Origin of the sequence: Micromonospora arborensis (assembly GCF_003205615.1) — a bacterium.
GTDB classification, from domain to species: domain Bacteria; phylum Actinomycetota; class Actinomycetes; order Mycobacteriales; family Micromonosporaceae; genus Micromonospora; species Micromonospora arborensis.
The window spans coordinates 1-55,925 of sequence record NZ_PYBV01000063.1 but is presented as its reverse complement, the minus strand read 5'-3'; the positions used below and the strand labels follow the sequence as shown (position 1 = coordinate 55,925).

Annotated in this window: 58 protein-coding genes (1 of these 58 running past the window's edge); 24 read left to right on the top strand and 34 right to left on the bottom strand. The window is 71.2% G+C overall.

Translation table 11 applies throughout. The features are described from left to right. The 3 genes from C7C45_RS32315 to C7C45_RS35965 all read left to right on the top strand — a co-directional run. Positions 1 to 706: the 3' portion of an MFS transporter gene (locus C7C45_RS32315; protein ID WP_244200681.1), read on the top strand. The gene continues 644 nt to the left of window position 1, outside the view; 706 of the gene's 1,350 nt are visible here — the last part of the coding sequence; its start codon lies beyond the left edge, outside the window; it ends in the stop codon at positions 704 to 706. A gap of 285 nt (positions 707 to 991) precedes the next feature. Then, positions 992 to 2,416, top strand: coding sequence for a rifampin monooxygenase (gene rox, locus C7C45_RS32310; RefSeq protein ID WP_208641504.1), 1,425 nt, complete (start codon positions 992 to 994; stop codon positions 2,414 to 2,416). A gap of 289 nt (positions 2,417 to 2,705) precedes the next feature. Beyond that, positions 2,706 to 2,828, top strand: a complete 123-nt coding sequence (locus C7C45_RS35965; RefSeq protein WP_425271191.1) for a hypothetical protein — start codon at positions 2,706 to 2,708, stop codon at positions 2,826 to 2,828. A gap of 3 nt (positions 2,829 to 2,831) precedes the next feature. On the opposite strand, the gene C7C45_RS32300 is transcribed toward C7C45_RS35965, so the two are convergent. Then, a complete protein-coding gene (locus tag C7C45_RS32300) occupies positions 2,832 to 3,554 on the bottom strand; it encodes a TetR/AcrR family transcriptional regulator (protein ID WP_110568611.1) in 723 nt (240 codons plus the stop codon). An 86-nt stretch (positions 3,555 to 3,640) separates the two neighbouring features. Between C7C45_RS32300 and C7C45_RS32295 the strand changes: the two genes are divergently transcribed. Beyond that, a complete protein-coding gene (locus C7C45_RS32295; RefSeq protein WP_110568658.1) occupies positions 3,641 to 4,504 on the top strand; it encodes an NmrA family NAD(P)-binding protein in 864 nt (287 codons plus the stop codon). A 61-nt stretch (positions 4,505 to 4,565) separates the two neighbouring features. Here the strand turns inward: C7C45_RS32295 and C7C45_RS32290 are convergent, their stop codons facing one another. Further along, positions 4,566 to 5,180: a TetR/AcrR family transcriptional regulator gene (locus tag C7C45_RS32290; RefSeq protein ID WP_244200680.1), complete on the bottom strand. Its 615-nt coding sequence runs from the start codon at positions 5,178 to 5,180 to the stop codon at positions 4,566 to 4,568. 75 nt (positions 5,181 to 5,255) lie between these two features. On the opposite strand from C7C45_RS32290, the gene C7C45_RS32285 reads away from it, so the two are divergent. Further along, the gene (locus C7C45_RS32285; RefSeq protein WP_146247473.1) at positions 5,256 to 6,482 is read left to right on the top strand and encodes an FAD-dependent monooxygenase; all 1,227 of its coding nucleotides are present in this window, start codon (positions 5,256 to 5,258) and stop codon (positions 6,480 to 6,482) included. On the opposite strand, the gene C7C45_RS32280 is transcribed toward C7C45_RS32285, so the two are convergent. Further along, entirely contained in the window at positions 6,363 to 7,034 is a 672-nt protein-coding gene (locus C7C45_RS32280) for a winged helix-turn-helix transcriptional regulator (RefSeq protein ID WP_110568607.1), read from the bottom strand. The two genes, C7C45_RS32285 and C7C45_RS32280, sit on opposite strands and share 120 nt — an antisense overlap. Before the next feature lie 107 nt (positions 7,035 to 7,141). On the opposite strand from C7C45_RS32280, the gene C7C45_RS32275 reads away from it, so the two are divergent. Genes C7C45_RS32275 through C7C45_RS32265 form a run of 3 tightly spaced genes read left to right on the top strand, consistent with a single transcriptional unit; the run spans position 7,142 to position 8,691 of the window. Continuing rightward, entirely contained in the window at positions 7,142 to 7,525 is a 384-nt protein-coding gene (locus C7C45_RS32275) for a VOC family protein (protein WP_110568605.1), read from the top strand. Positions 7,526 to 7,564: 39 nt separating this feature from the next. Continuing rightward, positions 7,565 to 8,071 carry a hypothetical protein gene (locus tag C7C45_RS32270; RefSeq protein ID WP_110568603.1) on the top strand — a complete coding sequence of 169 codons (507 nt, stop codon included), beginning with the start codon at positions 7,565 to 7,567 and terminating at the stop codon, positions 8,069 to 8,071. A gap of 44 nt (positions 8,072 to 8,115) precedes the next feature. Beyond that, positions 8,116 to 8,691, top strand: a complete 576-nt coding sequence (locus C7C45_RS32265; RefSeq protein ID WP_110568601.1) for a maleylpyruvate isomerase N-terminal domain-containing protein — start codon at positions 8,116 to 8,118, stop codon at positions 8,689 to 8,691. Between the two features lie 40 nt (positions 8,692 to 8,731). On the opposite strand, the gene C7C45_RS32260 is transcribed toward C7C45_RS32265, so the two are convergent. The 9 genes from C7C45_RS32260 to C7C45_RS32220 form a co-directional block, all read right to left on the bottom strand. Continuing rightward, positions 8,732 to 10,195, bottom strand: a complete 1,464-nt coding sequence (locus C7C45_RS32260; RefSeq protein ID WP_110568599.1) for an aminotransferase class V-fold PLP-dependent enzyme — start codon at positions 10,193 to 10,195, stop codon at positions 8,732 to 8,734. Further along, positions 10,185 to 11,486, bottom strand: a complete 1,302-nt coding sequence (locus tag C7C45_RS32255; protein ID WP_110568597.1) for an amino acid adenylation domain-containing protein — start codon at positions 11,484 to 11,486, stop codon at positions 10,185 to 10,187. Before C7C45_RS32255 ends, C7C45_RS32260 begins: the two co-directional genes overlap by 11 nt. Beyond that, on the bottom strand, positions 11,483 to 12,688 hold the full coding sequence (locus C7C45_RS32250) for a cytochrome P450 (protein WP_110568595.1): 1,206 nt from the start codon (positions 12,686 to 12,688) through the stop codon (positions 11,483 to 11,485). The genes C7C45_RS32255 and C7C45_RS32250 overlap by 4 nt, the downstream gene beginning before the upstream one ends. Beyond that, positions 12,685 to 12,915, bottom strand: coding sequence for a phosphopantetheine-binding protein (locus tag C7C45_RS32245; RefSeq protein WP_110568593.1), 231 nt, complete (start codon positions 12,913 to 12,915; stop codon positions 12,685 to 12,687). Before C7C45_RS32245 ends, C7C45_RS32250 begins: the two co-directional genes overlap by 4 nt. Then, entirely contained in the window at positions 12,893 to 13,984 is a 1,092-nt protein-coding gene (locus tag C7C45_RS32240) for a condensation domain-containing protein (RefSeq protein WP_167454908.1), read from the bottom strand. Before C7C45_RS32240 ends, C7C45_RS32245 begins: the two co-directional genes overlap by 23 nt. Beyond that, positions 13,977 to 15,308 carry an MFS transporter gene (locus tag C7C45_RS32235; RefSeq protein WP_110568589.1) on the bottom strand — a complete coding sequence of 444 codons (1,332 nt, stop codon included), beginning with the start codon at positions 15,306 to 15,308 and terminating at the stop codon, positions 13,977 to 13,979. The genes C7C45_RS32240 and C7C45_RS32235 overlap by 8 nt, the downstream gene beginning before the upstream one ends. Then, entirely contained in the window at positions 15,305 to 16,492 is a 1,188-nt protein-coding gene (locus C7C45_RS32230) for a condensation domain-containing protein (protein ID WP_110568587.1), read from the bottom strand. Before C7C45_RS32230 ends, C7C45_RS32235 begins: the two co-directional genes overlap by 4 nt. A gap of 270 nt (positions 16,493 to 16,762) precedes the next feature. Beyond that, the gene (locus C7C45_RS32225) at positions 16,763 to 18,052 is read right to left on the bottom strand and encodes an MFS transporter (RefSeq protein WP_167454907.1); all 1,290 of its coding nucleotides are present in this window, start codon (positions 18,050 to 18,052) and stop codon (positions 16,763 to 16,765) included. Positions 18,053 to 18,193: 141 nt separating this feature from the next. After that, a complete protein-coding gene (locus C7C45_RS32220) occupies positions 18,194 to 18,679 on the bottom strand; it encodes a DnaJ family domain-containing protein (protein WP_110568584.1) in 486 nt (161 codons plus the stop codon). A gap of 228 nt (positions 18,680 to 18,907) precedes the next feature. Between C7C45_RS32220 and C7C45_RS32215 the strand changes: the two genes are divergently transcribed. Further along, complete coding sequence (locus tag C7C45_RS32215) at positions 18,908 to 19,558, top strand: LysE family translocator (RefSeq protein WP_110568582.1); 651 nt, start codon at positions 18,908 to 18,910, stop codon at positions 19,556 to 19,558. 8 nt (positions 19,559 to 19,566) lie between these two features. On the opposite strand, the gene C7C45_RS32210 is transcribed toward C7C45_RS32215, so the two are convergent. Continuing rightward, the gene (locus C7C45_RS32210; protein ID WP_341866533.1) at positions 19,567 to 19,749 is read right to left on the bottom strand and encodes an SDR family oxidoreductase; all 183 of its coding nucleotides are present in this window, start codon (positions 19,747 to 19,749) and stop codon (positions 19,567 to 19,569) included. Between C7C45_RS32210 and C7C45_RS32205 the strand changes: the two genes are divergently transcribed. The 3 genes from C7C45_RS32205 (at position 19,748) to C7C45_RS32195 (ending at position 21,878) form a co-directional block, all read left to right on the top strand. Then, entirely contained in the window at positions 19,748 to 20,092 is a 345-nt protein-coding gene (locus C7C45_RS32205) for an SbtR family transcriptional regulator (protein ID WP_208641498.1), read from the top strand. The two genes, C7C45_RS32210 and C7C45_RS32205, sit on opposite strands and share 2 nt — an antisense overlap. Before the next feature lie 59 nt (positions 20,093 to 20,151). Continuing rightward, entirely contained in the window at positions 20,152 to 21,309 is a 1,158-nt protein-coding gene (locus C7C45_RS32200) for a coiled-coil domain-containing protein (protein WP_110568580.1), read from the top strand. 227 nt (positions 21,310 to 21,536) lie between these two features. Continuing rightward, positions 21,537 to 21,878, top strand: coding sequence for an RNA polymerase-binding protein RbpA (locus tag C7C45_RS32195; RefSeq protein WP_030489777.1), 342 nt, complete (start codon positions 21,537 to 21,539; stop codon positions 21,876 to 21,878). A gap of 79 nt (positions 21,879 to 21,957) precedes the next feature. Here C7C45_RS32195 and C7C45_RS32190 read toward each other — a convergent pair whose 3' ends face one another. From C7C45_RS32190 to kdd, 9 genes are all read right to left on the bottom strand, one after another. After that, positions 21,958 to 22,476 (bottom strand): FxsA family protein, encoded by a 519-nt coding sequence (locus C7C45_RS32190; RefSeq protein WP_110568578.1) that lies wholly within the window; start codon positions 22,474 to 22,476, stop codon positions 21,958 to 21,960. A 67-nt stretch (positions 22,477 to 22,543) separates the two neighbouring features. Continuing rightward, positions 22,544 to 23,353: a polyprenol monophosphomannose synthase gene (locus C7C45_RS32185; protein ID WP_110568576.1), complete on the bottom strand. Its 810-nt coding sequence runs from the start codon at positions 23,351 to 23,353 to the stop codon at positions 22,544 to 22,546. 34 nt (positions 23,354 to 23,387) lie between these two features. Continuing rightward, the gene (lnt, locus tag C7C45_RS32180; protein WP_244200685.1) at positions 23,388 to 25,043 is read right to left on the bottom strand and encodes an apolipoprotein N-acyltransferase; all 1,656 of its coding nucleotides are present in this window, start codon (positions 25,041 to 25,043) and stop codon (positions 23,388 to 23,390) included. A gap of 488 nt (positions 25,044 to 25,531) precedes the next feature. Beyond that, positions 25,532 to 26,869: a glutamate mutase L gene (locus C7C45_RS32175; protein WP_110568572.1), complete on the bottom strand. Its 1,338-nt coding sequence runs from the start codon at positions 26,867 to 26,869 to the stop codon at positions 25,532 to 25,534. Between the two features lie 100 nt (positions 26,870 to 26,969). Beyond that, positions 26,970 to 27,377, bottom strand: a complete 408-nt coding sequence (kal, locus tag C7C45_RS32170; RefSeq protein WP_110568570.1) for a 3-aminobutyryl-CoA ammonia lyase — start codon at positions 27,375 to 27,377, stop codon at positions 26,970 to 26,972. Then, positions 27,374 to 28,132 (bottom strand): lysine 5,6-aminomutase subunit beta, encoded by a 759-nt coding sequence (gene kamE / locus C7C45_RS32165; protein WP_280101417.1) that lies wholly within the window; start codon positions 28,130 to 28,132, stop codon positions 27,374 to 27,376. The genes kal and kamE overlap by 4 nt, the downstream gene beginning before the upstream one ends. A 65-nt stretch (positions 28,133 to 28,197) precedes the next feature. Beyond that, positions 28,198 to 29,757: a lysine 5,6-aminomutase subunit alpha gene (gene kamD / locus C7C45_RS32160; protein ID WP_110568568.1), complete on the bottom strand. Its 1,560-nt coding sequence runs from the start codon at positions 29,755 to 29,757 to the stop codon at positions 28,198 to 28,200. 34 nt (positions 29,758 to 29,791) lie between these two features. Further along, positions 29,792 to 31,357, bottom strand: coding sequence for an amidohydrolase (locus tag C7C45_RS32155; RefSeq protein WP_110568566.1), 1,566 nt, complete (start codon positions 31,355 to 31,357; stop codon positions 29,792 to 29,794). 4 nt (positions 31,358 to 31,361) lie between these two features. After that, positions 31,362 to 32,423 carry an L-erythro-3,5-diaminohexanoate dehydrogenase gene (gene kdd / locus C7C45_RS32150; protein WP_110568564.1) on the bottom strand — a complete coding sequence of 354 codons (1,062 nt, stop codon included), beginning with the start codon at positions 32,421 to 32,423 and terminating at the stop codon, positions 31,362 to 31,364. 141 nt (positions 32,424 to 32,564) lie between these two features. On the opposite strand from kdd, the gene C7C45_RS32145 reads away from it, so the two are divergent. Continuing rightward, the gene (locus C7C45_RS32145; protein ID WP_110568562.1) at positions 32,565 to 33,956 is read left to right on the top strand and encodes a KamA family radical SAM protein; all 1,392 of its coding nucleotides are present in this window, start codon (positions 32,565 to 32,567) and stop codon (positions 33,954 to 33,956) included. A gap of 7 nt (positions 33,957 to 33,963) precedes the next feature. On the opposite strand, the gene C7C45_RS32140 is transcribed toward C7C45_RS32145, so the two are convergent. Next, positions 33,964 to 34,527, bottom strand: a complete 564-nt coding sequence (locus tag C7C45_RS32140) for a TetR/AcrR family transcriptional regulator (protein WP_244200679.1) — start codon at positions 34,525 to 34,527, stop codon at positions 33,964 to 33,966. Between the two features lie 98 nt (positions 34,528 to 34,625). Between C7C45_RS32140 and C7C45_RS32135 the strand changes: the two genes are divergently transcribed. Beyond that, positions 34,626 to 35,570, top strand: a complete 945-nt coding sequence (locus tag C7C45_RS32135; protein WP_110568557.1) for an NADP-dependent oxidoreductase — start codon at positions 34,626 to 34,628, stop codon at positions 35,568 to 35,570. Between the two features lie 28 nt (positions 35,571 to 35,598). Here the strand turns inward: C7C45_RS32135 and C7C45_RS32130 are convergent, their stop codons facing one another. From C7C45_RS32130 to C7C45_RS32115, 3 genes are all read right to left on the bottom strand, one after another. Beyond that, positions 35,599 to 36,297 (bottom strand): polysaccharide deacetylase family protein, encoded by a 699-nt coding sequence (locus tag C7C45_RS32130; protein WP_244200678.1) that lies wholly within the window; start codon positions 36,295 to 36,297, stop codon positions 35,599 to 35,601. A 331-nt stretch (positions 36,298 to 36,628) separates the two neighbouring features. After that, positions 36,629 to 36,970, bottom strand: coding sequence for a YnfA family protein (locus tag C7C45_RS32120; protein ID WP_110568555.1), 342 nt, complete (start codon positions 36,968 to 36,970; stop codon positions 36,629 to 36,631). A 74-nt stretch (positions 36,971 to 37,044) separates the two neighbouring features. Beyond that, positions 37,045 to 37,239, bottom strand: coding sequence for a CsbD family protein (locus tag C7C45_RS32115; RefSeq protein WP_110568553.1), 195 nt, complete (start codon positions 37,237 to 37,239; stop codon positions 37,045 to 37,047). Between the two features lie 722 nt (positions 37,240 to 37,961). Here C7C45_RS32115 and C7C45_RS32110 point away from each other — a divergent pair. Both C7C45_RS32110 and C7C45_RS32105 read left to right on the top strand, forming a co-directional pair. After that, positions 37,962 to 38,759 (top strand): class I SAM-dependent DNA methyltransferase, encoded by a 798-nt coding sequence (locus tag C7C45_RS32110; RefSeq protein ID WP_110568551.1) that lies wholly within the window; start codon positions 37,962 to 37,964, stop codon positions 38,757 to 38,759. A gap of 633 nt (positions 38,760 to 39,392) precedes the next feature. After that, entirely contained in the window at positions 39,393 to 40,004 is a 612-nt protein-coding gene (locus C7C45_RS32105; protein ID WP_110568549.1) for a histidine phosphatase family protein, read from the top strand. Here the strand turns inward: C7C45_RS32105 and C7C45_RS32100 are convergent. The 3 genes from C7C45_RS32100 to C7C45_RS32090 all read right to left on the bottom strand — a co-directional run bounded on the left by C7C45_RS32100 (position 39,934) and on the right by C7C45_RS32090 (position 42,803). Next, positions 39,934 to 40,440: an Lrp/AsnC family transcriptional regulator gene (locus C7C45_RS32100; RefSeq protein WP_110568547.1), complete on the bottom strand. Its 507-nt coding sequence runs from the start codon at positions 40,438 to 40,440 to the stop codon at positions 39,934 to 39,936. The genes C7C45_RS32105 and C7C45_RS32100 overlap by 71 nt on opposite strands. A 114-nt stretch (positions 40,441 to 40,554) precedes the next feature. Then, positions 40,555 to 41,697 (bottom strand): acyl-CoA dehydrogenase family protein, encoded by a 1,143-nt coding sequence (locus tag C7C45_RS32095; RefSeq protein ID WP_110568545.1) that lies wholly within the window; start codon positions 41,695 to 41,697, stop codon positions 40,555 to 40,557. Continuing rightward, entirely contained in the window at positions 41,694 to 42,803 is a 1,110-nt protein-coding gene (locus C7C45_RS32090; RefSeq protein ID WP_110568543.1) for a M24 family metallopeptidase, read from the bottom strand. Before C7C45_RS32090 ends, C7C45_RS32095 begins: the two co-directional genes overlap by 4 nt. Before the next feature lie 201 nt (positions 42,804 to 43,004). On the opposite strand from C7C45_RS32090, the gene C7C45_RS32085 reads away from it, so the two are divergent. Beyond that, on the top strand, positions 43,005 to 44,375 hold the full coding sequence (locus tag C7C45_RS32085) for a glycosyl hydrolase family 18 protein (RefSeq protein ID WP_110568542.1): 1,371 nt from the start codon (positions 43,005 to 43,007) through the stop codon (positions 44,373 to 44,375). 68 nt (positions 44,376 to 44,443) lie between these two features. On the opposite strand, the gene C7C45_RS32080 is transcribed toward C7C45_RS32085, so the two are convergent. Next, entirely contained in the window at positions 44,444 to 45,331 is an 888-nt protein-coding gene (locus tag C7C45_RS32080; protein WP_110568539.1) for a winged helix-turn-helix transcriptional regulator, read from the bottom strand. A gap of 82 nt (positions 45,332 to 45,413) precedes the next feature. Here C7C45_RS32080 and C7C45_RS32075 point away from each other — a divergent pair, with 82 nt between their 5' ends. After that, positions 45,414 to 46,709 carry an MFS transporter gene (locus C7C45_RS32075; RefSeq protein ID WP_110568537.1) on the top strand — a complete coding sequence of 432 codons (1,296 nt, stop codon included), beginning with the start codon at positions 45,414 to 45,416 and terminating at the stop codon, positions 46,707 to 46,709. 134 nt (positions 46,710 to 46,843) lie between these two features. Beyond that, on the top strand, positions 46,844 to 47,407 hold the full coding sequence (locus tag C7C45_RS32070) for a GNAT family N-acetyltransferase (RefSeq protein ID WP_110568535.1): 564 nt from the start codon (positions 46,844 to 46,846) through the stop codon (positions 47,405 to 47,407). A 163-nt stretch (positions 47,408 to 47,570) separates the two neighbouring features. Here the strand turns inward: C7C45_RS32070 and C7C45_RS32065 are convergent, their stop codons facing one another. Both C7C45_RS32065 and C7C45_RS32060 read right to left on the bottom strand, forming a co-directional pair. Beyond that, on the bottom strand, positions 47,571 to 47,975 hold the full coding sequence (locus tag C7C45_RS32065; protein ID WP_167454906.1) for a thioredoxin family protein: 405 nt from the start codon (positions 47,973 to 47,975) through the stop codon (positions 47,571 to 47,573). 90 nt (positions 47,976 to 48,065) lie between these two features. Beyond that, a complete protein-coding gene (locus C7C45_RS32060; protein ID WP_110568531.1) occupies positions 48,066 to 48,716 on the bottom strand; it encodes a hypothetical protein in 651 nt (216 codons plus the stop codon). A gap of 341 nt (positions 48,717 to 49,057) precedes the next feature. Here C7C45_RS32060 and C7C45_RS32055 point away from each other — a divergent pair, with 341 nt between their 5' ends. Together C7C45_RS32055 and C7C45_RS32050 are read left to right on the top strand one after the other, a co-directional pair. After that, positions 49,058 to 49,285, top strand: a complete 228-nt coding sequence (locus C7C45_RS32055; RefSeq protein ID WP_110568529.1) for a hypothetical protein — start codon at positions 49,058 to 49,060, stop codon at positions 49,283 to 49,285. A gap of 58 nt (positions 49,286 to 49,343) precedes the next feature. After that, positions 49,344 to 50,270, top strand: a complete 927-nt coding sequence (locus C7C45_RS32050) for a 5'-3' exonuclease (protein WP_110568527.1) — start codon at positions 49,344 to 49,346, stop codon at positions 50,268 to 50,270. Between the two features lie 173 nt (positions 50,271 to 50,443). Here the strand turns inward: C7C45_RS32050 and C7C45_RS32045 are convergent, their stop codons facing one another. After that, positions 50,444 to 50,746 carry a GNAT family N-acetyltransferase gene (locus C7C45_RS32045; RefSeq protein WP_110568526.1) on the bottom strand — a complete coding sequence of 101 codons (303 nt, stop codon included), beginning with the start codon at positions 50,744 to 50,746 and terminating at the stop codon, positions 50,444 to 50,446. Between the two features lie 152 nt (positions 50,747 to 50,898). On the opposite strand from C7C45_RS32045, the gene C7C45_RS32040 reads away from it, so the two are divergent. The 3 genes from C7C45_RS32040 (at position 50,899) to C7C45_RS32030 (ending at position 55,103) form a co-directional block, all read left to right on the top strand. Further along, a complete protein-coding gene (locus C7C45_RS32040) occupies positions 50,899 to 51,597 on the top strand; it encodes a DUF1223 domain-containing protein (protein ID WP_110568524.1) in 699 nt (232 codons plus the stop codon). A gap of 40 nt (positions 51,598 to 51,637) precedes the next feature. Then, positions 51,638 to 52,045: an MmcQ/YjbR family DNA-binding protein gene (locus C7C45_RS32035; protein WP_110568521.1), complete on the top strand. Its 408-nt coding sequence runs from the start codon at positions 51,638 to 51,640 to the stop codon at positions 52,043 to 52,045. A 157-nt stretch (positions 52,046 to 52,202) separates the two neighbouring features. Beyond that, positions 52,203 to 55,103: a glycosyl hydrolase gene (locus tag C7C45_RS32030; protein WP_110568519.1), complete on the top strand. Its 2,901-nt coding sequence runs from the start codon at positions 52,203 to 52,205 to the stop codon at positions 55,101 to 55,103. Positions 55,104 to 55,190: 87 nt separating this feature from the next. Here the strand turns inward: C7C45_RS32030 and C7C45_RS32025 are convergent. Further along, positions 55,191 to 55,925 (bottom strand): endo-1,4-beta-xylanase (locus C7C45_RS32025; RefSeq protein ID WP_208641496.1); only part of this gene is annotated, 735 nt, incomplete at its 5' end.

Here is a 55,925-nt window from a genome sequence, read left to right as displayed (position 1 = left end):
GGCCCGCGAGTCGCTGCTTCGGCAAGCGCGGGCCGGGGCGTCGTACGTCTTCCGGGACCGGTTGCTGCTCGGCCTCGCGCTGCGTCCCGCGGTCGGGAACGTCGCCTTCCTCGCTGTGGAGACCGTCCTCGCCCTCTTCGCGCACGACCGTCTCGGCATCGACACCTACGGCTTCGGCCTGCTCCTCACGGCGGAGGCCACCGGCGGCCTGCTCGGCGCGGGCATCGCCTCCTTCCTCGGCCGGCGACTCGGCACCGGCACCGCGCTGACCTGCACGGCCGCAGTCGAAGGGCTTGCCATCCTGGGCCTTGCCGCCGCCCCGAACCCGTACGTCGCCGGCCTCGCGCTCGCCGTGTGCGGGGCGGGCATGGGCGCCACGATGGTGCTCGCCCCCTCGCTCCGACAGGCGATCGTCCCCGCCCACCTGATGGGCCGGGTCGCCTCCACCTCCCGCATGCTCGCCATGTGCGCCGCCCCGTTCGGCGCCTTCCTCGGCGGTTGGCTGGCCACCACCTCCGACGTGCGCACCCCGCTCTACGCCGCCGCGGGGCTCCTCCTCACCATGACCGCCGTCACGTCGACCATGACCAGCAACCGCCGGGTGGAGGCGGCGCTGCGTGCCGCCGCCCCGGCTGATGATCCAGTTCACCCGGAGTTCGTGGACTCCGTTCGGGAGGGCGCCCTCCAGGGCTCCGGAAGTCGTTGACGCCAGTGCTGAGCCCAGCTCGGCGCTCCAGGGTGCCGAAAAGGGTTGGACGGAATGATGCGCGGGCTTGTAGCTTGTAGCTGATCGTGACACCACCCGAGGAGGTGAGACCCATGAACGCTGTATCGATGTGGGTGCTCCCCCTCCCGTCACGGCCGGGCGATTGACGTAGGTGTCGCCGGGAGCGCCTCGACAACACGGCACTCCCGAAAGGCAACACCGATGCATCCTCCACAGTTCACCGCCGCGCCGTCGCCGACTTCCGGCACCGAGCGCAGGCCCTCCATGTTCGACGTGATCATTGCCGGGTGCGGGCCGACCGGTGCGATGCTGGCCGCCGAGCTGCGGCTGCATGACGTACGGGTACTCGTCCTGGAGAAGGAGACCGAGCCCGCGTCGTTCGTCCGCATCGTCGGCCTGCACATTCGCAGTCTCGAGCTGATGGCGATGCGCGGGCTCCTCGAACGCATCCTCGAACACGGAAGGCAGCGTCCGGCCGGCGGCTTCTTCGCCGCCATCAACAAACCCGTGCCCAAGAGCCTGGATTCCGGGCACGCCTATCTGCTGGGCATCCCGCAGCCGGTCATCGTTCGCCTGCTCGAAGAACATGCGATCGAACTCGGTGCGCAGGTCCGCCGCGGGCGTGCGGTAGCCGGGTTCGAGCAGGACGACGACGGTGTGACCGTCGAGCTGGCCGACGGGGAACAGGTGCGTTCGCGCTACCTCGTCGGCTGCGACGGCGGGCGCAGCACGGTACGCAAACTGCTCGGCGTCGGCTTCCCCGGCGAGCCCACGCGGGCCGAGACGCTGATGGGCGAGATGGAAGTGGGTGTGCCGCAGGAGGAGATCGCCGCCACGATGGCGCGCATCCGCGAGACCCAGCATCGATTCTGGCTCCGGCCCGTAGGCGTCGGGGTCTACAGCGTCGTGGTCCCCGCCGCAGGAGTCAGCGACCGCGCCCAACCGCCCACCCTTGAGGATTTCAAACAACAGTTGCGCACCATCGCCGGAACCGATTTCGGTGTGCACTCCCCTCGTGGGTTGTCCCGCTTCGGGGATGCCACCCGGCTGGCCGAACGGTATCGGGTCGGACGGGTGCTGCTGGCCGGCGACGCGGCGCACATCCATCCACCCATCGGCGGACAGGGCCTCAACCTGGGCGTCCAGGACGCAGTCAACCTCGGCTGGAAACTGGCCGCACAGATCCGCGGCTGGGCACCGGAAACGCTCCTGGACACCTACCAGATCGAACGTCGTCCGGTCGCCGAGGACGTGCTGGACAACACCCGCGCCCAGACGGAGTTGCTGTCCACCGAACCAGGCCCGCAGGCCGTGCGCAGGCTGCTCACCGAGCTGATGGACTTCGACGAGGTGAACCGCTACCTGATCGAGAAGATCACCGCGATCGGCATCCGCTACGACTTCGGCGCAGGCCCTGACCTGCTCGGCCGCCGCCTGCGCGACATCGATGTGAAACAGGGCCGCCTCTACGGCCTGCTGCATCGCGGCCGCGGCCTGCTGCTGGACCGTACCGAACGCCTGACCGTCGGCGGCTGGGCAGACCGGGTCGATCACCTCGCGGATCCCACTGCGGCACTGGATGTTCCGGGCGTCCTGCTACGCCCCGACGGGCATGTCGCCTGGATCGGCGACGATCAGCAGGACCTGGACGACCACCTCTCCCGCTGGTTCGGCGAGCCCGCCAACTGATTTCGGCTGACCAGAGCTGCGGCTGTCGGCCAGGAACTGGAAGCCGGCCATTCACCGCCCGCTGGTATGGCGAACATGGCCATGCCAGCGGGCGGAGCTCGACCGGACCCTGGGGCCGGAACTCTGGTCAGCGCAGGAATCGACGCCCTGGAACGTGTCGCGGCCGGCGGCACCGCCATGGACCCGGCCGTCATCGCCAAACTCCGTCATCGCCAAACTGCTGTCCAGCGGGTCCTCGAACCGACGACTCGAACAGCTCACCGAACGCGAACGCTCCGTGCTCGGCCTCATGGCCGAAGGACTGTCCAACCATGCCATCGGCCAACGGCTCTTCCTCAACGAGCTCGGCATCACCGACGACGACAACAATCGCCGTGTGCTGGCCGTCCTGGCCTACCTGAACAACCCCTGACGGTCAGGGGTTGTGCGGCGTGCTCAGCGACCGATTGAGCCACTCCGTCATGAGCGCGCGTTCGGCGTCGCTGAGCCCCGGAAGGTCCGGCACCACCGTGGCGAAGGTGACCGCGACCGCGCTCGTGGTCGTGTCGGGTGTCGCCGGCGTGGTCACGCGGATGCTGCTGAGGACGGCATCGAACATGGCGTCACTCAGACCAGGGTCGCGCCTGTCCTCGGGCATCGCCAGCAGGGCGAGAATTGTGCCATTGCCCGCCGCGTGGATCATCATGAGCGCACGCTGCTCGTCGACGCGGAGCAGGCCGGCTGCGGCCAGTCGCCGTACGCGGGTGCGCAGCACCTCGATGCCCGCGGCCGTCGCCGACGACGGCCCTCCGCGCCCCCGGGTGCCGATGAGTGCGTACAGCTCAGGATTGGCCAGCCCGAACTCGACGTGCACGCGCCATCCGGAGCGCAGGTCCGCTACGGGATCACCCTCGGCGGTTTCCGCCGCAGCCGCTTTGGCGGCGACGTAGGTGGCCATGACGTGTTCCGCGACGGCGTCGACCAGGCCGTCCTTGTCGCCGAACAAGCGGTAGATGGTGGGCGCCTGCACGCCCGCCGCCTGGGCGACCGCCCGCGTCGTCACCGCGCTGGCGCCCTTCTCCCGTAGCAGCTGGCTAGCCGCCGTGACGATGCCGGATCGGACGTCGTCTCGGGAAGTCGTGTCCTGTGCCGCAGCCATGAATCAATGCTAACAGCATCTTGTTACCTTCCAATTATCGGTGCTAACGTTGAGCCGATACCGCCGATAACACTGGAGTGTTCACCATGTTCGTCATCACCGGTGCCACCGGTCAGCTCGGATCCCAGATCGTCGATCGGCTGCTCGAACGGGTTCCCGCCGACACCGTGGGCGTCAGCGTGCGCGACACCGGCAAGGCCGCGAGCCTCGCCGAGCGCGGCGTACGGGTCCGCGCCGGAGACTTCACCGACCCGGCCACGCTGGAACACTCCTTCGAGGGTGCCCACCAGGTCCTCATCGTGTCCGCCGCCATCCGCGGCGGCGAGGCGGTCACCGCGAACCGCGCCGCCATCGACGCCGCTCACGCCGCTGGAGCCAAGCGCATCCTCTACACCAGCCACCAGGCCGCCTCCCGGGAATCACTGTTCTCCCCCCAGCTCACCCACGCCGCGACCGAGGAGTACCTGGCGGGGCTGGACGTCCCCTTCACCGCCCTCCGCAACGGCTTCTACGCGAGCACGCTCAGCTTCGCCATCGGTGCGGCACTCGAAACCGGCCAGCTCGTGGCGCCGGCGGACGGTCCGGTCTCCTGGACCGCGCACGCCGACCTTGCCGAGGCAGCGGCGATCGCCCTCGCCGAGGACGGCGCACTCGACGGGATCACGCCTGCCCTGACCGCGCCGGAGATGCTCGACCTGGAAGCGGTCGCTGGCGTCCTCACCGACATCACCGGCCGCACCATCCGGCGCATCGTCGCGGATGACGACCAGTGGAGGGCAGCCGCCATCGAGCGTGGGATGCCCGCGGCCGCAGCCGACTTCACCCTCGGCATGTACCGCGCGGCCCGCCGGGGAGAGTTCGCCGTCACCGACCCGACCCTGGAGACCCTCATCGGTCACCGTCCGAGGTCCGTCCGCTCGGTGCTCGAGGCCATTGCCTCGCAAGCCTGAGAGGCTCGGTGGCCGAAGGAGAGCGCATTCTCTGAGCGGCAGAAAGGCTGTCGGCCGCTTGCTAGCGGGCGGCCGACAGCCAGGGGCGCAGCGCTGCCGCGACCGCGTCACGCATGCGCCGCTGCAGCTTGCGGGGGTCGTCGAGCGCGCCCGGCTCTTCGAGGAGGACCTGAAGGGCGCCCATCACCGCGCCGAGGAACGCCCCGACCAGGGCGCTCGCCTGCACGGCGTCGAGGTCGTCGGGGAATGCCGCCTGGAGGTGGCGGGCGATCTCGAGTTGCGCGTCGAGCTGGATCTGCAATCCGCGACCGCGCACGGCCGGAACGGTCTGCATGAGCCGCATCCGTAGCAGCGCGGTGGGGCTCGCCATCTCGGTGCTGTGTTCGTTGACGTCACTCAACGCCTGGACGAGCAGGTCGGCGGGGCTGTCACCGGGCTTGCGGGCGGCGATCGCGGAGACGGCGGCGGCGACGCGCGCGTCGCTTTCGGGAAAGAGCAGTTCCTCTTTGCTGGCGAAGTAGCTGAAGAACGTCCGGGTGCCGATCTCTGCCGCTTCGGCGATGTCGGCGATTGTTGTGCCTTCGTAGCCGTGGCGCTCGAAGAGGTCGACCGCGGCGTCGACGATGGCCTGCCGGGTCCGTTCGCGTTTGCGCTCGCGCAGGGAGGAATCCGCCATGGTCGGCAGCATACTGCACCCAGCGCATTGCGGCACTCATTGCAATTCTGCACTGAGTGCAGATATTCTTCGGACATGACGAGTGTGAAGACCGTGCTGATCTCCGGAGCCGGCGTCGCCGGCCCCACCCTTGCCTACTGGCTGGCCCGCCACGGGTTCCGGCCCACCGTCGTCGAGCAGGCGCAGGGCCTGCGCTCCAGCGGCAGCCCCGTCGACGTGCGCGGGCCCGCCGTCGGAGTCGCCGAGGCCATGGGCATCATGCCGATGCTCCGCGCTGCGGCGACCGACGTGACCGCCCTGACCTTCGTGGACGACAACGGTCGCCGGGTCGGCGGCATGCGCCTGGGTCAGACGCGCGGCGAGGTGGAGCTACCCCGCTTCGACCTCGCGACGATCCTCCACGAGGCGGCCCACGAGGAGGCCGAGTACATTTTCGCCGACTCGATCGCCACCCTCGCGCAGGACGACGCCGGCGTCGACGTTACGTTCGAGCGCGCCGCGCCGCGCCGGTTCGACCTGGTCGTCGGCGCCGACGGCCTGCACTCGCGGACGCGCCGGCTCGTCTTCGGGGACGAGAGCCGGTTCGTGCGGCACATGGGCGTCTGGATCGCCACCCTGTCCGTCGACGGCCTCGACCTCGCGCCGCACGAGATGTTGATGCACAACGCACCCGGCCGTGCTCTCGCGTTGCACCCGAATCGCGGAAATCCGGGCGCAGCGTTCATCTTCCGCGGCCCATGGGAGCCCGGCTTCAACCACCGCGACACCGCCGAACACAAGCGCCTGCTCACGGCTGCCTACTCCGGAGGCGGCTGGCGGACACCCGAGATCCTTCAGCGGGTAAGCGCAACCGACGACCTCTACTTCGACTCGGTGAGCCAGGTCCGGCTGGACCGGTGGTCGGCCGGCCGGGTGGCGCTGCTCGGCGACGCGGCGTCCTGTGTGTCCCTCTTCGGCGACGGGTCGACCCTGGCGATGGTGGGCGCGGCGACGCTCGCGGAGTCGCTGGCCGCGACGCCCGGCAACCTCGCGGAGGCACTGCGACGTTACGAGCAGACCCACCGGACGCTGGTGGCGCCGAAGCAGCGCAACGTCGCGCGGGCCGCGTCGCTCCTCGTGCCCGCCACCCGGATCGGAATCACGACCCGCAACGTCGCCGCCCGACTGCTGTCGCTGCGAGGGCTACGCACCGACCCGAGCACCAGACCGACGGTCCCCAGCCCTCGTTTCGAGGAGTCGACGCAGCGCAGCGTCGTCTCCGCTGACGACGACCGCGCCGGTGGTGCGAGCGGTGGCCAGTGAGATGGAGCCGTCGAGCAGAGAGTTGAGCGTCGAAGGGTCGGTGCGTAGGCCGGCGTCGGGGTCGGCCGGTTCGCCGGCCTCGACGTGGACCTGGCCATCCCGGGTGCGGACGGTCCACACCCGGTTGTCGAGCTCGAACCGGTAGGTGGCCGGCGGCGCCTGCGGGCTCGGGTGCCGTGAACCGCGCAGGAACAGCAACACCGAGGTCGCGCTCAGGTGGACCGGCGCCGGCGGCAGGGGTACGCGTAGGCCCCAGCCGCCGAGGGCCAGCACGATCGGCTCCAGTTCGCGGCCGGACGCGGTGAGGTCGTACACCGTCGAGGCCGCGGGGGGCGGCAGTCGGCGCTGGCGTACCACGCCGTGGCTCTCCAGCTCGCGCAGCCGGTCGGTGAGCATGTTGGAGCTGACGCCGGGCAGTGCCCGGCGCAGGTCGGAGAAGCGCTGCGGGCCGAGGAGCAGTTCACGGACGACGAGCAGCGCCCAGCGTTCCCCGACGACGTCGAGGGCGCGAGCGATCGCGCAGGCGTCGCCGTAGGTGCGGCTGGTCGGCATGCAGGGCTCCCTTTCCCACTCGACTCTGGACGTTGAACACTACCGTGTGGTTGTTTTTAACAACCACTGGCGTTACGGTCTGGCGAAATAGAGACAGGGAGAGATCCATGGGGATGCCAGTGGTGCATTTCGAGATCATCGGGACCGACCCGCAGCGGTTGCGCTCCTACTACAGCGAACTCTTCGACTGGCAGTTCGACGTGGGGGACGCCACCGCCGAAGCCGTCTCGGCGCCGGGCACCTACGGGTTCGTCCACCCCCACGACGGCGGAATCCCGGGCGGCGTGGGCGGAGGCGCGGGTTACCCGCACCGGACACTGTTCTACGTCGGCGTGCCCGACGTGGAGGCGGCGCTGCGGCAGGCCGAGCGCCTCGGCGGCACCCGCGTGTCAGGACCGCACCCCAACCGCGACGAGACCCTGGTGGTCGGCTTTTTCACCGACCCCGAAGGACACCTCGTCGGGCTCGCCGCCGCCGGGCAGCCGCAGTGATTTGACCCTCGACCCGGTTGAGGGCCGAGCATCGGCGACATGGACGACCAGCCCACACCCGACCCCACCATGACGCGCATCATCGAAGCGGTGCAGCTCGGCCACTCCGGTTCACCGGGCCAGGCCCGCGAGCTGCTCACCGCACTGTGGGACGAGATCGGCCCCACCGGTGACGCCCTGCACCGCTGCACCCTCGCCCACCACCTCGCCGACCTGCAGGACACCACCGAGGCCGAACTGCGGTGGGACGAACGCGCCCTGGCCGCCGTCACCGACCTGACCGACGACCGTGCCCAGCAATACCATCACGCCCTCCAGGTGCAGGGCTTCCTGCCGTCGCTGCACCTGAACCTGGCCGACGTGCACCGACGGCTGCGCAACACGACAGTGGCCGGGGCGCACCTGGCGACCGCTCGGAGCCTCGCCGAGCAGTTGCCGGCCGACCAGTACGGCGACCTTGTCCGCGCGGGCGTCCAGCATGTCGAGCAGGCTCTGGCGGCGGGTTCGACCGCTCGCCTCGACTCGCACCCCTCGGTGGCTGGCTGACGATCTCAGTTGCGCCACCCGGTTCGCACTGGGAGGGTCGACGGATGTCAGCGGCGACCGGCGCCGACCTGCTCCAGGCGGCCGACGAGATGACCCAGGTGCTGCTCCCGCACCGGGAGCGCGACTGGTCGGTGCCCGCCGGCACTCTGACCTGGAGCTGCTGGACCACCGCGGCGCACGTCGCGCACGACCTGCTCGGGTACGCCGGCCAGGTCACCGGCCTCCCGCAGGACGCTTACCTGCCGTACGACCTGCGGGTCTCCCCCACCGCGAACCCGGCGCAGGTGCTCGCCGTGATGCGCGCGTGCGCCGGGCTGCTCGCCGCCGCGGTCGACACCACCGGGTCGGACGCGCGGGCCTGGCACTGGGGCCCCTGCGACCCGGCCGGCTTCGCCGCGATGGGGGTGGCGGAGACCCTGCTGCACACGTACGACATCACCGTCGGTCTCGGCGTGCCGTGGCGCCCGCCGCAGCGGTTGAGCACGGTGGTGCTGCGCCGGCTCTTCCCGGACGCCCCGGAGGGCCCCGCACCCGACGTGCTGCTCTGGATGACCGGCCGGGTCGAGCTGCCCGGCCGGGCGAGGCGCACATCCTGGGTGTGGCGGGCTGCAGTCGACTGACGCGCACCTCGGTCGTGGGCCGCAGCGGCCCGCGCGCACCTCAGCAACGGATCCGTGGTGCCAGCCGCACGTCTGCGGGACCGTCACGGTCCAGGTAGGTCGACTCGATGAAGGCCAGGAAGCGTTCCGCGTCCGCCGCGGTGGAGGCCAGACCGAAGGAGACGCGTACGGCGCCGCCGGTCGGTAGCCCCAGCGCGGCGAGATGCTGGTCGATCGTCCCGACGTACGCGAGGTTCGTACCGCGCAGCAGTCCGGGGTTGATCCCGAAGGCGGCCTCGGCCGAGCCCGGATTGCAGAAGCAACCGGTTCGTAGGGCGAACCCGGCCGCCGAGGTTTCGTACGCGACCAGCCGCTCGTCGACGAGCGTGCCGTCCGGGTAGCAGAAGTTGAACGCCACGGTGCCACCCCGGGCGTCGCCCGTCGACGGCCCGTAGATCCGGACCAGTGGCTGGCCGTTGCGGTGCCGCAACGCGGTCAGCCGCTCCAGCAGCCAGCCGGTGAGCAGGCCGACCCGGGTGTGGATGAGGTCCACGCCGATCGAGTCGAGCCAGCGCAGCCCGAACTCCACGTCGGGGATGCTGAGGAAGTTGAGCGTGCCGTCCTCGAACCCCGTCTCGTCCCCCATCGGCTGATGCCAGTCACCCTGCACACTGACCGCCCGGATGGTGCCACCCGCGAACCAGGGGCGACGCAGCCGGCTCAGCGCGGCACGCCGGGCGAGCAGCGCCCCTACGCCGGTGGGGTAGCCGAACAGCTTGTACCAGCTCAGGCAGACGAAATCCGGCCGCACGACGCTCAGGTCCAGCTGGTTCGTCGGGGCGAACGCCGCGGCGTCGAGCAGCACGTCGTACCCGTGCTGGTGGGCCAGGTCCACCCAGTCGAGCGGATGCTGCACACCGGTGAAGTTGCTCTGCGCCGGGTACGCGAAGAGCCCCACGGGGCCCGACCGCCGCGACCAGGGACGGCCTGCACGCGCGGCCAGCGCGGCTAGCACGTCGGCTTCGGCCACCCGCAGGTCGGGCCCGGCGGGCGGCACGTAGCGGACCGGCGAGCGGGCCGCGCGGGCGTACTCCCGGATGCCGTTGACGGAGTTGTGGTTGTCCCAGGTCAGCACGAGCGGACGGCCCCGGCCGAAGCCGTACGCCTCGCCCACCAGGCGGCAAGCGCCACTGGCGTTGGGCGTGAAGACGACCGCGTACTCGCCGGGGTCGGCGCGGAAGAAGTCGAGCACCGCCCGCCGGGCCGACTCGACCAGCCCGCCGGCCGCCTCGGAGGTGAGGTTCTCCGAGTGCGGGTTGCTGTACAGACCCGCGAGCAACCGGTCGTGATGGGCGATGATCTGCGCTCGGGCGGCCACCCCGGCGCCCGTGTAGTCGAGGTAGACCCCACCGTCGCGGTCGAGGTGCCGGTACTCGGTGGCGCGCAGCTCGTCGATCCGGGCGGTGCCCGCGTAGGCGGCGGTCACGGGGAAACGCGCCGTGCACGCGCGCGGCTCAGCCGTCATGTCGAACGTGGTCGGACCGGCTCAGGGCACGCCTGTCGAGTTTGCCGTTGGGCAGAGTGGACAGGGACTCCACCCGCTCGAACACGGTGGGCACGGCCACGGCGGGCAGCCGGTCGAGCAGGTGTGCGCGCAGGGCCTTCTGCTCCACCGGCTCGCTGCAGACGACGTACGCGACGCTCCGGTAGGGGACGGCGACGCCGGCGAGAAGCACCGCCGGGTGGGCCATCAGGGCGTGCTCGATCTCGGCCGGCTCGATACGCATCCCACCAATTTTAAGCTGCTCGTCAACGCGTCCGTGGTACCGCAGCAGGCCGTCGTCGCCCATGCTGACCCGGTCGCCGGTGCGGTACACCGGCCCCCCGGACACCACCCCAGGCGAGGAGATGCACAGCTCACCATCGCTGATCGAGACCGTCGTGCCGGGGATCGGACGGCCGATCGGCACCGGGTCCTCCCCCACCGCGCACCTGTGCACCGTGCTCCAGACGGTGCACTCGGTGGGGCCGTACTCGTTGTAGAGCGTCGCGTCAGGCATCCGATCGTGGTGCAGGTCGACCAGGCCGGGCGGGCAGCTCTCCCCGGCCACGATCACGGTTGTCAGGCTGGGCACCGGCGAACGCAGCATGAGGCGGTAGAGGGATGGCACCATCAGCGTGTGGGTGGGCCGGTGCACGGCGCCGGTCCGGACGATCGCCCGCACGTCGAACGGTCGGTCGGTCGGGATGACCAGGGTGCCTCCGGTGCACAGCGTCCAGTAGATGCCTGCCACCGAGCTGTCGAAGGAGATCGACGAGCACAGCAGAAACCGCTCGGGTGGGCGACCGTAGTACTCCAGCCGGGCGCCGGTGGAATAGCTCAGGGCCGCCCGCGACACCGTGACCGCCTTCGGCACGCCGGTCGAGCCGCTGGTGAACAGCGTGTACGCGTCCGGTCCGTCCTGCCAGTCGAAGCGGGTCGGACGCAATGTCGCCAGCAGTTCCTCGGTGAGCGTCACGCGAGCGCCGCTGCCGGCGGCCATCAACTCTCGGCGGGCCGCCGGGAACGCCGCGTCGATGGGGACGTAGCGCGCTCCCGCCCGCAGCACGCCGAGCATCGCCACGATGGCCCAGCCCGACAGCCGGGTGTGCACGATGACCGGATCGCCGACGGCCACCCCCCGCTGCGCGAGATGGGCGGCGACCGCACCGCTCAAGCCGTCCAGGTCGGCGTACGTCAGGGACTGCTCGGGATCCACCACGGCCAGCGTGTCCCGGCGCGCGCGCAGTTGGGCGGCCAGCGCCTCGGGGATCACCGCCGGCCAGCCAGGATCGGCATCCGCTTGATCCCGCCCAGCCAGTTCGACCGTACGCGCTCGATTTCGGCCGCCGGTTCGAAGGACGCGAAGGTGGCGAAGAGTTCCTCGAAGAAGACGCGCAACGTCAGCCTGGCGACTGCCGCCCCCAGGCAGTAGTGCCGGCCCTCCCCGAAGGCCAGGTGCCGGTTCGGGTGACGGTCCGGGTCGAGGGTGTCGGGGTCGCGGAAAACGGACTCGTCACGGTTCGCCGACCCGAGCCACACCACGACGGCGTCGCCCGCCGCGACGTGTACGCCGCCGAGGGTGGTGTCGCTCGTCGCCAGCCGCATGAAGTGCCCGGCCGGTGAGCTGAACCGCAGCGCCTCCTCCACCGCGCGGCCGATCCGCTCGGGTCGCCGGGCCCAGTCCTCGTAGCGCCCGGTGCGGATCAGCTCGGCCAGCACCGCGCGGGGCACGTGCGGGAGGGCCGCGCTGCCGCCGAGCAGCACGCTGTAGCAGTTGGCCACGATCGCCCCGGCGCGCAGCGGCATGGCACCCAGCAGGTCCACCAGGTCGCCGCGCGGGCGCCGCCGGTGCGAGAGCACCAGGTCGAGCAGGTACGCGAACAGTTCCCGATGCCCACGGTCGAGGGTCGCCGACGGCCCGCCCGGCAGCATGACGTCCGGGTCCTGTTCGGCCACCGACATGGACACCCACCGGGCCAGGTCGGGCCAGTCCGCCGCCGGGATGCCCATCAGCGGCCCCAGGAAGGCCATCGGCAGGGCGGAGGTGAGCGAGACGAAGTCCACGAGTCCGTCGGCGGGGCCGAGCAGCTCCCGTACGAAGGAACGGATGGCCGGTTCGTGTCGTGCCACCGCACGTGCGGTCATCTGCTGCTGCAGCGGCCCCCGGATGAGGCCGTGTCGCGGCGGGTCGCTCGCCGCGAACTGCTGGTTCTGCGCCGGTTCGGGCCGGCCGAGCATGCTGAGCACCACCCCACCGGTGGAGGTGAACCGGGCATGGTCGGCCAGGACGGTTCTGACGTCCAAGTGGCGGGTGACCGCCCAGAAGCCCGACCTGTCCGGTACCGGCTGCCAGCTGACGGGATCCCAGCGGCGCAGCGTCCGCCACGCCGCGTGCGGGTCGCCGCCGTGCAGGTCGGGGTCGGCGAGGTCGATCCGGTCCGGGGGGCGGGTGTGCCCACACGGCGGGGTTCTCATGCGGCCAGCACCTCGTCGACCAGCTCGGCGATGGTCGGCTTGAGGAACAGCACCGCGGCATCGACCTCGACGCCGAGCTGGTCGTAGAGGTCCATCAGCAGGTCGGCGGCGAGCAGTGAGTCGCCGCCGAGGGCGAAGAAGTCGTCGTCGACACCCACCGGCGTGACGTTCAACTTCTCGCTCCAGAGCCGGGTCAACATCGTCTCAAGCTCGCTGCGCGTCTGCACGGATCTCCTCCCAACTGTCGATGAATCGGCGGACCAGGGCCTGCATGTCGGCTCCCCGGTGCGAGCGGCGGTAGCGCACGCAGGCGGTGTAGGCGCCGCCCGCCCCCGGCTCGAGCCAGAACGCCAACCCGTTGACGGGGAGCAGCGGCCCGCCCAGCCCGAGGCCCGGCGGAATCGTCAGCGGCTCGATCCCGGCACCCTCGGGCACCTGGATCACCTCGAACTGGGCCAGGCCCGGCCCGCCGTCGGCGAACAGCGGGCCGGTCTGTGGCACCGCGTCCAGCAGCACCGGGAACGGGATCTCGTGCGCGTACGCCTCGGCGAACGCACGGTGCACCGCGCCCACCGTCGGCGTGCCGAGCCGCACCGGCAGCACGTTCATGTACAGCCCCACGGTGTCCCATTCGGAGCGCTGCCGCCCGTGCGTCAGTACGGGGATGACGGCCTCGCCCGGGCTGAGCGGGCCGAGGGCCTGTGCGAACGCGGTGAGCAGGACGACGAACGGGGTGCTGCGTACGGCCCGGGCGACCTCGGCCGCCTGCTGCTGGGTGATGCCGCTCGGCGTTCTGATCTCGGCCGTGCCCTTGTCGTCGTCGGCGCCCGGGGCCAGGGCCGGTACGTCGGCGAGCAGCTCCCGCCAGAACGGCACGGACCGGTTGACCCGTTCGGGTGCCGGGGTCGACGTGCTGCCGTGGTAGGAGGGGGCCGGCCCGGTCCCCGGCTTCAGCACCTCGCGCAGCAGCAGCCGCATCGACCATGGGTCGGACACGTTGTGGTGCGCGACGAGCAGCAGCTCGCGACCGGCCAGGTACGCCCAGAGCAGGCACTTCGCATCGGGCGGGTAGCGGCCTGCGGAGGCCGCCGCCCACACGTCGTCGACCGTGCGCAGCCCGACCGGTCCCGCACCCAGCACGGGGTGCCGGGCCAGGATCGCGTCCAGGGTGTGCCGCAGGGCGGCGGGGTCGGGTTCGGCGGGTAGCCGGACCCCGCCCAGTGCGACGAACCGGTCGGGGTTCGCCGGCCCACCCGTCCAGGAGAGAATGCGCTGGCCGAACGGCTGGTCATCCACCTCGTACACCTCCGATGGCCTTGCCGGCCGGGTCGACCGGCGACCGCCCATGCGGTGCCGGGAAGCTCGTCGTCGGCTGACCGCCGGCGGGCGCGTCGGCCTCGTCCGGCAGGTCACGCCATCGCCGGAGCGGCGAGAAGTAGAGCACCAGGCCGGACGCCCACACGCCGGCGGCCGCGATCCACAGCGTCGGTCGGACCCCCAGCCAACTGCCCAGCAGCCCACCCGCCAGGGCGCCCACCGGCATCACCCCGAAGATCACGAATCGGACCGACGCCGTCATCCTCCCCAGCAGCTCCGGGGGGCAGACCCGTTGCCGGTAGCTGACCACGGCCGCGTTGTAGATGGCGAACAGCATTCCCATGCCCGCCATGCCGACCGTGTAGGCGGCCGGACCCCAGCCGGGCTCGGCGGCCGGTACGAGCAGCACTGTCCAGCCGAGCCCCAGCGGCGCGACCCAGATGATCCGGGCCGTGCCCACCAGGCGCGCCAGCCGTGTGGACGCCAGGCCGCCGGCGATCCCGCCCAGCGTGGTCAGCCCCATCACCACACCGACCATGCTTTCGCTCAACCGCAGGTCGCGCACCAGGTACAGGACCGCCAACGCGAAGAGCATCTGACTGAACAGGTTGAACGACGCCGAGGCCGCCACCAGTCGGGGCATGACCGGGTGGCGAAACACGAAGGACAGGCCGTCGCCCAGCTCGCGGCGGAAGTCCCGACGCCGCGTCACGACCGGCGGCTCGTCGGCACCGCGGATCAGCAGGAGGGACACGGCGTTCAGCACGTAGGCGAGCGCGTCGACGCCCGCGGTACGCGCCACGCCCAACACCGACACCAGCGCGCCGCCAACGCCGTACCCGGCGATCTGCGAGACCGAGTACGTGGTCGTCAGCTTGCCGTTGGCGTCGAGCAGTTGGTCCTTGCGGACGATCGACGGCAGGAAGCTCTGATGCGCGGTCTCGTACAGCACGGTGCAGACGCTGGACAGCAGCGCCACGGTCCACAGCTGCACCATCGTGATCCAGCCGGCCCACGCGCCGACGGCGACGGTGGCCACCAGCCCGGCCCGCACGAGATGACAGAGCACCATGACCCGGCGTTTGCGCATCCGGTCCACCCACACCCCGGCGGGCAGGGAGAGGAACACGTAGGCCACCATCCGGGTGGCGCTGAGGATGCCGACCTCCACGGCCGAGGCGTCCAGCACGGTGACGGCCAGCAGCGGAATGACCAGCAGCGAGACGGCATCGCCGACCTCGCTGAGGGTCCGACCCGACCACAACACCATGAAGTCACGGTGTCGCCACAGACTGCCGCTCATGCCGCGTCCTTGACCGCGCGCAGCAGCAGGTCGGTCATGACGGTCAGGAAGCGTTCCACCTCGGGGCGCCCGTACCCGCTGCGCATCACCCGCATGGTGAGCTGCACGTACGGGTGCACCCGCGCCACAACGTAGAAGCTGGGTCCGCTGTACGCGCGAGGGGCGAGGAACTCGATGCGCCCGGGTTCCGGCTCGGACGACACGGGATCGGCAGCGGCGTCGGGCGGCGCGGGGATGAAGGTGAAAAAGCTGCCCTGATCGAAGTACGTCAGGTCGCCGGCGAACGGGTCGTACACGCCGTGCTGCAGGGCGCGCACCGCCGCGACGTTAATGTCACGGGCCGGCGGGCGCAGTGGCCCGTCCGGGTCACACCCGGCCAACATGGGCACCCACTGAGTCATGGATGACACCAGGCGCCGCACCGTGGGGTCCATCCGGTTCGAGGACAACTGCCACAGCAGTTGATCCGGCTGGCCCGTTGTCGCGGCCAGCGCCTGCGCGTACACCGTCAGCAGCAGGGTGGGCAGAGTGACACCCAGCCGGCGGGCCGCGTCACGAACCGCGCCGTGCGGAATGCCGGTGTCTGCGCAAGCCCGCACCAGCGGACCCCGGGACACCGAAACCTTCGGTGCGGCAGCGACGATCTGTCGGCGGTATTCGCCGGCCGCGACCAGTTTGGCCTGGAAGGCGGCGGATCGTTGGCGTTCGGCCACCTCGCGTGGGGCGGGGGCGTCGGCGGGGCGCTCACCGCGCAGCAGTGCGTGAAAGTCGGACTCCAGGATCGTCACGGCGGCGCCATCGGCCACGATGTGGTGGATCAGCACGTGGACCTGCGGCGTTCCACCTTCGTCGGGAGTGCGCACCCAGGCCCGCCACGCCGGCGCGGCGGCCAGGTCGAACGGGTCGCGGACGGACGCCTCGGCGAACCGCACGATCGGGTCGCGCAGGACCACCTGCCGCACGCCGCCGGGATCATCCGCCGCCCGGTACACGGTGCGCAGCGACTCGTGCCGGGCGGCCAGGGCGGTGAGTGCCTGGAGTACCTGCTCCTCGGTGGCCCCGGCCGGAGTCGACCAGATCAGGTCCTGATTGGACTCCCACATCTGCTCCGGAGGGCGTACCGAGAGGGACCGCCACATCGAGAGCTGACCCATGGTGAGCGGGTGGTCACCCAAACTGTGCATGACTTCTCCAAGGCCGAAGGGTGGGTGGCCGCCGGCCGGCGACCACCCACCGCGCTTCACACGGATCTCAGGTGGCGCAGTCGTTCTTCCGCATCGTCCGTACCTCCTCTCGGCACAGTGGTCGGTTTCCTCCGGCCATCAGGTGAGTCCGGAGGCGCTCCCAACGAAATGGAGCGTCACGGTCAGGTCCAGCTGATGCCACGGTTGCGGACGTTGCGCATGCGCTTCTCCTCTCCCGTAGATGGCGGCCCCCGTGCCCGCCAGGTGACCTCAGCGTCGGCCGCCGCTCGCTTCGGCGGTAGGGCTGTCGGCGTTCGAAGTCGTTCGGCCTTGTTCGACCGGAGCGTCGAACGTCACCGGGTTGGAGGCGGGCCGCCGAGGCCACAGCGGTACGAAGACGAGGACCGCCATCGCGCCCGCCAGGCCGCTGAACCCGATCACCGTGGTGGCCGGCCACCGGTCGGCGGCCAGACCCGCCAGGACCATCGCCGCCCCCTGGAGCCCACTGAGACCGGTGATCGCCACCCCGAACGCGCGTCCCCGGTACTGCGTCGGCACCGCCCGGCCGAACAACGCGTTCAGCGGGATGGCGAAGGCGCTCGCGGCGCCGGCCAGCACCAACAGCAGCAGCATCAGCCACAGCGGAGGGGCCAGCCAGGCCACCGTCAGCACCCCTGTCGACAGCGCGGCCAGGGGCAGGATGAGTCGTGGCCGGGCCGCCGGTGGACAGAAGCGGGTGAGGGCGACTCCGCCGACGGCCATTCCCAACGGCGCCGCCGCCAGCAACAGCCCGACGGTGCCGGCGCCACCGCCGTACTGTCGGGCCAGCGGTGCCATCAGCCCTTCGGCGGCGTAGGTGAACGCGCTGGCCGTCCAGAGGACGAGGACGTAGGACCGCAGCCGGGAATCAGCGAAGATCACCCGCAGACCGACCGCCCGGCCACGGCGGGTCGGGCGCGACGGTGGTCGGGGCGCGGGGCGGGAACGCACGCCGATCGTGATCAGCAGGGCGGAGACCAGGAACGTGCCGGCATCCACCAGCAGGGCGCCGCGCAGCGACAGCAACGCCACCAGACTGCCCCCGACGGCGAAGCCGACCACCTGCACGACCTGGGCGCAGATGTTGTCCACGCCGTTGGCCACGGCGTAGCGGTCGCCGTCGAGCACTTCCGGCATCAGCGCCGCCCGCGCCGCTACGAACGGTGGCCGCATCAGGTTGACCACGAAGAGGAGCACCACCAGGGCCGGCGCGGGGAGGGCCGGCAGCGCCGCCAGCGGGATGAGCGCCGCGCGGCCGAGGTCGCACGCGATCATGACGCTTCGTCGCGGGAATCGGTCGGCGAGGCCGGACAGCAGCGGCCCGCCGGTGAGCCAGGCGAGGTAGGAACTGGCGTAGCCGGCCGCCGCCAGGGCGGCGGACCCGGTTTCGGTGAAGACGAGGTACGCCACGGTCACGGCCGTGAGCTGGTCGCCGGCCAGGGACAGCAGGTACGCCCCGAACAGGTGGCGGTATTCGCGCACCGCGAACACCTCGGCGTACGTCGCGGCGCGCTCGGTCACTTCGCCCCCGTCGGGTCCCCGCACCCGCTGTCGTCAGGGCGCTCGGCCCAGACCGTAGCCGCGCTGGCGCGCCAGGGGCCGGGACCAGGCGTTCGGACCCGTTCGGATCTGTTCGGAACGAGTGCGGCCAGCCGACGCGGGTCAGCCCCGGCGACGCCAGGGCAGCCACCAGCCGCGGCGGGGCCGGCGGGCCGGCGCGGTGGCGGTCACCGGCTCGGTGGCGGGCGGAAGCTGCTCGCGTCGGGCACGCCCGGTGCGCCACTGGCGGACCACCTCGTCGGCGTTGACCGGCCGCACCGCCACACGCGGACCCTCGGGGTTACGCAGCCAGGCCACGATCTGGGCGTTGAGCTGGGCCACGAAGTCTCGTACGGACTGTTCGGTGGGCAGGTCGCGGACCTCGTCGGGGACCTGCTCGACACGCCGACGCAGTTGCAGCGGGGTGGGCAAGAGCAGGTCGCTGGGCAGCGCCTCACGTTCCAGGAAACTCTTGATCCACCACGACTCGTCGTACGGTGCTCCTCGACCGGGGATCGGCTTGCCCATGCCGGGCAGGTCGTCGAACTCCCCGCGTTGCACGGCTCCCCGGATCTGCGCCTCCACGGCCGCTTCCCACGCATCCGTCACCCTGCGGCACCTCCCCTGGCCACCGTAACGCGCGTCTTCTCGACGGCGACGCGCACTGCAACGGATCAGCGCAGCCGCCCCGGTGAGCATTCCCGGTGGACGCCGCCCAGGCGGTTTCCTCCCGGGTGACCGGTTACCCGAGGCAGGCCACGACCTGCCCGTTGGCCCTGCTGCGGGACGCTCTGCTCGCCTACGGTCAGGATGAGTGTTCGAGGAACGGGGGCCGTCATGGTGGGCACGGGTGCACTGCTGGGTATCGCGCTGGTGGCGTTGGGGCTGGTGCTCACACCCGGCCCGAACATGGTCTATCTGGTCTCCCGGTCGGTGGCGCAGGGCCGTCGGGCCGGGCTGATCTCACTGCTCGGGGTGGCGGCCGGGTTCGGCGTCTACCTGGCGGCGGCGGTCGCCGGCCTCGCCGCCGTGTTCGTCCTGGTGCCGACGCTGTACGCGGTGGTGAAGCTCGCCGGGGCCGGCTACCTGCTCTGGCTGGCATGGCGGACGCTGCGTCCCGGTGGGCGCTCACCGTTCACGCCCGCGCCGCTGCCACCCGACCCGCCTCGGCGGCTGTTCACCATGGGCCTGGTCACCAACCTGCTGAACCCGAAGATCGCGATCCTGTACGTGTCACTGCTGCCGCAGTTCATCGACCCGGCGCGGGGGCACCTGGCGATGCAGAGCCTGCTGCTGGGCCTGACCCAGATCGCCGTGGCGCTGAGCGTCAACGCGCTGATCGTGCTCAGTGCCGGCGCGTTGGCCGGGTTCTTCGCCCGCCGGCCGGGATGGCTGCGGGTGCAGCGGTGGCTTACCGGGACGGCCCTCGCCGCGCTGGCCGTCCGGATCGCCGCGGACCGGTCCCGGGCGGCGGTCGCCACCGGCTGAGTCGTCGCTCAGGCTCGCGCTCCGCCGTCGACCCGCAGGACCGCGCCGGTGACGAACGAGGCGCGATCACTGAGCAGCCAGGCGGCGGCCTGGGCGATTTCGTCGGGTTCGGCCACACGGCGCAGCGGCTGCGATGCGATGCGATGCCCCTGGCGCGGGTTCTGCTCCGTCATGGAGAAGGTGTGCGCCATGCAGGCCACCGACCGGGGCCTCACGGCCGCCTTCCTCACCCGGTTCCCCGAGGCCGTCGACTACGAGCGCGCCCGAACCCACGCCGAGAACAGCCTTGCCCGGCTGGTGCAGCGCGCCAAGGACGGGGGACAGTTGCGGGACGACTTCGACCCCGCTGACGTCACACTCCTGCTCCTGGCCAACAGCGGCATCGTCGGAGATTCGCACCAGGTCTCGCTGGCCGCGTCCCGACGACTGGTCGCCTACCTCCTCCAGTCCTTCCGGGCCGGCGACACCGAGCCCTTGCCCCCGCCTCCCCCGCTGGCACTGCACCACATTCACCGACCTCCGCCCCGCCGCTAGGCTGACCGCCCGGGCCGCGAGCTGACCCACCGGCGGCCCGGCACTAGACTGCGACCTCGATGGACGCCCAGCCCACCACCACCGAGACCCGCCCGTGTGCCCACTGTGGACGGCCGGTGCCGCAGCGTGTCGGCGCGGGCCGGCCGTTTCGCTACTGCCGGGACAACGACGGTGCCTGCCAGCGTGCCTCCCGCAACAGCCGGATGCGGCACCGCAACGCCCCCGGCCTGCCGGGGCAGGTGGCCCGCACCTGGGAGGCGGTGGACCGCCTCGACCAGATCGTCGAGACGTTGACCGAGTCGCTGCACGCCGAGTTGTCCCCGGTGGGTGTGCAGCGGCAGCTCGCCCAGGCTCGCGCGGAGGCCGCCACCGAGATCGCGGCGGCGCAGACCGAACGCGACGAGGCCCGCGACGACGCCGAGACCGCGGCCGCCGACGCGGCGCGTGCCCGTGAGCAGGCCCGCGGTGCTCTCGCCGATGCCGACGACGCCCGGCAGCGCGCCGAGCAGGCCGTGCGGCAGGCCACCGCGGCCGACGAGCGGGCGCAGCGCGCCGAGGTCGCCCGTGCGCAGGCACGCAGCGACGCCAGTGCCGCCGAGGCGCTGCGGACCCAGGCCGAACGCGACCGCGACCAGGCCCGCGCCGAGGTGCGTGACCTGCGGGCGGAACGGGACACCGAGCGGCAGCGGGTCGCCGACCTGACCGTGGAGCGCGACGCGGCGCGCGCAGACGCCGAGCGGGCCACCCGGGCCGCCGCCGAGGCGACCGAGCGGGCCGGGCGGTGGCAGGCCGAGGTGCAGGACGTGCGGCGCCAGATCGAGCAGGCCCGCGCCGACGCCGCGCGGACCCGCGCCGAGGCCGCCGACGCCGCCCGCGCACGCGAGCAGGCCGACCGGGCCCGCGACCGCGCCCAGGTCGCCGCCCTTGCGGCCGACGAAGCCCGGCAGGAGGCCGCGGAGCTTGCGGCGCGGCTGCGCGCGGAGCTGGCCGCCACGGCCGCCCACCGCGACACGCTCACCACCGAGCTGGCCGCGGCCCGGCAGGCCGTGGCCACCGCCGAGGGCAGCGTCACCGCCCTGACGGTACGGCTCGACGCCGCCGAAACCGACCGGGACCTGGCGCAGCGGCGGGTGGCGCAGCTCGGTGACCAGGTCAGCGACCTGGCGTTGGCGCTGGCCCGACTCGGCGCCGCCACGCCCGGCGACAGCACCCGATGATCTGCGCGCAACCTTCGCTACGCTCAGGCGGTTAACATCCCCGGTGGCAGCGGACAAACATCCCGTTGCGACCCGCCTGGGCATCACCTGACCGGGTGACTGTCCCGGCCGGCTACCCTTGGTCCCGGCCCACCCGTGGACGCCTCACGCCCTCGGGCGGGAATGGCTCGACGGGGACGCACCGTTACACCCAGAAGACCAGCACCACGAACGAGGGGAAGTCGATCATGGGCGAGCGTATGCTGCGCGGAAGCCGCCTTGGCGCGGTGAGCTACGAATCCGACCGCAACACGGAGCTCGCGCCGCGTCAGACCCGCGAGTACCTCTGCGCCAAGGGCCACCAGTTCGAGGTGCCGTTTGCCGTCGACGCCGAGGTCCCGATGACCTGGGAATGCAAGTTCGACGGCAGCGTCGCCCGACTCGTCGACGGCAACGAGCCGGAGCAGAAGAAGGCCAAGCCGCCGCGTACCCACTGGGACATGCTGCTGGAGCGGCGCTCGATCGCCGAGCTTGAGGACATCCTCGAGGAACGCCTCCAGGAGGTTCGGACCCGCCGCGGCCGCGCCTGAGCCGCACGACGCACGACGACGGCGCCCCCGGGGAAACCCCGGGGGCGCCGTCGTGTCTGTGGCCTGGCCGGCCGTGTGCTCAGTGCCGACCCGGCTCGATGATCTCGCCCTCGATGGGCCGGCCGCCGTCGACCACCACCGGCCGCTCCGGCTGCGGGGTCGGTTGCGGCGCCCCCTGACGCACCCGCACCGTCCGGGGCCCGAACAGGTCACCGGCGACCATCGACGACACCCGCCGCTCAGTGGTGCGTCGCACCCCGGCGCGGGCCAGTCGACGCACCGGCGGCACCAGCAACAGCAACCCGACCAGCCCGCTGACCAGGCCGGGCACCGCCAGCAACAGGGCGCCGGCCAACCCGACGAGCCCGTCGGTGACCTGCCCACCCGGTGGTTGCCCGGCCGCCGCGGCGGAGCGGAAACCACGCCAGGCGCGCATCCCCTCGCGGCGCAGCAGCACCAGCCCCAGCAGCGACGCGGCGAACACCAGCAGCACCGCCGCCCCGAACCCCAGCGCCCGCCCCACACCGACGAACACCGCCAACTCCAGCACCACCGCCAGCAACAGGGCCAACGGCACGAACCTCAGTCCTCGGCGCATCTCACCTCATCGCCATTCCCGCGACACCACGGACGTGTCCCGCTCATCCAGCATGACACGGCCGCGCTCACGGCCACCGCGCCTGACCGGTGGACGTGCCGTGCAGGCCACGGCGTACCGCCTGCCGCCGGTCCTGCACCCCCCAGGCGGTGATCCGCCACAGCGCCTCGGCCACGATCCGCGGGCTCATCTTGCTGTCCCCGTGTTCCCGTTCGGCGAAGGTGATCGGCACCTCCACGATGCGTACCCCGGCCCGGTGCGCCAGCCGGGACAACTCCACCTGGAACGAGTAGCCCTGCGACGTCACCGACCCCAGGTCGATGGCGTCCAACGCGCCCATCCGGTACACCCGGTAACCGCCGGTGGCGTCCGAGACGGGCATGCCCAGAGCGAGACGGGCGTACAGGTTGCCGCCGCGCGACAGCAGCAGCCGCCGCAGCGGCCAGTTGACCACCTGCGCGCCGCTGGTCCACCGCGACCCGATCACCACGTCGGCGTCCCGGGCGGCGTCCAGCAGCGCCGGCAGGTCCTCCGGTGCGTGCGAGCCGTCGGCGTCCATCTCCACGACCGCGTGGTAGCCCCGTTCCCGCGCCCACCCGAACCCGGCCAGGTACGCGGCACCGAGGCCCTGTTTGCCCTGGCGGTGCAGCACCTGCACGTGCGCGTCGCCGTCGGCCAAGGCGTCGGCGATCGCACCGGTGCCGTCGGGGCTGTTGTCGTCGGCGATGAGGATCTGCACCGCCGGGGCTGCCCGCCGGACCCGGCCCACGATCATGGCGATGTTGTCGGCCTCGTTGTAGGTGGGGATCACCACCAGCACCCGACCCACCCCGGGCACCTCGTCCGGGCGTCGGATCGTATCGGTCGCCTGGATCATGGTTCCTCCGCTCCCGCCGGCGTACCGGCTGTTGCTATTCGGGCATGACCCGCTGCCGCCGGCGCAGCACCGCCGCGCCGACCAGGGCCGCCACGGCCAGCGCGGCGAGCGTCATCTCCGGCCACCAACCGAGGCGGGTGGCGAGGGTACGTCCGTCGTCGAGCCGCAACTGCCGCACCACGACCTCCCGGGTGTTGAACCCGGTGGCATCGCTTACCCGCCCGTCGGGTGCGACGAACCCGGACACGCCGACCGTGGACGCCATCAACGCCGGCCGGCCGTGCTCCACCGCCCGCAGCCGCACCATGGCCATCTGCTGGCGGGCCTCCGCCACGTCGAAGGTGGCGTTGTTGGTCTGCACCACCAGCAGTTGCGCGCCACCGATGACGGTGTCGCGGACGATATCGTCGTAGGCGACCTCGAAGCAGATCACGTCACCGAGCACAGCCGGGCCGGCGCGTACCACGCCCGGGGTGCTTCCGGGCACGAAGTCGCTGCGGATCAGGTCGACCTGCTTGCTGACCATCCGGGCGACGTCGCGTAGCGGCACGTACTCGGCGAACGGCACAGGGTGGCGCTTCGTGTACAGCTGACTCATGTCGGCGCCGGCGCCGGGCCGCCACAGGATGCCCGCGTTGCGGACCTGCCCGGGGCCGGGGCCGAGCAGCACCGCGCCGACGAGGATCGGCGCGTGCACGGTGTCGGCGGCCTGGGAGATCCGTGCCCCGGCGGCCGGGTTGCGCAGCGGGTCGATGTCGCTGGAGTTCTCCGGCCACACCACCAGGTCGGGTTGGCGTTCCTGACCGGCGGCGACCCGCCCGGCCAACTCGATGGTGGCGTCGACGTGGTTGTTCAGCACCGCCTGCCGTTGGGCGTTGAAGTCCAGACCCAGCCGGGGCACGTTGCCCTGCACGATCGCCACGGTCACCGTGGCGCCCGACCCTGCGGTGGCGACCGGCACCAGCAGGCTCCCGGCGGTCAACGCGACCGCCACAAGGGCCGGTACGGCCACCGGCGCCCACCGCCGCGCAGGCGTGTCACCGGGTGGCCCGCTGGCCTGCGACACGGCGTCCTGCGGGGTGCGCCGGGCGGCGGCCCAGCCCCGCCACACGGCGGTGACCAGCAACCCGCCGGCGAGCGCCACCGCGAAGGTCACCAGCGGCGCACCACCCAGCGCGGCCAGGCGCAGCAGCGGGGAGGTGTCCTGGCTGAACGCCAACCGCCCCCACGGGAACCCACCGAACGGGGTGCGGTCGCGCAGCGCCTCCTGCCCCACCCACAGCAACCCGGTCAGCACCGGCCACGCCCAGCGGACCCGGTCGGCCAGCGGCGACACCCAGGCGGTGGCCGCGCCCAGCAGCGCCAGGTATCCGGCCTGCAACAGCGACAGCAGCACCCACGGCAGGTAACCGGTGTGCAGGTTCGTCCAGGCCAGCAGCGGGCCGAAGAGCGCCACCCCGGTGAGGAAACCCAGGCCGGCGCCGGCGCGCAACCGCCGCCGGTGTGCGGCGGCGGCCAGCATCGCCACCCCGACCGGCGCGAGCGGCCACACCCCGTACGGGGGGAACGCCACCAGCAGGGCCAACCCGGCGGCCACGGCCAGGGGCGCGGCGAAGCGCAGCGGCAGCGGCCGGCCGGTGCCGACCGGCGGCGGCAGCGTTGCCGGGGTCAGGGCCTCGTCCCGGTCCAGGGTCGTCACCGCTCTACCTCGATCACGGGGCGAAGGCTACCTGGCTGGGGGGCGTACCGACCGCATCGGGCCGGCGGGCACACACCGCCCAGCGGACATGAAATCGGGGCGCGGCTGACGCCGCGCCCCGATGCTCCCAGGCCCTTCCCGGCCGGTGTGGCGAGAATGGGGCACGACGACCTTCGGACCGACCAGGCGTGGACTGGCTGCCCCCGCCGGGCCGTTGTCTACTGGCCGTGCACCTCACCCTGCCCGTACACCGGTAACCGCGGCCGGTTCGCGCCGCCCCGCCGACCCCCGCCCGCTGGACCTGGCCGCCGCGACTGTGACGCTGAAAAATGTCGCTCGGCCAGCGGACGAGAGGACGAAGCGAACAACAGCCGCTTCCCGTGGTAGGACTCAAAGACGGTACGTGCCGACCCCCGTCGCTTGTCAACCCACCCCCGGCCTGTCGTGTCTTGCGACACGGCGTGTCGGGTCGGCGAGTCTCAATGCGTGCGCAGATGGTGGCGCAGCAACGCCCCCGCCGCCGCCCGGTGCTCCTCGGCGAGCAACCCCCCGGCGGCCAGCACATAGTCGGCGTCGACCACCGCGGCGGCGGCGCGCGGCAACGCCCACCCGCCGGCGTGGTCGGCGAGGACGGCCGTCAACACCTGCCGGGACGCGTCCGTCGGCGCGTGCCGCAGCACCCCACCGGAACCCACCAGCAGCCGCACGTCGCGCAGGTCCCGCCCGGCCCGCTCACCCGTGGCGGCGCCCCGGGCGTGGCGCCGCAACGCCACCGTCGCCGCGAGGGTGGCGATGCGGGCGTCCACGGCCCGTTCGACGTCGTCGACGGCCAGGAACGCCGGGTCGGCGGCCCGGCGTGCCGCGGCGGCGGTCAGGTCGTCGGCGTCAGCGGAGCTGAGCAGTCGTTCCTCGGCGGCGGCGCGGACGACCCCGGGAGCGCTCCACCGCATGCCCAGGTCACCTTCCACGGTGCGGGCCCGCCACAGGCTGCCGGTGACCTCCCGAGCCGGCCCGGTGGCCCGTTCGTCGGGGGTGAGCACCGAGTACACGTCGGTGGTGGCACCACCCACGTCGACCACGGCGAGGTCACCGCCGATGGTGTCGGCGAGCACCTCCACACCGGTGAGCACCACGTCCGGGGTGGCGGCCCGCACCAGCCGCGCGAACCGGGTGCCCTTCGACAGCCGTTTACCGCCGATGACGTGACGCAGGAACACCGCCCGGATCGCCGCCCGCGCCGACGCGGGGGCGAGCACCCCGATGCGGGGCAGGACGTTCTCCGCGCCCGTCACCGGCACCCCGGCGGCCTCCAGCAGCCCGGTCAACTCCGCGCGGACGTCACTGTTGCCGGCGAACACCACCGGCACCCGCCAGCGGGCACGGGCCAGGCGGGTCGCGTTGTGGGTGACCGTCTCGGCGTCACCGCCGTCGGTGCCGCCGACCAGCAGCACCACGTCCGGTCGGGCCGCCCGCAGCGCCGTCAGGTCCGCCGCGCCCAGCCGACCCGCCGCCACGTGCACCACGTGCGCCCCGGCGGACAACCCGACGCGTCGGCCCGCCTGCGCGGTGACCAGCGGCTCGTAGCCGATCACGGCCAGCCGCAGCCCACCACCGGCCGACGAGCACACGTACCACGGCACGTCACGCACACCGAGCCCGACGGTGGCCGCCGCGACCGCGGCGTCCAGGCCGTGCAACACGTCGGTGCCCACCGTGGTGGGCGCCGACGCCGCGCCCACCAACACACCGGCGGCGAGGTCCACCACCGCGACCTTGGTGTACGTGGACCCGACGTCCGCGCAGACCGCCAGGCTCACGAGCCCTCCTGTTCGCGACTGCGGGGCTCGCAAACCCGGCTCACTCCTCGCGACTCACTCGGGTTGCCCTGTTCGCGACTGCGGGGCTCGCAAACCCGGCTCACTCCTCGCGACTCACGGTGGCGGCGGGAACGACCACGGTCCCCGTCGCGGTGACCGCCACGATCGGCGGGTCGAGGACCTCCGCGGCGGACTCGGAGCGGTCCGGACGGCCCCGGCACACCACCGCGCAGCTCAGTTCCAGGGTGCGGCTGCGAGTGCCGACCCGCGACACCTGCGCGGTCACCTGCACCACGTCACCGGCGCGGATGGGCGCGTGGAACCGCACGTCGGAGTACCCGGCGAACAAGCCCTCGTCGGAATCGGTGCGAATGCACACCTCGGTGGCGACGTCGCCGAACAGTCCGAGGGCGTACGCCCCGTCGACGAGGTTCCCGGCGTAGTGGGCGTGCGAGTACGGCACATACCGCCGGTGGGTCACCGTCAACCCGAGCCTGGAGTCGGTCATGGCGTCGCCTTCCGCTGCGTGATCAGGGCGTGCACGAGGTAGCTGGCCACCTCGCCGGGCGTGGTGCCGCGACCGAAGATGCGGTCCACGCCCAACTCGTCGGTCATCGTCTCGTCGAAACGGGGACCCCCGACGATCAGCAGCGGCCGCCGCCCCGCCGGCAACGCCTCCCGGAACGCGGCGGACATCTCCCGGGTGTTGTGCAGGTGCGCGTCGCGTTGCGTGACCACCTGCGACACGAGCACCGCGTCGGCCTTCTCCGCCCGGGCGGTCTCCACCAGCTCCGGCACGCTGACCTGCGCACCCATGTTGGTGACCTTCAACTCCCGGTAGTACTCCAGGCCCTTCTCCCCCGCGATGCCCTTGACGTTGAGGATCGCGTCGATGCCCACGGTGTGCGCGTCGGTGCCGATGCACGCCCCGACCACGGACAGTTTGCGCCGCAACCGCTGCTTGATCACCGCGTTGACGTCCTTCGCCGACAGCAACGCGAAGTCCCGCTCCACCACCTGCACCGCGTTGAGGTCGACCAGGTGGTTGACCCGCCCGTAGACGACGAAGAAGGTGAACCCGTCACCCATTCCCTTGGCGTGCACCACCATCGCCGGGTCGATACCCATCCGGTTGGCCAACTGCACCGCCGCACCCTCGGCCCGCTTGTCGTGGGTCACCGGCAGGGTGAACGACACCTGCACCATCCCGTCGCCGGTGGTGTCCCCGTACGGCCGCACGATCTGCTTCTGCGCCCCGCTCACACCGCCGCTGCGCGGCTGCGTGAGCGCAGCGCTGCTGTGCTGGCCGGTTCGCTCACTGCGCTCGCTCACGCCGCCGCCTCCAGGATGTCGGTGGCCGGGTTGCAGTAGTCCGCCTCGTGCGCGGCGACCCCGGCCAGGCCCTTACCCCGGTCCGCGGGCCGCTTCATGATCCCGAACGTGCCCTCGGCGATCGCCGTGAGCAACGTCTGCTCCCCGATGCGGTCCAGCAGGTCCAACGCCTCACCGAGGACCTGGTTGGCGCGGCGGCGGATGAACCCGTCGGGCGCCGGCACGAAGTCCTCGTGCAACCCACCGGCGGCGCCCAGCACGTACCGCACGTTCTGCAGGGCGATGTCCCGGTCGGACAACCATGGCGTCACCACCGCCTCGGTCATCATCCCCACCAGCAGGATGCCCTGACCGGTCAGCGCGCCCGCCAGGTTGAAGAACCCGTCGAGCAGGTTGCCGCGGAACACGTCGCCAGTCATGTGCTTCGTCGGCGGCATCCACTTCAGCGGCGCGTCGGGGAACAACTCCCGGGCCAGCAACGCGTGCGCCAACTCCAACCGGAACGACTCCGGCACCTCCGGGTTGATCTCGAACGCGTGCCCCAACCCCAACTGCCAGTCCGCCAACCCCGCCTCGTGCGCGAAGAACTCGTTGAGCAGCTGCGACACCGTCACCGTGTGCGCCTCGTCGACCGCGTCGGCGGTGGTCAGGTAGTTGTCCTCACCGGTGTTGATGATGATCCCGGCCCGGGCGTGCACCTGCCGGGAGAACCGCTGGTCGACGAACGTCCGCACCGGGTTGATGTCACGGAACAGGATCCCGTACATCGAGTCGTTCAACATCATGTCGAGCCGTTCCAGGCCCGCCAGGGTCGCCATCTCCGGCATGCACAACCCGGACGCGTAGTTGGTCAACCGCACGTACCGGCCGACCTCCTTCGACGACTCGTCGAGAGCGGCGCGCATCAGCCGGAAGTTCTCCTGCGTGGCGTACGTGCCGGCGAACCCCTCCCGGGTCGCACCCTCCGGCACGTAGTCCAGCAACGACTGCCCGGTGGAACGGATCACCGCGATCACGTCCGCACCCGCCCGCGCCGCGGCCTGCGCCTGCGGGATGTCCTCGTAGATGTCCCCGGTCGCCACGATCAGGTAGATCCACGGCCGCTGCGCCGGATCACCGTGGCGCTTCACGAGACGGTCCCGCTCGGCGCGCCGCCGGTCGATGCGTCGGATACCCGCACCGACCGCCCTGCGCGCCGCCGACCGGGCCGCCGTGGCGGCCCGACCGGTGGGCTGGGCGAAACGCACCGACCCGGCGGCGGCCTTCTGCGCCAGCAACGTCACATCCGTGATCCCCTCACGGACCAGGGCGTCGAACACCGGCACCGCCACCCCGTGACCCAGCCCCACGTCCGCGGCGACCGCGTCGACGAGACGGTTGACCCACGGGATGCCATCCGGGTCGGCGCCGGTCACCCCGGCCAGCCGCAGCACCGCCCGCTCCACCGACACCGTGGTGTGGCTACGCGCCAGGTCCACCACCGGCTGCCCGGCCCGACGCGCCAACTCCCGCGCCCGCGCCACCAGCACCGGATCAAGATCAAGCTTGCCGGTCACGCCGTCGCCCCCGCCACATCGATCAACCGCTCGCTCACGACGACCCTTCCTCGTAGATGACCTCACCGCGCAGCACCAGGCTCCGGCACGTCGGCAACGGCGTCGGGTCGTCCGGACCCCGCAACTCCGAGTCCTCGGCCAGCAGCACCGGCAGACCCCGCTCCACCCCGGCCGGCGTCGACCACACCGCGAACGTCGCCGGCGCACCCAACGCGAGGACCCCCTCGACGTCCAGGTGCACCGCCCGCCACCCACCACGGGTGTGCGCCGCGAACGCCGCCCGCACACTCATCCGCTGCGCCGGGTTGTGGTGCGCCGCCGCCGCCCGCACTGACCCCCACGGGTCCAGCGGCGTCACCGGCGAATCCGACCCGAACGCCAACGCCACACCCACACCGTGCATCGCGCCCATCGGGTTGGACTCCAACGACCGGTCCAACCCCAGCCGCGACTCGTACATCCGGCCCGCGCCACCCCACAACCGGTCGAACGCCGGCTGCATGCTCGCCACGATCCCGTACTCCACGAACCCGGCGATCAACCGCTTGTTCATGATCTCGGCGTGCTCGATGCGGTGCCGGGCGGCCCGCAACCGCTCCACACCCAGCGTCGCCGCCGCCGCCGCGAACCCGTCAAGGACCGTGCCGATGGCCGCGTCCCCGATCGCGTGGAACCCGCCCTGCAGGCCGTGTGCCGCACAGTCCACCAGGTGATCACGCACCTGCTCCGCCGTCAGGTACCCGTGCCCGCAGCCGTCACCATCGCCGTACGCCTGCGACACGTGCGCGGTCCGTGAACCCAACGCCCCGTCGGCGAACAGGTCACCACCGGCGCCCACCGCACCCAACTCCCGGGCCCGCGCCGCACCACCCAGCTCACCCCAGTACCCGTACACCTCCGGCAACCCCGCACCGGAGATGCCCAGCAGACCGGTGAAGTCCTCCTCGTCGGAGATGTCCGGGCCACCGCACTCGTGCACCGCCGCGATGCCCAGCGACGCCGCGTGGGCAAGGGCCACCCGCTGCGCGGCGACCCGCTGCGCCCGACTCACCGACCCCTGCGCCGCCGCCCGCACCACATGATGCGCGTCGCGACGCAACCACCCGGACGCGTCGTAACCGGCCGCCTGCACCACCTGCGGACACGCCGCCAGCAGCGCCGACGACACCAACGCCGAGTGGATCGACGCCTGCGACAGGTACACCCGACGACCACCGGCCGCCCGGTCCAACGCCGCCGCGTCCGGCACCGTCGAATCCGACCAGGTCGACTCGTCCCAGCCGTGCCCCAGCACCACCGCGTCACCCGGCAGACCCGCCGCGAAACCCGCCACCGCGTCGAGCAACTGCCCCGCCGAGCGCACGCCGGACAACTCCAACCCGGACAACGCCAACCCGGTGTCGGTGGCGTGCACGTGCGCGTCGACGAACGCCGGCGTCACCAACGCCCCACCCAGGTCCACCACCCGGTCGGCCGGCGGCGCGTCACCATCGGTCCCCAACCAGGCAATCCGCCCACCGGACACCAGCAGCGCGGTCGCACTCGGGTCGGCGGGGCAGTGCAGCACGCCGCCGCGGTACAACGTCGAGGGATTCGTCATGACCTCAGTCTGCCGCGACCCGCGCCGCGAACAGTTGACGCACCCCCGGCTCGCCGCGCAGCAGCCCCAGCGCCAACTCCGCGTGCCCCGGCACGTACCCGTTGCCCACCAGCATCGTCACGTCCGCGGCCAGTCCCTCCGCGCCCAACGCGGCAGCGGAGAAGCTCGTCGCCATCGAGAAGAAGATCACTGTGCCGCCGTCGGCGGTGGCCAACACCGCCCCGTGCTCACACCCCGGCACGTCGACACAGACGACCGTGACGTCCGCCGGGGCACCCAGTGCGGTGGTCACCGCCGTGGACAACCCCACCGGGTCCCGCGCGTCGGCCAACGCCACCGCCGACGCCAGGCCGGCAGCCGTCAGCGCGTCGCGCTCCGCCGCCACCGGCACCACCCCGACGGTACGCGCGGCGCCTGCCCGCCGCGCCGCAGCGAGCGACAGCGACCCGCTCTTGCCCGCCCCGCCGATCACCGCGACCCGCACCGGCGTCGGGTCACCGACACGACGACGATCCTCGACACAGCGCGACACCACCCGCGCGGTCAACGCCGGCGCCCCGCACACGTCCAACACGGCCAGGGACAACTGCGGGTCCTCGTCGTCGGGCAGCACCGCGGCGATGGAACGGGCGAACAGGATCGCCCAACCGTCACACGGCACCTGCTCGCTGCGCCCGTCCCAACGGGCCAGCCCGTCGGTGATCACCAAGGGCGTCAGCGTCAACGACACCAGGGTGGCGACCCGCTCCCCCGGCTTGAGCCCGAGCGGGGAACGCCGGCCGGCCTCCTCGACGGTGCCGATCAGCATCCCGCCGGAACCGGTCACCGGGTTCTGCATCTTCCCCCGCGTCGCGATGATCTCCAGCACCTCGGCGCGGACCGCGTCGCCGTCCCCGCCGTGCTTCTCCGACAACTGCCGGAAGCTCGCCGCGTCCAGGTTGAGCCGCTGCACCCGGATCCGCACCTCGTTGGGCGCGATCGCCGCCGACGTGTCCAGGCGCCAAGCCGCCTGCGGCAGCACCCCCGTCGGTTGCACGACGCGGTGCAGTCCCACCGGTGACGTCACGCCAACCTCCCCTGTCCAGCCGCTCGAAGCCCCGGTCAAGGCTCGCGTAACGGGAAAACTTACGGCAGACTAATTTCTTCGCCGAATATTTTCCAGTAGCCTTCGGGCTTCGATGATCAGCCGCAACACCGAGGAGGGGCCGTGACCCAGACCATCCCGCACCCCCGTCACGTCCCGGCCGCCGTACCGACCGCCGGGCAGCCATACGAATACCACCGCCGCCCCCTGGTCGAACCCGACTGGACCCGCTTCCCCGGCTGGCGGCACGTCACCCGCGACCAGTGGGAATCCGCCCAGTGGCAACGCGTCAACTGCGTCAAGAACATCAAGCAGCTCCGCACCGTCTTCGGCGACCTGATCGACGAGACCTTCTACGCCGACCTCGAGGCCGACCAGAAAGCCATGGCCACCATGTCCATGCTGGTGCCACCCCAAATGATCAACACGATGGTGCCGTTCGCGCCCCTCACCACCGAGGCACTGCTCGCCGACCCCATCCGCCGCTACATGATCCCGGTCGCCTCCGACCGACGCACCGACTGGCCGTCACACCCCTACGCCAGCCGCGACAGCCTCCACGAACACGACATGTGGGTCGCCGAAGGCCTCACCCACCGCTACCCCACCAAGGTCCTCGCCGAGCTGCTCTCCACCTGCCCCCAGTACTGCGGGCACTGCACCCGCATGGACCTCGTCGGCAACTCCACCCCCGCCGTCGACAAACTCAAACTCACCCTCAAGCCCGTCGACCGCTACGACGCCCACATCAGCTACCTCAAAGCCCACCCCGGCGTCCGCGACGTCGTCGTCTCCGGCGGCGACGTGGCCAACGTCCCCTGGCGCAACCTCGAGTCGTACCTGATGCGGCTGCTGGAACTGGAGACGGTCCGCGACATCCGCCTCGCCACCAAGGCCCTCATGGGCCTGCCCCAGCACTGGCTGCAACCCGACGTCGTCGAAGGCCTCGAACGGGTCGCCCGCACCGCCGCCCGCCGCGGCGTCAACCTCGCCATCCACACCCACGTCAACCACGCCCAGTCACTCACCCCACTGGTCGCCAAGGCCGCCCAGACCGCCCTCGACGTCGGCGTCCGCGACGTCCGCAACCAGGGCGTCCTCATGCGCGGCGTCAACGCCACCACCCCGGAACTGCTCGACCTCTGCTTCGCCCTCCAGGGCGAAGCCGGGATCCTGCCCTACTACTTCTACATGTGCGACATGATCCCCAACGCCGAACACTGGCGGGTCCCGGTCTGGCACGCCCAGCAGCTCCAACACGACATCATGGGCTACCTCCCCGGCTACGCCACGCCCCGCATCGTCTGCGACGTCCCGTTCGTCGGCAAGCGCTGGGTCCACATGCTCACCGACTACGACCGCGAACGCGGCATCTCCTACTGGACCAAGAACTACCGCACCTCCATCGAGTCCGCCGACCTGGAGGCACTCAACAAGCGCTACGCCTACTACGACCCGATCGACACCCTGCCCGCCGACGGCCAACAGTGGTGGAACGACCACCGCGACGACTGACCACCATTCAGACGCGGATTCCGGCGAGGACGAGGTCGGCGAGCCTGCCGATCACCTGGGCGCTCGTCCTCGCCGGCAACCGCCGCAGCGACGCGATGGCCAGGAGACCGGCCCGAACATCGTCCACGTCGACACCAGCACGGAGCACACCCGCGGCCCGCGCGCGGGCGACCAGCACGTTCAACGCCTGCGCGTGCTCCCGCCGTTCGGCACCGAAGGCGGCACTCACCTCGCCGGAACCCAACAACGCCTCGTTCAACGCCTGATCCCGGACCTGCCGATCCGCGAACTCAAGGACCGTGCCGGACAACGCCCGCCATGGGTCGGGATCATCGAGAGCACGACGCATCTGCACACCACAGGCCTCAACCCGCTCGGCGAGGACCGTCGTCACCAGGTCGGCGCGGGTCGGGAAATGCCGGTAGAGGGTCGCCACCCCGATCCCCGCCCGCCGGGCAACCTCACGCATGGGCGCCTCAAGCCCTGCCGCGGCGAAAGTCTCCCGCGCCGCCGCCAGCACCCGCTCACGGTTGGATCGGGCATCGGCGCGCTGCTTCTGAGGCAATGTCAACCCTCCCCCTTCTCACTTGACCCTCACAGCGGAACAGCTGCTCCGGTTCCGGCCTACGGTACGGCTACGACCACGTTATCGAGGCAGAGGAGCCGCTGATGTTCGCAGTGCAGTTCGACCGGTTCGGCGGTCCCGAAGTACTTCACCTCACCACCGCCGACGCGCCACGACCAGGGGCCGGCCAGATCCGGATCCGGGTCCACGCCGCCGGCGTCTCCCCGGTCGACGTCGGACTCCGCGCCGGCCGCACCCCGATGAGCGCGAAGCTGCCACTGCCGCACATCCCCGGCGTCGACGCCGCCGGAACCGTCGACGAGATCGGCGACGACGTCGACGGCGTGACCATCGGCGACCACGTCTTCGGCATCGTCGACCTGACAAAACTCGGCGGAGCAAGCGCACAGTTCGCGGTACTGCAACTCTGGGCACACAAGCCCCCGACCATGCCATGGGCCCAAGCCGGCGCAGCGGGCTCCAGCACCGAGACAGCCACCCGCGCCCTCGACCTCCTGGACCCGCAACCCGGCATGACCCTCCTCGTCGACGGGGCCGCCGGCGGCGTCGGCAGCGTCGCCATCCAACTCGCCGCAGCCCGCGGCCTCCGGGTCATCGGCACCGCCCGCCCCGAAAACCACGACTTCCTCCGCCAACTCGGGGCCACCCCCGTCACCTACGGGCCCGGCCTCGCGAACCGGCTCAACGCCCTGGACGTACCCCGGGTGGACCGCGCGCTCGACGTCGCCGGCGCGGGCTCCCTCACCGAACTGCTCCAGCTCACCGCCGACCCGGCGGCAGTGCTGACCCTGGCCGACTTCACCGCCCCCACGCACGGCGTCCGCCTGTCCATGGGCCAACTGGCCGGTGAGCCCGACGGCCGACACGGCCTGAGCGCCGCCGCCGAACTGTTCACCGAGGGCCGGTTCACGGTGCCGATCGAGGCAGCCTTCCCCATTCAGAAGGCGACCGACGCACACGACGCGGTCGAACACGGATCCCGCCGCGGCAAGATCGTCATGACCGTCGAGGACGCGCAAGAAAACTGACCAACCTCGGCCCGCACACACGTGCCGGTCAGCCGGCGGCCAACACCTCGGACAGCGGCGCCGGCACCAGGTCCCGCTCCCGCAACCCGGCCAGGATGTGCGGCAACGCCTCATCGGTCATCGCGGCATTCGCCTCGGTCACATGCATGATCACCACCGACCCGGGGCGGACCTTGTCCAACACCGCCCGCACCAACGGCTTCCACGCCGTCGCGAACGGATCACCGCTGACCACATCCCCGTCGACCACCGTCACACCCAGCGGCGCCAACGCGTCCAGCGCCGCTGGGTCGTGACACAGCCCCGGAAACCGGAAGTACCGGGTCTGCCGACCCCCGTACGGCTCCATCACCGTGAACGTCTTCGCCACATCGCCGGCCAACTCGTCGACCGCCAGCCGGGGCAGGTCGTAGCAGTCAGCGGTGAACGCCGCATGCCCATACGTGTGGTTGGCCAACTCGAAGCGCGGATTGCCGGCGATCCGCCGGGTCACGTCCGGATACCGCTGCACCCACTTGCCGGTCAGGAAGAACGTCGCCGGCACCCGCTCCCGTTCCAACAGGTCGAGGATGCGCAGGTTCGCGTACGACTTCACCCGCCCGGCCCGCAGGCTGGCCAGCATCCCGTCGGTCATGTCCGCGTCGAAGGTCAACGCCACCTTGTCGCCGGTGCGCGGCCCGTGATCCACCACCGGTGCCCGGGTCCCCACCCGCGTCGCCCCCGGCACCGTGGAAACCGTCACCTGTGGTGTGCCGGAAGGCGTCGGAACCGCCGGCGATGCGGTAGCGCTGGCTGACGGTACGGCCGGAGAGGCAGACGAACCAACGAAGACCGGCTTGTCCGGTGGCACCCGGGTTGCCGCACACCCGGCACTGCCGACAACGGCCACCAGTACGCCACACCACAACGGGCGAAGCCAAGGTCGGATCACGCGCCGATCATCGCAGACGCGAAAACACCTCACTGCCCCGTCCGCCCGCCGGCGCTGCCCACATCCACCCGACGCGTCGATCTTGTAATCGGGACAGCAAGTGCAAGATCGCGGAGCAGGGACAGGGCTACGCGGAGCCGCCACGTGGCGCGTACATGATGACCGCGACGCCAAGCAGGCAGAGCGCCGCACCGGCCAGGTCCCACCGGTCCGGGCGGAAGCCGTCCACCACCATCGCCCAGCCCAACGAGCCGACCACGAACACCCCGCCGTACGCGGCCAGGATCCGGCCGAAGTTCGCGTCCGGCTGGGACGTGGCGACGAAGCCGTAGCAGCCCAACGCGACCACACCGGCGGCGATCCACCACAGCCCACGGTGCTCCCGCCAGCCCTGCCAGACCAGCCACGCGCCACCGATCTCAGCCAACGCGGCCAGCGCGAACAACACCAGGGAGCGGAGCACGGTCACCGGGTGACAGTAACCGCAGCACCACCACGGGTCCCCGGGCAACGGTGCGCCCGGGGACCCGTGGACCGCTCAGGTCACTTGGTGAAGGAGTCCTTCACGTTGCGCCCGGCGTCCTTGACGTTCTGACCGGCCTGCTTGGCGCGCGCGTCACTCTGCTGGCTGGCGCCCTCGCCACGCATCCGTTCGTTGTCGGTCATGTCGCCGACGCGCTCTCTCGCGGCGCCGGCCATCTGCTCAACCTTGTTCCTTGCCTTCTCGGTGAAGCTCATCGCGCCTCCTCGGTCTGGCGGGTGTCCCGGCTCGCTTGCCCGCTCTCCGGGTGCCGAAACCGGTGGTGCCGGTCGGCACACCGCGTAGGGCATCCTAGGAAGATAGGTTGAGGGGGGCCGGCGACGGTGTTGCGAACCAGTATTGGGATGGGGCCGGATGGGGGCGGAGCGGCTGCCGCGCGATCACGGGCACTTGGCGGCTGCACCGGCGACACCTATCCGCAGCTGGGCGCGGCGATGATGCAACACCCGATCCGCTAGGACTTGCTTGAGCAGTACCTCGTGGAGCGGTTCGGCGAGCTGTCGCACCTGCGCGTGGGGCTCTTCCTGGTAGATCAGATTCCGTCGCAAGAACCTGTCTACCGAGGGCCCCACGCCCTGTCGCCGAACATCCGTTATGGACGCGATGCCCGTGCATCCCGACCTGGGCCCGGACCCTGTTGGGATCACCTCAGTGGACACACGGGTAGGGGCGGATGTGGAGCTTCATAGAAGTTCAGCTATGAAGCGGAATTCAGTGGGGCGTTCCTCACAGGGACTTCCATTGACGTCGCCTTCGGTAAGGAAATACCATTAATCACAATCAGTAAGCTTCTATTTACGCGTCTCGTAGGCGAAATCACGAACGCTTCGTCAATCGGACCCCATACACTCACCGACACTTGGAAATCCGTCATGAATGGCGGTAACGGATCGTCGCCAGTCATCCGGGAGTAGAGAAGATGGACCCGCTAACCGGGAATTCGATGCTGAACCGTTCGCCGGTGGCGATTTACGACAGCGTGGCCGAGCAGTACGACCGAGAGAGGTCAGCGGCAACGTACGAGCAGAGACTAGAGATTTATCGCACCCTGCTGGACGAGCACGCACCCACCGCACGCCGCGTTCTCGACCTGGGTTGCGGGACCGGGACGTTCACGCGGCTGCTCGCCGACCGCGGGTTCGACGTCGTAGGCCTGGACGCCTCGCGCGAGATGTTGCGGATCGCTGTCGGGTCTGAGCGCCCGCAAAGGTCTGCCGCCGTGAGGTATGTCCATGGCGACTTCATCGAGCTACCAGCCCTGGGAAAGTTCGACGTGGCGCTCACCGTCGGCGAACCCTTCAACTACCTCAAAGACGAGGCGGAACTCGTCCACGTGCTCAGGAACGTGGCGGCCGTGCTGGATTCTCCCGGCCTGCTGATCTTCGACGTGCTTAGCCGCCGCTCCTTCACCCGCATGACCAAGGTCCCGCACGTGGAGGAGGTGGCCGGGGTCATCCGCGTCATCAAGGGCGAGGCGGAGGACGACGCCACGCACATCAACGTCAGGGAACGCAGATTCTCGCCCCATGGTGACCTATGGAAACTCGTTACGAACGTCCACCGGCACACTCTGTTCGATTCCGACGCCATTCGACGATGTGCGAGCCAGGCCGGATATGCCGGCGTGCAGTTGTACGGAATCCGCCAGGGGCGCCTGCAGGACAGATTCGATGATGAGCTGCATGCCTGGTGCATCGCGGTCGCGTGGAAACAGTAAAGGCATTTCCGGAAATCGGGAATGTCCGCACGTGGCGGCTGTGCACCGTGTCCAACGAGCGCTCGCGACGGAGGGAGGTGATTAGCATGGAGATTCGATGGATTCCCCCGGATTGGCTCGACGAAGACGACGCCTGACAGTCATTTGGGGGGTTCTGCGGTGCGACGACACCCGCGGAGCCCCCCAAATGGTGAAATGGCCGTTCTATTGATCTGGGCAGCGAGAGAGCGGTCCGCTCAAGGTTTGGCACGAGCGTCATGAAAAGCGGCATGGCCGGATCACCTCTTGCGGTAGCGGCGCGCGACGTGTCCTTCCGCCGGTATGGGTGGCTGACCGCATTGACTTGGGCGCCGTACGCCGTTCTCGCCCTCCCGGTCGGAGGCTGGGTGGCTCGCTTCCGGACCAACGTCGCCGACGTGATCGCCGAGGGCTACCCGGATCACGCAACCGTTGGACTCGAAACCCCACCAGCAACGTCAGTCACAGACACACCAGCACGAGGTGTCCGTCACGGGCTGCTGGCACTGTCACAACCAGTGACGAAGACGTCGAGGACGGCGCGGCTCCAGCAGATAATGGGCTGAAAGCTACGGGCGATCCATGCCGAGCTGACCTCAGTGGTTAACTGGCCGCATGGGAGAGCTCCTGCTGATCCGGCACGGCGAGACCACCTGGAGCGCCAGCCTGCGGCACACCTCGTACACCGACCTGGAGCTGACCCCCGACGGCGAGCGACAGGCCCGCACCCTCGCCGCGTTCCTGGCCGGCCGGCGGTTCGTGACCGTGCTGGCCAGCCCTCGCTCCCGGGCGCTGCGCACCGCGCAGCTGGCCGGGCTCACCGTCGACGCCGTCGACGAGGACCTCAGCGAATGGAACTACGGCGAGTACGAGGGCCGCACGACCGTCGACATCCACGAGGACCAGCCACACTGGAACATCTGGACCGACGGCTGCCCCGGCGGAGAGTCACCCGCGCAGGTGGGCGCACGACTCGACCGGGTGCTGGAGCGCGTCACCCCACTGCTCGAGAGGGGCACCGTCGCTCTGGTCGGCCACGCGCACAGCCTGCGGGTTCTCGGGGCCCGCTGGATCGGCCTGCCCCCGTCCGCCGGCGGGCGACTGCGCCTGGAAACCGCCACGGTCAGCGCGCTCGGTCACGAGCACGGCCGGCAGGTCATCCTGCGGTGGAACCAGCCGGCTCCTCCGGCGCCCGGGACCGCGACCGACTCGGTGCCGCAGCACTGATCTTCGGCGGCCGGTTCTCGTACGGGGTGGACAGCACCACCGTGGTCCGGGTCGTGACGTTCGCCGACGTACGGATCTCCTGCAGCACCCGCTCCAGGTCGGTCGGGCTCGCCACCCGCACCAGCAGCAGGTAGAAGTCCTCCCCCGCGACCGAGTAGCACGAGTCGATCTCGGGCAGGTGAGCCAGCCGCTCCGGCGCGTCGTCCGGCTGCGACGGGTCGAACGGGCGGATCGCCACGAACGCGGTCAACGGGAGGTCCAGCGCCTCGAACGAGACCCGGGCGGCGTACCCCTTGATCACCCCGCGCTGCTCCAGCCGGCGCACCCGCTGGTGCACCGCGGACACCGACAGCCCCACCTTCTCGGCCAGGTCGGTGTACGACAGTCGGCCGTCGGCGGTCAGCGCGGCGACGATAGCGCGGTCGATCTCCTCCACGGCGTGCAACCTACCGGGAAAACGGCCCGACGGCGACGAGGTACCCGCCGGGCCGGGTCGGCGGCGCGGCGCGGTGGACCACCGCAGCCGCGCCGCCACACCTCGCTGGCCTGGTCAGCCCTTCGCCAGCGCCCGGGAAATCACCATCCGCTGGATCTGGTTGGTGCCCTCCACGATCTGCAGCACCTTGGCCTCGCGCATGTACCGCTCCACCGGGTGGTCGGCCACGTAGCCAGCACCTCCGAGCACCTGCACCGCGTCGGTGGTCACCCGCATCGCCATGTCGGTGGCGAAGAGCTTCGCCTTGGCCGCCTCGATCGCGTACGGCCGGCCGGCGTCACGCAGCCGGGCCGCGGCGAGGGTCAGCGCACGGGCGGCCGAGATCTGGGTGGCCGCGTCGGCGAGGATGAAGCCGAGCCCCTGGAAGTCGATGATCGACCGGCCGAACTGCTGCCGCTCCCGGGCGTAGGAGACCGCGTAGTCCAGGGCCGCCTGGGCCAGCCCGACCGCGCAGGCCGCGATGCCGAGGCGGCCGGAGTCCAGTGCGGACATCGCGATGGTGAAGCCGACCCCCTCGCCGCCGATCAACCGGTCGGCGGGCACCCGCGCCTCGTCGAAGACGATCTGCGCCACCGGGGAGGCGCGCAGTCCCATCGTCCGCTCGGCCGTCTGCGGGGTGATGCCGGCCGTGCCCGCGTCGGCGAGCAGGCAGGAGATGCCCTTCGGGCCGGGTCCTCCGGTGCGGCAGAAGACGTTGTAGAAGTCGGCCGTCCCCGCATGGGTGATCCACGCCTTGGTGCCGGAGACCAGGTACGCGTCGTCGGCACGGACCGCCCGCGTGCTCAGCGCCGCCGCGTCCGAGCCGCCCTGCGGCTCGGAGAGGCAGTACGCGCCCAGCAGCTCGCCGCCGAGCATGTCCGGCAGCAGCTTGCGCTGCTCGTCGTTGCCGAACGCGAACACCGGGTAGCAGGACAGGGTGTGCACGCTGACCGCCTCGGCCACCGCGAGCCAGCGGCTGGCCAGGATCTCCAGCACCTGCAGGTACACCTCGTACGGCTGGGCCGCGCCGCCGTGCTCCTCGGGGTAGGGCAGGCCGAGCAGGCCGGCCCGGCCGAGGGTACGGAGCACTCCGCGGGGGAATTCGGCGCGCTCCTCGAAGGCGGCGGCCTTCGGCGCGAGCTCGCGGTCGGCGAGCTCGGTGGCGAGACCCAGCAGGTCGTGGGCCTCGTCGGTGGGCAGGATCCGGTCGACAGTCATAGTGCGATGAGCTCCGTGGGGGTCGTGTTGAGCCGTTGCACGCCGTCCGTGGTGCAGACGACGATGTCCTCGATGCGGGCGCCGTGCCGGCCCGCCAGGTAGATGCCCGGCTCGATGGAGAACGCCATCCCGGCCTCGAGCGGGCGGTCGTTGCCGGCCACCAGGTACGGCTCCTCGTGACCGTCGAGACCGATGCCGTGGCCGGTGCGGTGCAGGAACGCGGGACCGTAGCCGGCGGCGGCGATCGGTTCCCGGGCGGCGGCGTCGGCCGCCGCGCCGGTGACCCCGGGCCGGACCGCGGCGACGGCGGCGCGCTGCGCGTCGTGCAGCACCGCGTAGTACTCCAGGAAGTCGGCCGGCGCCGGCCCACCCGCCACGTAGGTGCGGGTGCAGTCCGAGCGGTAGCCCGATGCCATCGTGCCGCCGATGTCGACCACGACCGGCTCGCCGACGCCGATCGGCCGGTCCGAGGTGCCGTGGTGCGGGCTGGCCCCGTTGGGCCCGGCCGCCACGATGACGAAGTCGACGGTGACGTGCCCGGCAGCGCGGATCGCCGCGGCGATGTCGGTGGCGACCTCGGCCTCGGTACGACCGGGGCGCAGCCACTCGCCCATCCGCAGGTGCACCTGGTCGATCGCCGCGCCGGCCTCGGCGAGCGCCGCGACCTCCGCCGGGGACTTGCGGATGCGCAGCTCGCGTAGCACCTCCGCGGCGAGCCGAAGCGCTGCGCCGGGAAGGGCCGCGCGCAGCGCGAGGACCTGCTCGGCCCACATCCGGTTGGACAGTCCGACCGCCGTGACCGGGCCGTCGAGGGCGGCGACCACCAGGGGGTACGGGTCGGTGCCGTCGACGTGGTCGACGATGCGTACTCCGGTCGTCGGCGCCGCCTCCGCCGCCGGACGCTCCAGTTTGGGCACGATGAGGGTCGGCTCACCCACGGCGGGCAGCACCAGGCAGGTCAGCCGCTCCCCCGCGTGGGCGTCGTACCCGGTGAGGTAACGCAGGTCCGAGCCGGGTGTGAGCAGCAGGGCGTCCAGGCCCGCGGCGGCGGTGGCGCGCTGCGCGGCGATCAGCCGATCCGGCGGGTACAGCTCGTCGATTCCCACACCCGCAGCTTAACGGTCGTTCGGTTAAACCCCCATACCGCGCCGACAGCCAAGAAATCCATAGATGTTGATTGACGCGGACAGTTAACACTCTTTAAGATTTGGCTGCCTCGAGGCCCACCCGCCCCTGCGTCCCGCACCTCCCGCCCGCGACAACCCTGCGCGGGCGGGCGTCGTCCCCCGCCCACGGGAAGGCCCCCGATGTCCTCACCACTGCGCCGCGCCCTCGCCGCCGGCCTGCTCGCGCTGGCCACCGCCGGCGCCACCCTCACCGTCACCTCCACCGCCGCGCAGGCCGTGGTGCTGCCGAACAACTTCAAGAGCGTCGGCTACATGCCCTCCTGGGCCGGCAACGTCAACACCGTCCAGTACAACAAGCTCACCCACATCAACTACGCGTTCGTGCTGCCCAACAACGACGGCAGCCTGCGCGCGGTGGAGAACCCGAGCAAGCTCTCCTCGCTGGTCTCCCTCGCGCACGCCAGCAACGTCAAGGTGTCGATCGCCGTCGGCGGCTGGAACGACGGCAACGACTCGGCCTTCGAGGCCCTGGCCGCCAACTCCGGCAGCCGGACCAACTTCGTCAACAACCTGGTCAACTTCGTCAACCAGTACAACCTCGACGGCGTCGACATGGACTGGGAATACCCCGACCCGGGCACCTCGGCCAACAACTACACCCAGCTCATGACGCAGCTCGGCAGCGCGATGCACAGCCGCGGCAAGTTGCTCACCGCCGCCGTCGTCTCCGAGGGCGGCAGCGTCCAGGGCGTACAGACGGCCGTGTTCGGCCAGGTCGACTGGCTCAACATCATGGCGTACGACGGTGGCAGCCCGCACGCCAACTACGACTGGTCGATCAACAGCGTCAACCTGTGGAAGGCCCGCGGCCTGCCGGCCAGCAAGGCCGTGCTCGGCATCCCGTTCTACAGCCGCCCCGGCTACTACACCTACTCGGCGCTGGTCGCGCTGGACCCGGCCAACGCCAACCGGGACTGCACCACGGCGGGCGGCGCGCAGCAGTGCTACAACGGCGTCCCGACGGTCAAGCGCAAGACGCAGTGGGCGCTCGCCAACGCCGGCGGCGTGATGAACTGGGAGCTGTCGCAGGACACCACCGGCTCGACCTCGCTGGTCAGCGCCATGTACGACACCATCATGGGCGGCACCACCCCGCCGCCGACCGGTCGTACCGGCCCGATCACCGGCATCGCCGGCAAGTGCGTCGACGTGGCCGCGGCGAGCACCGCCAACGGCGCCGCCGTCCAGCTCTACGCCTGCAACGGCACCAACGCGCAGACCTGGACCGTGGCCAGCGACAGCACACTGCGCGCCCTCGGCAAGTGCGCCGACATCGCCAGCGGCTCCACCGCCAACGGCGCGAAGGTCCAGCTCTGGGAGTGCAACGGCAGCGGCGCCCAGGTCTGGCAGGCGCAGTCCAACGGCACGCTGCGCAACCCGCAGTCGAACAAGTGCCTGGACGCCACCGACAACAGCTCCGCCGACGGCACCCGGCTGCAGATCTGGGACTGCTTCGCCGGCGCCAACCAGCGTTGGACGCTCCCGGCCTGACAGCGCCGCCCACAAGGTCCCCGGTCGACGCCCCGCGTCAGCCGGGGGCCTTGCGTTGACGCCCCGCGTCAGCCGGGGGTCCTGGTGTGCTCGCGGACCAGGGCGAGCATCTCCTGCACCGAGCCGGCCGGGTCCGCGACCGGGAACTGCACGGCTCGCACCACCGCCGTGGGGTCGACCAGCAGCGTCAGCCGCTTGAACCGGGTGATCCCGCCAGCCCGGAAGGTGGGCAGCAGCAACCCGGCGGCGAGCCGGCCGTCCTGGTCGGACAGGAGCGGGAACGGCAGCCCGGCGTACGCGGTGAAGTCGGCGAGCTGGTCGGGCCGCTGCGTGCTGACCCCCCACACCCGCGCCCCGGAGGTCTGGAAGTCCACGTACCGGTCGGCGTAGGTGGTCGACTCCAGGGTGCAGCCACGGGCGCCGGGAATGTCGGACCAGCCCGGCGGGTAACCCTGCGTCCCGGGCGCGTAGGCCCCGGGGAAGAGGTAGAGGACGCTCCACGCGCCACCGCCGGTCAGCGCGACCGGTTGCCCGTCCGGCCCGGGCAGGACGACCTCGGGCAGCCGTCGCCCGATCAGGTCGTGCACCCGGCGGGCCTCGGCAGAGTCGGCGTCGGCGGTCGCGGTCAGCTCGCCATCGCCCATCAGGTGCCTCGTTCCCCAGTCCTGCAACGCGATCAGCACCGGCAGTAGCCCCTCGCCCCTGGCGGTCAGCAGATAGTCGAAGCGCGGCGGGTGTCGGGAGTACGGCCGACGCTCCAGCACGCCGTGCTCGACCAGGGCGGCGAGGCGTTCGGTCAGCGCTCGTCGGCTGACACCCAGCTCCCGCTGCAGCGCGTCGAAGCGGGTCGTCCCACCGGCGACGTCCCGGACGATGAGGAACGTCCACCAATCCCCCAGCACGCCGAGCGCCTGCGCGATGCCGCAGTCCGCATCAGCAAGTTCCTCTCGCCGCACCCGTCACCTCCGTCCGTCCTCGCCCCGACTATAGTCCGTTTCAGATTGGAACTCACTAGTTCGACGAACGGGGGCCGACGACATGCGCGTCGAAGATCGAGCTGGAGTGTTCTGGCGCTGGTGGACCGCCGGCACGACCAGCCTGGTCGGGTCGGCGGTCGGCTCGGTGGCCCTGCCGCTGACCGCGCTCACCGTCCTCGACGCCTCCGCGTTCCAGATGGGCGTGATCGCCGCGGCCAGCTACGTCGCCTGGATCGTGATCGGGCTGCCCGCCGGCGTCATCGTGCAGCGCCTGCCGCTGCGCGGCACCCAGGTCGGCGCCGACCTGTCCCGCGCGGTCGCCGTCGCGTCCATTCCGCTGGCCTGGTGGTGGGACCACCTCACCGTCGCCCACCTGGTGGTCACCGCGCTCGTGGTCAGCTTCGCCAACGTGCTCTTCGACGTGGCCAACTCGACCTTCCTGCCCAGCATCGTGGACCGCGAGCAACTACAGTCGCGCAACAGCCTCACCTCGGCCACCCACGCCGCCACCCAGCTCAGCGGCCCCTCCCTCGGCGGGTTCGCCGTGCAGGCCCTCGGCCCGGTGCCCACCCTGCTCGTCGACTCGGCCAGCTACCTCGTCTCGGCGGCACTGTTGCGCACGCTGCCCGCCAGCCGAGTCGACGTGCCGGAGCGCTGGCCACCGATCGGCGAGCTGATTCGCGAAGGCTGGCGCTTCGTCGTGCACCACCCGGTGATGGGGCCGAGCATGTGGGCCGCGACGGCGATGAACTTCGCCTGCGGCGCACAGTACGCGCTCTTCCCGCTCTACCTGGTCCGCGAGCTGCACACCCCGGCCGGCCTGGTCGGGCTGCTCATCGCCATCGAGGGGGTCGGCGCGCTGGTCGGGGCGGCGTTCACCGCGCGGATCACCACCCGGATCGGCACCGCCCGCGCGCTGATCGCCGCCGGCTTCACCACGGTCGCCGGGGCGTTCCTGATCCCCGGGGGCACCGGCTGGCTGGCGTACGCCGCCTTCGCCGTCGGCAGCGTCATCTTCTCCCTCGGGACGGTGGTGCTCAGCGTGACCACCCGGACCTACCGACAGATCGCCAGCCCACCCGACCTGCTCTCCCGGGTGATGGCCACCGTGCGGTTCGTCTCCTGGGGCGCGATTCCCGTCGGCGGGCTGGTCGCCGGCGCGCTGGCCGGCCCGTTCGGCGCCCGAGCCACCCTGTTCGTCTTCGCGGCGACCCTGGTGTGCGCGCCGCTGGTGCTGCTGCTCTCCCCCGTCCGGCACCTGCGCGACCTGACCGACCATGACCGGGACGAGGCCGAATCGGCAAGGCAGGCGACAACCGGACCGATCGACGAGATGGCAACAGGAGCGCGGCGCTGAGACGACCGTCTGTCGTCGGCACCAGACAGATCGTCAGAAGCCGCGCGGTGGCGCTCGGAGGCGGTCAGCACGACGGGCACAGTTGCCGAAAAAAACCGTTGGGCTGCCCGACTTGCTTCAGACATGATCGACTCGTGGACACCTACCTGGAGACCGAGCGCCTGGCGCTGCGCCGTTTCACTGCCGATGACGCGGACCTGCTGATCGAGCTGGACAGCGACCCGGCGGTGATGCGCTACCTGAGCGGCGGCAATCCGACCGCACCGGAGATCGTCCGCGAGCGCTACCTCCCGAACATCCTCGCCGGCTACGAGAAGTGGGACGGCGACCTCGGACTATTCGCCGCGCACGAGAAGGACAGCGGCGCGTTCATCGGCTGGTTCATCCTGCGTCCCGAGCCGGAGGGCCCGCTGGACGAAGTCGAACTCGGCTACCGTCTGCGGCAGGCGGCTTGGGGCAACGGTTATGCCACCGAGGGCTCGCGGGCCTTGCTGGGGAAGGCGTTCTCGGAACTCGGTGTGCGCATGGTCTGGGCTGAGACGATGTCCGTGAACCGCGGTTCGCGCAACATCATGGAGAAGCTGAAAATGACGCTCGCGGACACCATCCCCACTCCCTCCGACATGGAGATGGTCGAGGGCTCCGAGCACGGCGGCGTACGGTACGAGATCACCAAGGAGCAGTGGGAGCGGCAGTAGCCACGGTGCGAACGGCCGTTCTGCATCCACGGCGGTCGAGCCGAGGCGGAGCCCGGGCGGCGATTCGGCACGGCGCGGTTTCGTTCGGACACTGGTGTGGTATCCGAACGAAACCGCAACGCCGCCGGTCGTCGTCCGGACTCCGCCACCGGCCGACCAGTTCTTATGAAACAGGCCCTGAGGAGCGGGACGCTGACACGAACGGAGATCCGGCCTCACCGGTCTCCACCATCTCGCTCATCCAGTCGTTGAGCTCCTCCTGCATATCGGCCTGAGCCACCTCGGTCACCGTCTCCGCCAGGTCGTCCGCCAGCATCGACCCCGCGAATCGCCGGGCCGGCAGGCCGTCCCGGTAGACGACGATGGTGGGCAGCGCCCGCAGATGATGCAGCTCGGCCAGGTCCTTCTGCTCGACGGCTTCGACCGTCCAGACCGGGCACTCCGGGTACTGAGCTACAAACTTGTCGAGTTCCGGCTGAAACTGCTGACACGCCGAGCTTTCGCTCCACCGGAAGACCAGTACGGCGATTCCCGACGCCAGGACGACGTTGTGTTCACTGCTTGACAATGCTCGCATCACATCGCGACTGACGTCCGACAGATGGCCCTGGTTCAAATTCGACGCAGGCCGCGTCTGTGCAGGTGGATGATCGACGGATCAGCCGGCGCGGGACGCCGCCATCCGCAGCGCGGTTGCGGCGTCCGGCGGGCCAAGCACGATCCAGGAGCCGTCAGCGAAGAGCAGCGCGAGGCGCCCGATAGTGCCGCCGGGCAGCGCGTCGATGCGGGCCAACTGCTCGAGGCCCACCTGCCAGGCCACCTCCAGCGGCGCGTCGCGATCCGCCGGGCTGGGCCCCTGCCAGGCCGCCCGCACCTGGCGAGCCGCCGCCGACAGGCGGTCCCGGAGCCCGCCCCCGGGGGCTGGCTCCGTCACGGTCGGTCGAACGCCCTGCCGGCGCAGCACCAGCACACGACGGTTTGTCAGCGCCAGCACCTGGGCGACTCTGGGCTCGGGCAACTGCTCGTCAAGCTCGACCCCCAGCGAACCTGGCGGACCGCCGAGCACCCCGTTGCGGGCCGCCTGGTACCACTCGATCCCCGGCCCGGTGGAGGCCGTCACCCCGGCAGCATCCCAGGCCAGCCCCTCCGCCACCCGCAGCGGGTTCACCTCGGCACGGAACACCTCCCCGGCCGATCGGCGGCCCGGGACACGGGTGAACCAGCACGCCTCCCGCAGGGCCTCGCCCGGGGCCAATCTGGCCCCCACCTGAGCGAGCAACTCCGCCTGACGCGCTGCTCGCTCGTCCATCGGCCCTCCCCGCGTCACGGCACCTGGTCGGCTGCCGGCCCTCCACCAGTGCCTCCGCCCCAGCCGCAACGCGGCGGTGCTCAGCGTAAGCCGGACCGGCATCCCCCGGACGCCACCACCGCGACGACGCCGTCCGGGGACTGCGCCTCGCCGTACCGCCGCTTAGCGGCGCCACCGACGGAATCGTACGACGGACGAGGCTGGTCCAACCGGGCTGCCCCGTGACGACGGCTCGGGCCGTGCGAGAACCCGCCCGCACCGTGGTTTTCCCCTTCGAGTGGCAGCCGGGGCCCTAGCCTGGGTCGGGGAGCCCACGCGGACTCCCCGACCGGGAGGACCACATGGCAGCGAACGAGGCGAACCGCGTCGCGACACGCCGTCGCCGCCAACTGTGGGCCGGGGTCCTCGCACTCGTCGGCCTGGTCCTGCTGATCATCGGCGTCACCGTGGCCGACGGCGTCGCGGCCTGGGTCGAGGTGGTGGTCGCGATCCTGCTGCTGGTGACCAGTTACGTCGTGCAGCACCTGGCTCGGCGGGAGACCGTCTACCGGCGCGACGAGCAGCGCTGACCCCGCCGACGGCCGGGCGTACCCCTGATCGTCGGAGGCTTGTGCCAGGCTGTCCGGCGTGGCACACCGACCCCCGATCCTGCTGATCGATTCAGCCAGCCTCTACTTCCGGGCCTTCTTCGGCATTCCGGAGTCTGCCGCCCGAGCCGAGGACGGCACCCCGGTCAACGCGGTGCGCGGTTTCCTCGACATGCTGGCAACCCTCATTCGTGGACGCGGCGCCGACCGGATGGTCTGCGCACTGGATTACGACTGGCGTCCCGCGTGGCGGGTCGACCTGCTGCCGTCGTACAAGGCGCACCGGGTTGCCCCGCAGGGCGGCGAAGTCGTTCCGGACACACTCTCCCCGCAGGTGCCGATGATCCTGGAGGTGCTGGCCGCGGTCGGCATCACCTCAGTCGGCGCGACCGGTTACGAGGCCGACGACGTGCTCGGCACGCTCTCGGTGACGCAGCCGGGCCCGGTCGAGGTGGTCTCCGGCGACCGGGACCTGTTCCAGCTCATCGACGACGCCCGGCCGGTCCGGTTGCTCTACGTCGGGCGTGGTGTCGCCAAGCTCGACGACTGCGACGACGCCGCGGTGCGGGCCCGCTACGGCGTGCCGGCCGACCGGTACGCCGACTTCGCCGCCCTCCGCGGCGACCCCAGCGACGGGCTGCCCGGGGTGGCGGGTGTCGGTGAGAAGACGGCCGCCCGGCTCATCGAGCGGTACGGCAGCGTCGCCGGCATCCTGGCCGCGCTCGACGACTCCGACTCGTCCTTCGCACCGGGGTTGCGCACCAAGCTCGCCGCAGCCCGCGACTACCTGGGCGTCGCGCCGACGGTGGTCCGGGTCGCCCTGGACGTGCCACTGCCGGAGCTGCCCACCGCGCTGCCCACCGCCCCGGTCGACCCGGACCGGCTGGTCGAGCTTGCCGAGCGGTGGAACCTGGCCGGCTCGGCCCGCCGGCTGGTGGACGCTCTCGCCGCCCGCGCCGACACCTGACCAGCGCCCTCGCGGCGTCCGGCCCGGAGCCACGCCGCGAGGCGCGGGTCAGCCATCGACATGATCGACACCACATCGGCGATGTTGGGGTATCAACCGCCCCGGATACCCCAACGTCGGCGAGTGGAGGGGATCGCCTCGGCGCCGTAGCGAAGCCCCTGCCCGTTCGGAACCTATTTGACCTTGCGAGTCGTTCGGACCACGATGCCCTCGTACTCCGGGTGCTTGACCAGCCAGTCGGCGAGGAACGGGCAGATGGGCACCACGGTCCGCTTCCTGGCCCGGGCGTCGTCCATCACCGCGCGGGCCAGCGTCGAGCCGACGCCCCTGCCCTCGAACGCCGGATCGACCTCGGTGTGGGTGTAGGCGATGATGGTGCCGGTCAGCTGGTAGGTGACGACCCCGGCGACCACACCCGCCTCGTCGCGCGCCTCGAATCGCTCCCGCTCCGGCACGTCTGTCACGGTGAACTGCACCCGACCATCCAACCACCCACCCGGGCACCGCTCCCGTCGAGGCCGGCCCCGGGGGGCGACAGCACGCGCATTGTCTCGGCCGTAGCGGGAAACGCAGCGGCGCCGGCCGGCAGCAGCGCCGCCCGATCGGCTCGCGGGAGGAGACGCGCCACATGACAGACCCGTCGACGGACGGCGGCATCGCCGTCGTGGAGATGTTCACGTCCCAGGGCTGCTCGAGCTGCCCTCCCGCCGAGGAGGTGCTGACCGAGATCGAGCGCGACGCCCGGGAGCGGGGGCGGCCCGTCTACGCCCTCGGATTCCACGTCGACTACTGGGACTATCTGGGCTGGCCCGACCGATTCGCGGACGCGGCGTACACCGCACGGCAGGAGGCGTACGCCCGCGCCTTCGGCACCGGACGCCTGTACACACCGCAGATGGTCGTCAACGGCACCGTCGAGTTCGTCGGATCCGACCGTCGGCGGGCGGCGAGTGCGATCGCGTCGGCCCTGACGTCGACCATGACCACGCCTCTCGCACTCTCCGTCGCCGACGCCGACGGCGGGCATCGGGTGGTGGTGGACTACCAGGCCGGGCAGCCGCCGGGGCGCACGGTGTTGAACGTGGCGGTGGTGGAGCGCGGGCTGGTCAGCGAGGTCGCCCGAGGCGAGAACGCCGGGCGGACGCTGCGGCAGGACAACGTCGTACGCGCCTTCACGTCGATGAGCCTGAACACCGGGCGGGGACGGGTGGAGCTGGCGGTGCCGCCGGATCTCGACCCGGGCGGCGCGACGGTCGTCGGCTATGTGCAGGAGAACGGCGAGCAGGGCATCGTCGGCGCCACCACCATCGAGTTGTCCACCGCGTAATCTCGACACATGCGGGTGGTGCGGGGTGCGAGGAGGCTCGGTGGCTGACGCCGATGACGTACGCCGTCTGGCGCTGGCGCTGCCGCACACGGCGGAGATCGCCAGCGACGGCTTCGACTTCCGGGTGGCCGACAAGGGCTTCGTCTGGTCCTATCCGGAGCGCGTCCCGGGGAAGCCGCGGGTCATCCGACTCGACGTCGCGGTGCTGTTCGTCGGCGACGAGGCCGAGAAGCAGGCGCTCCTGCTCGGCGAGCCCGACCTGTTCTTCACCGCGCCCGGCTACGACGGCCTGCCCCTGGTGTTGCTGCGCCTACCGGCGGTCGAGGTCGAGCGACTGAACGAGCTGGTGACCGACGCGTGGCGGATGCGGGCGCCCGAGGCGCTGCTGAGCGACCTCGACGACTCCGACGGATCGGTCGTCGCAACGAGCGCGGGCGCCGGCGCCTAGCGACATCGGCACGCAACGGGTAGGACACATTGACGGGGATCTCAGTACTCCATTACCGTTGCTGTGAGAGCGCTCTCTCGCTTGACCTTCTCCCCCAATTCAGACGCAACGCGTCGGACCCGGCTAGGGCCGCACCCCGGCGCGCGATGGAGGCACCATGAAACCTCCCGTCCCCCACCGCCGCTGGGCCCTGGCCACCGCCACCGCTCTGGCCCTGGTCGTCGGCGGTCTCGCGATCCCCGTCACCCGCGCAGCCGAGGCCGCACCCGTCGGCGCCGGCAGCTACACCACCACCCCCGTCGGCCCGCTCCCCAGCGGATGCGGCGCGATGTCCAGCAACCCCCGGCAGTTCGCCACCGCCAACGCGCCCGCCGGGCCGGTGCCCACCAACGACTGGTGGTCCTCGCTGCTGTGGAAGCGCACCGACTGCGCCTTCAGTGAACCCCTGCACGCCCACCCGACCTCGTACGACACCTTCACCGACGGCCTCGGCTTCTCGGCCAACTCCACGGCCGCCATCAGCGGCACCGCGACCGGCGTCGGCGAATTCCACTACCCGTACGTGCAGGACATCCGGGTCGGCGTGGCCGGGCTCGCCGCGCCGCTGGTCAGAGTCGACGGCTGGACCGACTGGACAGTCAGCCCGCACTGGAGCGACGGCACCCGGACTTTACGCGCCACCATCGGCCACGGGCTGCCCTTCGCGTACTTCCAGGCCACCGGTGGGGACGCGGTGATCGGCGCCGCCGGCACCCCCGACGTCTGGTCCAACAGCGGCGCCACCATCGGCTTCCGGGTCAACGGCCACGACTACGTCGGTTACGCGCCCAGCGGCGCCACCTGGACCGTGTCGGGCGGCCGGATCTCGTCCACCCTGGCCGGTCGGGGCTACTTCTCCGTCGCACTCCTGCCACCGACGTCGAGCGCGGCGGAGCGCGCCGACCTGGCCGCGACCTACGGCCGGTACGCGCACGCCCACGTGACCGGCACCCAGGTGTCGTACGCCTACAACCCGGCGACCAGCGGCCTGACCACCACGTACGCGTTCACCACGACCGCCCGGGAGGGGACCGCCACGCAGACCGTGGTCAGCCTCTACCCGCATCAGTGGAAGTCGCTGAGCGGGTCCACCGCGATCACACCGACCTACCCGTCGGCACGGGGTCGGATGAAGGTGCTCACCGGCGTCAGCCAGTTCCGTACCGCCATGAAGTTCCAGGGTGTCCTGCCGGAGTTGCCGGCCGTCGGCGACGGGAGCGGCACCGATCTGGCCACGCTCACCAGCCAACTGGCCGCCGTCCGTGCGAACCCGATGGACCAGCGCGGCAACGACACCTACTGGACCGGCAAGGGGCTCGGTCGGGCCGCCCGCATCGCCGAGATCGCCGACCTGGTCAACGACACCGCGACGCGCGACAGCGCGCTGACCGCGATCCGTACCACGCTGACCGACTGGTTCACCGCGTCCAGTGGCAAGACCAGCAGGGTCTTCTACTACGACAACAACTGGGGCACGCTGATCGGCTACCCGGCGTCGTACGGCTCCGACCAGGAGCTCAACGACCACCACTTCCACTACGGCTACTTCGTCGCCGCCGCCGCGACGTTGGCGAAGTTCGACCCGGCGTGGGCGGCCACCAGCCGCTACGGCGGCATGGTGGACCTGCTGATCCGGGACGCCAACAACTACCGCCGCGACGACACCCGGTTCCCGTACCTGCGCGACTTCGACATCTACGCGGGCCACGACTGGGCGTCCGGGCACGGCTCCTTCGGCTCCGGCAACAACCAGGAGTCCTCGTCGGAGGGCATGAACTTCGCCAACGCCCTGATCCAGTGGGGGCAGGTGACGGGTGACACGGCCGTCCGCGACGCCGGCGTCTTCCTCTACACCACCCAGGCGGCGGCGATCCAGGAGTACTGGTTCGACGTCAGCGACCAGAACTTCCCCGCGGCCTTCGGGCACTCGACGGTCGGCATGGTCTGGGGTGACGGCGGCGCGTACGCCACCTGGTTCAGCGGCGAGCCGGAGATGATCCAGGGCATCAACCTGCTGCCGGTCACCGGCGGACACCTCTACCTGGGTAACAACCCGGCGTACGTGCGGACCAACTACGCCGAACTGGTCCGTAACAACGGCGGGCAGCCGACGGTGTGGCAGGACATCCTCTGGCAGTTCCAGGCTCTCGGCGACCCCGACGCGGCGCTGGCGAACCTCCGCGCGAACCCCGGCTACACCCCGGAGGAGGGCGAGAGCCGGGCGCACACCTTCCACTGGATCCGCAACCTCGCTGCCCTGGGTAATGTCGACACGACGGTCACCGGCAACCACCCGCTGTCGGCGGTGTTCTCCCGCAACGGCGCGCGCACCTACGTGGCGTCGAATCCGACCGCGTCGCCGATCACTGTGACGTTCTCCAACGGCACCACCCTCGCCGTGGGGGCCGGCAGGACGGCCACCACCGGGGCGTACACCTGGAGTGGTGGCAACGCGGCCGGCGGCGTGCCGCCGGGGCCGACGCCCACGACTCCCCCACCGACGACCGCCCCGCCCACGACCACGCCGCCGCCGACGACCCCGCCGCCGACCTCGGGCAGCCCGACGCGGTACCTGCTGCCCGGGGGTGGGCTGGGCGCCGCCGGTGGCGCGGCCACGACGACTGTCGCGGCGGCCAACGGAAACCACGACGGTACGCCCACCAACGCGCAGGTCTTCACGGCGACCGGCCTCAACCTCGCCTACTCCGGCGGGCAGACCACGTTCGACCTGTTCGTGGACGCCGGGACAGCGGTCGGCAACGGTGTGCAGGCGCGGATCTCCTACGACCTCACCGGCAACGGCAGTTGGGACCGGGTGGAGACGCTGCGCTACTTCGCCACCGACCCGGTTCCCGGCTACGAGCACTACACCCAGAGCGCCGGCCTGGCCTCGGCCACCGGCACGTTGGGCGCGCTGAGCAACGGCACGGTCCGGGTGGAGGTCTGGTCGGCGATCGGCAACAACCCCAGCACCGTGGGCATCGGCAACCAGTCGGTGCTGCGGCTGCCGTACTCCTGATCGGCCCGCACGTCGCGGCCGGTGTGCGGGACCAGGATCGGTCCCGCACACCGGCCGGGGTGAAACAGCTCAGTCAGGCGTGCTCGGTCAGGAGGCGGTGCAGGTGGGCGTCACGCCAGCCGCGCTGCCGGTGCCCTGGAAGCCGAACTCGGTGACCTGGCCGGCGCCGAGCCGGCCGTTGTAGTTGACGTTGGTGAACCGCACCGTGCCGGTGGAGCCACTGGCCGTCGCGCTCCAGGTGTTGGTGACACTCGCGCCACCGGGAAGCGTGACGCTGACGTTCCACCCGTTCGTACCGGCCGAGCCGGCGGTGACCTTCACGCTGGCCACGAAACCGCCGGTCCACGAGTTCAGTGACACCGACGCCGTGCAACCGTCCGGACCCGGCGGAGGCGTCGTGGGCGGCGGCGTCGTGGGCGGCGGGGTGGTCGGGCCAGGCGTCGTCGGCCCGGGGGTCGTCGGCGACGGGGTGATGCCGGGGCCGGCGTTGAGGGCGTTCAGGACGCTCGTGTACGCCGCCTTCTTGTTACCGCTGCACTCGAAGAGCAGGGCATTGTCCGACCCGCGCCACGAGTCACAGTCGCGCACACCCCACGTGGTGATGCCGGTGCAGCGTGAGACGTTCATGCACGCGCGGGTGACCCCGGCGAAGATGTTCGCCTGGTTGCCGCCGCTCATCACGTCCAGCTCGGTGATCTGCACATCCACACCGAGATCGGCGAAACGCTGCAGATTCGCCTGGTAGTCACTGGCCAACGAGGTGCCCAGGTGCGACTGGAACCCCACACAGTCGATCGGCACACCACGGGACCGGAAGTCCCG

Bases quoted from the DNA above. Each gene is read 5' to 3' on its own strand.
- rox (WP_208641504.1), top strand. From the start codon at position 992: ATGTTCGACGTGATCATTGCCGGGTGCGGGCCGACCGGTGCGATGCTG.
- C7C45_RS35965 (WP_425271191.1), top strand. From the start codon at position 2,706: ATGGCCGAAGGACTGTCCAACCATGCCATCGGCCAACGGCTCTTCCTC.
- C7C45_RS32085 (WP_110568542.1), top strand. From the start codon at position 43,005: ATGTCCTCACCACTGCGCCGCGCCCTCGCCGCCGGCCTGCTCGCGCTG.
- kal (WP_110568570.1), bottom strand. From the start codon at position 27,377: ATGACCGACTCCAGGCTCGGGTTGACGGTGACCCACCGGCGGTATGTG.
- C7C45_RS32275 (WP_110568605.1), top strand. From the start codon at position 7,142: ATGGGGATGCCAGTGGTGCATTTCGAGATCATCGGGACCGACCCGCAG.
- C7C45_RS32230 (WP_110568587.1), bottom strand. From the start codon at position 16,492: ATGCACAGTTTGGGTGACCACCCGCTCACCATGGGTCAGCTCTCGATG.
- C7C45_RS32260 (WP_110568599.1), bottom strand. From the start codon at position 10,195: ATGACGGCTGAGCCGCGCGCGTGCACGGCGCGTTTCCCCGTGACCGCC.
- C7C45_RS32195 (WP_030489777.1), top strand. From the start codon at position 21,537: ATGGGCGAGCGTATGCTGCGCGGAAGCCGCCTTGGCGCGGTGAGCTAC.
- C7C45_RS32235 (WP_110568589.1), bottom strand. From the start codon at position 15,308: ATGAGCGGCAGTCTGTGGCGACACCGTGACTTCATGGTGTTGTGGTCG.
- C7C45_RS32135 (WP_110568557.1), top strand. From the start codon at position 34,626: ATGTTCGCAGTGCAGTTCGACCGGTTCGGCGGTCCCGAAGTACTTCAC.
- C7C45_RS32295 (WP_110568658.1), top strand. From the start codon at position 3,641: ATGTTCGTCATCACCGGTGCCACCGGTCAGCTCGGATCCCAGATCGTC.
- C7C45_RS32040 (WP_110568524.1), top strand. From the start codon at position 50,899: ATGACAGACCCGTCGACGGACGGCGGCATCGCCGTCGTGGAGATGTTC.
- C7C45_RS32250 (WP_110568595.1), bottom strand. From the start codon at position 12,688: ATGAGAACCCCGCCGTGTGGGCACACCCGCCCCCCGGACCGGATCGAC.
- C7C45_RS32030 (WP_110568519.1), top strand. From the start codon at position 52,203: ATGAAACCTCCCGTCCCCCACCGCCGCTGGGCCCTGGCCACCGCCACC.
- C7C45_RS32110 (WP_110568551.1), top strand. From the start codon at position 37,962: ATGGACCCGCTAACCGGGAATTCGATGCTGAACCGTTCGCCGGTGGCG.
- C7C45_RS32190 (WP_110568578.1), bottom strand. From the start codon at position 22,476: ATGCGCCGAGGACTGAGGTTCGTGCCGTTGGCCCTGTTGCTGGCGGTG.
- C7C45_RS32115 (WP_110568553.1), bottom strand. From the start codon at position 37,239: ATGAGCTTCACCGAGAAGGCAAGGAACAAGGTTGAGCAGATGGCCGGC.
- C7C45_RS32210 (WP_341866533.1), bottom strand. From the start codon at position 19,749: ATGGCGCACACCTTCTCCATGACGGAGCAGAACCCGCGCCAGGGGCAT.
- C7C45_RS32095 (WP_110568545.1), bottom strand. From the start codon at position 41,697: ATGACTGTCGACCGGATCCTGCCCACCGACGAGGCCCACGACCTGCTG.
- C7C45_RS32290 (WP_244200680.1), bottom strand. From the start codon at position 5,180: ATGGCGGATTCCTCCCTGCGCGAGCGCAAACGCGAACGGACCCGGCAG.
- C7C45_RS32205 (WP_208641498.1), top strand. From the start codon at position 19,748: ATGCAGGCCACCGACCGGGGCCTCACGGCCGCCTTCCTCACCCGGTTC.
- C7C45_RS32285 (WP_146247473.1), top strand. From the start codon at position 5,256: ATGACGAGTGTGAAGACCGTGCTGATCTCCGGAGCCGGCGTCGCCGGC.
- C7C45_RS32215 (WP_110568582.1), top strand. From the start codon at position 18,908: ATGGTGGGCACGGGTGCACTGCTGGGTATCGCGCTGGTGGCGTTGGGG.
- C7C45_RS32300 (WP_110568611.1), bottom strand. From the start codon at position 3,554: ATGGCTGCGGCACAGGACACGACTTCCCGAGACGACGTCCGATCCGGC.
- C7C45_RS32185 (WP_110568576.1), bottom strand. From the start codon at position 23,353: ATGATCCAGGCGACCGATACGATCCGACGCCCGGACGAGGTGCCCGGG.
- C7C45_RS32075 (WP_110568537.1), top strand. From the start codon at position 45,414: ATGCGCGTCGAAGATCGAGCTGGAGTGTTCTGGCGCTGGTGGACCGCC.
- C7C45_RS32060 (WP_110568531.1), bottom strand. From the start codon at position 48,716: ATGGACGAGCGAGCAGCGCGTCAGGCGGAGTTGCTCGCTCAGGTGGGG.
- C7C45_RS32265 (WP_110568601.1), top strand. From the start codon at position 8,116: ATGTCAGCGGCGACCGGCGCCGACCTGCTCCAGGCGGCCGACGAGATG.
- C7C45_RS32270 (WP_110568603.1), top strand. From the start codon at position 7,565: ATGGACGACCAGCCCACACCCGACCCCACCATGACGCGCATCATCGAA.
- C7C45_RS32105 (WP_110568549.1), top strand. From the start codon at position 39,393: ATGGGAGAGCTCCTGCTGATCCGGCACGGCGAGACCACCTGGAGCGCC.
- C7C45_RS32200 (WP_110568580.1), top strand. From the start codon at position 20,152: ATGGACGCCCAGCCCACCACCACCGAGACCCGCCCGTGTGCCCACTGT.
- C7C45_RS32280 (WP_110568607.1), bottom strand. From the start codon at position 7,034: ATGCCGACCAGCCGCACCTACGGCGACGCCTGCGCGATCGCTCGCGCC.
- C7C45_RS32055 (WP_110568529.1), top strand. From the start codon at position 49,058: ATGGCAGCGAACGAGGCGAACCGCGTCGCGACACGCCGTCGCCGCCAA.
- C7C45_RS32155 (WP_110568566.1), bottom strand. From the start codon at position 31,357: ATGACGAATCCCTCGACGTTGTACCGCGGCGGCGTGCTGCACTGCCCC.